The organism is Microcoleus sp. A2-C3 (genome assembly GCF_036706065.1).
Taxonomy (GTDB): Bacteria; Cyanobacteriota; Cyanobacteriia; order Cyanobacteriales; family Microcoleaceae; genus Microcoleus.
Map to the genome: position 1 here is coordinate 1 of NZ_JAUBVX010000006.1, position 57,671 is coordinate 57,671.

Below are 57,671 nucleotides of genomic sequence, written 5' to 3' on the forward strand. Positions count from 1 at the left end.
AGAGGTACTGGTACTCAGCGCCAGGAGCTTCATTTTTCTATTCTCAGTACCGCTTAGACCTTAACCGAGAAGTATTGCTGCGGAACCTACCCTGATTTGATGATCGTCAATGGCGAACCGGAGCTCAATGGCGATCGCACGGATGAAATTCTCAATCCTTTGCTGATTGTCGAGGTTCTTTCGCCGTCTACTGAAGCCTATGATCGAGGTGAAAAGTTCCGAAAATATCGCTCTCTGGCTAGTTTTTGTGAATATCTGCTGGTTAGTCAAACTGAACCATATATTGAGCAATATTATAATTGCGATCGCCCAAATAGCGATCGCTGGCAATGGCAAGTGTACGATCGGGTGGAAAGGGCGATCGTCCTACACAGCTTAAATATAGAACTGCCGATGGCTGAAGTCTACCGCCGGATTAGTCTTTAAGGGCGATTTATCTAGCTTTCTCATCTCTTAGAGGTTAACAGCAGAGGTTTTATGAAGAAGGATAAAGAGAACGAAATGGAAGACGAATTACTTGCTGAGTATGACTTTGCTCAGATGAAAGCAGGTGTTAGAGGCAAGTATGTTGAACGATATCGTGCAGGGACAAACTTAGTGCTTTTAGACCCCGATATTGCCCAAGCTTTTCCGAATGATGCAGCAGTAAATGAGGCATTGAGGATGTTAATCGAGATTGCACAGTGTCAGCAGTCCAATACTGCGGTGCAGCAGACGGAATAAAAAATATCGGTGAACTTTCGCCATTTTTCGACACTCTGTTTAACTAGAAATATAAGTTTAGGAGAAAGCTATGGCTACTCTAGTTCAAAAGCCCACGGAAAACCTAACTGAAAATCAAGTTGAAACCCCACCGGAACAAAAAATTTTGACTGATGCCGAATTCATGGCACTCAACCGAGATGGACACCGCTATGAACTTGTAAATGGAGAACTAATTGATATGGGAAACTCTGGTGCAAAACACGGTTATGTTGCCGTTATTTTGAGTGCTGCCTTGTTTAACTGCGTATCAACGCGAAAATTAGGCGCGATTTTCGATTCCAGCACTGCTTTCAAGATGAAATCAGGAAACAAGCGATCGCCCGATGTTTCTTTCATGGCAAAAGAACGCCTACAAGGGCTAGATGATCTCCCCGATGGCTTCCTAGAAGGTGCGCCGGATCTGGCTGTAGAAATCCTCTCTCCTAGCAATACAGTGGAAGAAATTCACAATAAACTTGTAGAATATTTTGAGAATGGAGCGCGTTTGGTTTGGGTGATTCATCCTAAAGAACAGTATGTTTTGGTGTATCGATCGGCTCAGTCACCCGATCGGCTGCTCAAGTCTACGGACTCCCTCGATGGCGAAGATATCGTCCCTGACTTTACTCTGGCGGTTGCCGAGTTATTTCAAAAGCTTGATTTTTCATGAAAGGGCGATCGAACTCTCCACACACAAAAACCGGGCAACTTTAAAGCTACCCGGCTATCCAAACTTGAGACTTCAGACAAATCTAAAATCTCAAACCTAAAATTCTTAAACAGCTACAGTCTTCTTAGTAGAAGAGCTCAATTCGCCCTTAGCATACTTAGCTGCAAAATCGTCCAAAGACACTTGCTTGATCTTTGTACCGTTACCGGCGCAACCGAAAGAGTTATAGCGATCGCTACAAACCTTCTGCATATACTTGATCGACGGCTTCAGGAAGTGGCGCGGATCGAATTCCTCGGGCTTAGCAAACAAAGCTTCGCGCACCGCAGCGGTAATCGCCAAACGGTTGTCAGTATCAATGTTGATCTTACGCACGCCGCACTTGATACCCTTTTGGATTTCTTCCACAGGTACGCCGTAGGTTTCGCGGATTTTGCCACCGTTGCTGTTGATGATTTCCAGCAATTCTTGGGGCACAGAAGATGAACCGTGCATTACCAAGTGAGTATTCGGCAAGCGGCGGTGAATTTCTTCGATGCGGCTGATTGCCAAAATTTCGCCAGTTGGCTTGCGGGTGAATTTGTAAGCGCCGTGGGAAGTGCCGATCGCCACTGCGAGAGCATCAACACCGGTTTGCTCAACGAAATTAACAGCTTCTTCAGGATCTGTCAGCAATTGATCGTGAGACAAAGCACCTTCAAAGCCGTGGCCGTCTTCTGCTTCGCCCATTCCTGTTTCCAGAGAACCCAAGCAACCCAGTTCGCCTTCAACGCTAACGCCGATCGAATGAGCAACCTTCACAACTTCGCGAGTAACTTCAACGTTGTACTCGTAGCTGGCGGGAGTCTTAGCATCTGCTTCCAAAGAACCGTCCATCATCACGCTGGTGAAACCTTGGCGCATGGCAGAATAGCAAGTGCCGGGGGCATTGCCGTGGTCTTGGTGCATACAAATGGGAATGTGAGGATAGGTTTCAACTGCTGCCAAAATCAAGTGGCGCAGGAAATTTTCTCCAGCGTAGGAGCGAGCGCCGCGAGAAGCTTGCAAAATCACGGGGCTGTTGGTTTCGTCAGCAGCGCGCATGATCGCTTGGATTTGCTCCATGTTGTTGACGTTGTAAGCCGGTAGGCCGTAACCATTTTCAGCCGCGTGGTCGAGCAGCAGTCGCATAGGTACAAGCGCCATAGATATTCCTCCTAATTATTTGTGGTTTCTGGGCAGTGGATTTTGGACAATTTCAATTCTTACGATAATCTTAAGACAATTTGTTGCCGATCGCGCATTATGTTTCCAGATTTACTTAAAAGTTCAAAAAACAAAATTTTGAGCTCTGAGCATTCAACTCAGAACTCAAAACTATTGTTTTTTTTATGGGTCGCCCGGGATTTGAACCCGAGACCAATCGGTTAAAAGCCGAATGCTCTACCGCTGAGCTAGCGACCCGCGAAAACACTGTTACCGCACACAAGTTCTAATAGTAGCACCCGTCTATTTAAATAGCAAGTCTTTTTCAAAAAAAAGTTGCCGTCATGCGAACCAGCATCTGGCAAGTCGCTCCCGGCTGCAAATAAATCAAGTGTTCGCCAGTATTGATGGCATTTCCAGGAGCCGTCCAAGGTTCCACACAGTAAAAATCCTTGCCCTTCACTGTCCAGAAAACCAACTTCCCATAGCTGGAGTTGTAACTGACGGTGAGCCGCAAGCCCCGCACCGCGTCAGTGACAGTAGCAGCAAGACCGGTCAGTTCGTCAAAGGAAACATCAATTTCATCCAGAGTCGGGTCAAAAACCCCTGTGAAATAGCCCTTTTCGTGGGTATTCTGATCTCTGTACTGCATCCCTGGAATCTCAAAGCGCAGATTTGTCTTGTCGGGAGCTAAAAAGTAAGGATGCAAGCCGCTAGCAAAGGGCATGGGCTCGTCACCAAGATTGGTGTATTCCTGCACAATTTCCAAAGAATTGCCTTTAATTTGATAAGTAAAAGCTAATTGGAAATCAAAGGGATAAACAGTCTGGGTCTTCTCGCTGCTGTTGAGCACCAGAGTAAGAGCCGCGCAACCCTGCGTAAATTGTTCCGTCACCTTCCAAGGCAAGTTGCGAGCAAAGCCGTGCTGTGTGAGATGAAACTCCACCCCCTTGTGGGTGTAAGTGTTATCGGGGAGATTGCCGCAGATGGGAAACAAGATGGGAATCCCGCCGCGTACAGTTAGATCGGGATTGGCGAACCGTTCCGCGTCCAAGTAGAACATTTCTTTGCCTTCAACCAGCCAGCTAGTGGCAATACCGCCCCGTTCCGGCACAACTTCTAGGGTAGAGTTAGCGGTTTCGTCGGAGAGGATATAGGTTTTGTACTGCTTTTGCTTTAGCGCGATCGCAAACACATTTGTCATTGGTAGTAGGTCGTCGATCATTGGTTGTTGGTAAATCGGTCGTTAATAATTGGTCGCTAGTAGTTGATTTTCGCCCATTACCACCCCTTTGCTCCGCGTGTATCCTCCCTCGGACTCCCACGGGCTAACCCACGTTCGCAGCTATAGGAGGCAGGGCGATCCGCGGCTTCGAGCGATCGCTGCTTTTTCCCGGAATGATCCTGTTTGTCGGCTGCTGTTTGAGTGCGACTTTGAAAGATAGATCCGGAGTCGGGGGAAGATAGCTTTGGGGACTGAGTACCCCTCCCGAAGTGGAAGATGGGGGCGAAATAAATGGTTCTTTGATGAATGGTTCTTTGCTAAACGGAGCTGGTTCCCGGCTGGGATTTTCCGGTTTATTGCGGTAGATGCGCGGCGGCAAATTTTGACTCGGAGGCGGGCTTGACTCAATTGCAGGCCCAGTCCCGTTTTGGAAAAATGAGGAGTTGTCCGGCTGTTTGGGGGCCGCAGGTACAGCGGGCAAAATCAGAGTAGGTTTCGGTTGTCCTGGGGCTGGCAGATTGGTTTCTCCAGTCAGGGGAAGTGGGGAATTAAGCGCGGGCTGTGTATCGCTTTTTGCTACTCCTGGTAAGGTCGAATTTGGAGTTTTTGGTGTCAATCCTGGGTTGATTGGGGCATCGAGAACTACAGAAGAGCGCATCGGTCGATCGAAAATACTAGAAATTTGCTCGACGTGTTTGAGAATGCGATCGCCCGCTGCTCCATTCACCACCTTCGGCTGAAACTTTTTCACCTCCACAGGCAAAAATTCTACTTTCATATTCCTGTCTTTGAGCGATACTTTGAGGACTGCGGTATCGTAATCGCTGCGAGCATTCCCCCCGAATATAAAATTACCTAATGAGTAAACAATCGGGCGGCCCTTGTAAACTTCGGCACCTTGCAGGACATGGGGGTGGTGTCCCACTACCAAATCTGCACCTTGGTCGATCGTGAACCGAGCCAAATCTATCTGCCAGTCCCCCGGATAATCTGCCAATTCGACTCCCCAGTGGTAATTAACCACAATCCAGTCTACCTGACCCCTGAGAGCTCGAATATCCTCCGCCACGCGATTGTTCCGACGGGCGTTAATACCCGCTTTTCCTTGGTCGGCGGAGTTAAAGTCGGAATCGTAATAACCTAGGTACGCAATCCGCTGACCCTTAACCTCAATAATATCTGGACGCCTCGCTTCTTTAAGATCTCTACCGGCTCCCAGATGCCCTATACCAGCATTATTTAGAGTATTTAGAGTCTCCACCAGCCCCGGTTCCTCGTAATCCATAGCGTGGCTATTTGCCAGATTGACAATATCCACTCCTCCTGCTGTTAATACTTTCACCGATTCTGGATCGGCTTTAAAATTTAATTGTTTTTTGCCAGAGCCCAAGGTAGAGCTAGTCAGGGGGTTTTCTAGATTAACCATCGATACATCTGCTTGCCGGTACTCGTCCATATTGGCGAAAGCCCAATCATAATCGTTACCAGCAGATGCTGCGATCGCATCCGATAGATTCACATTTCCTCCGAACATCAGCGTGACGGTGGGGTCGTAGGGATTAGCAACCTGCTTTTGTTGGACTACAGGTACTAATTCTAAGGCCGCTTGCACCGCATCGGGACGTTTGGGAGGTGGGCCCGACATTACCGCAGCTTGCTGGTAAGCAGAGACTGGGGATATTAGCCGCAGGGCTACAGCCTCGTGGTAGCTCACCCAACACCCTAAAATAAATGATGCCAGTGCCGATCCCACTAGCAGCAGAGAACGATATGTTTTAAATTTAACCCAATCGACGACCAATAGGGAACGGTCACGTCGCTGTCGGCGGTTTGCGGGAGTCACAATTCGGACTGACTGTTTCCAGAGAATCTCTGGTTCCCCAGCCAAGCGCGCGTGAATTCGCACCCCTTCTACTGCTGGCGAGTTTAGTCTCCAGAGTTGGTGACAAATAAATTTAACTAAGCCTTCGCGGAGAGTGCTCCCCAGTAATGTATGGTCGGACACAAATTCACGCTGGAATTCTACCAAAATTTGCACACATCCAGCCTGAGCCTGTTCGACGCGGGCATAAATCCCTTCGGGTCTCAGCAAGCTGTCAATCCAATAATTCAGGGCTTGAAAGTTGCCCGATCGCGCTAGCTCCAAGATAGACGGCTGCGACCAATTTTCTGCATATACCATCAATTAGCCTCCTTAACAGGTTCGAGCGATGACTTCAATTTGTTTTGAACGGAACTACAATTCTTTTAGCTTAACCGCCACTTCGCTGCCCGTTTTGAAGCTAGTTGTTGGTCGCCACCATTTTCTACACTTAGGTGATGCCTGCTGTCAATGATTTTTATCACATTTTGGTATCTAGATTTTTGATTTTTGATTTTTGATTTGAGTCAAGAGGCTGTGGGCTAGCGCTCAAACTAAGGTCAAAACTTGAGAGTTTCCTACCGGCTTGAGTCAGCAGACTACCAACGGAAGGTTTAAATGAAATTGAGATTTTCTGATTTTAGCGGTAATTGGCGACGATCGCGATCGGCAAAACAGATGCTGCTAGGACGAGATCCCTAGAAGGTGTGTCAACAACTCGCTAAGTAGCATTCGGTTTGCTGCTTGGCGAGTCGGTTCGATTTATCGTTGATGATTTGGGAAATTTGCTTTCTCTAACTTCTAGGGAATAATCTTGGACAGCTTGGGTAATTATTGCTCGCAAATTGACGTAAGCTTTGGCAAAAGGCGGTTGTTTTTCGGAAAGTCCCAACAAATCGGAAGTAACCAAAACTTGTCCGTCGCAGTCCGGCCCGGCGCCGATACCAATGGTGGGAATAGTTAATTTTTGGGTAATTTGAGCAGCTAAGTCTGGGGGAATGTGTTCTAGGACGATCGCAAAAGCGCCGGCTTCTTGAAGTGCGATCGACTCTGCTAGGATGCGATCGGCAGATTCCGCTGTTTTGCCCTGTTTTTTGTAGCCAAGTTGGTGTACCGACTGGGGAGTTAAACCAACGTGTCCCATCACCGGAATCCCAGCGGATGTTAACTGCGAAACCGTAGCCGCCATTGCTGGATATCCGCCCTCCAATTTTACAGCTTGAGCGCCAGTTTCTTTCAAAACTCTTCCCGCCGAGTGCATGGCTTGCTGGGGACTTTCTTGGTAAGTCAAAAACGGCAAATCGACAACAACTAATGCTTGCTTGACTGCGCGACGCACTGCTTTAGCGTGGTGCAGCATTTCATCGAGGGTTAGGGGGAGTGTTGTCTCGTAGCCCAAGACTGTCATGGCGAGGGAATCGCCGACGAGGATGATGTCAGTGCCTGCTTGGTCGATGAGTTGGGCGATCCCATAATCATAACCCGTCAGCGCCACAATTCGACGCCCTTGTTGTTTCCACTGAATCAGTTGATGAGTAGTTACTGCCATTTTATTACAAAAATATAGCCTTTTTAGATAGATGAGGTATAGCCTTTTTCAGAAAGATCAGGTACGCTTCCGGCATTGGGCATTGGGCATTGGGCATTGGGCATTCGGCATTCGGCATTCGGCATTGGGCTATCCTCACTTTTTTGAGAACCGCTATATGTCTGGCAATTGCTAATGACTAATAGAGAGGAAAGGTGTTTAACCACAAGTTTTAAGCTTGTTCCTGATGACCAGAAACAATTGGTTTAAAGCGTCTCCCTTTTAGGGAACAATTAAAATCAGACGATTCATTGCTCCAATCCTTTTCCTTCTTTTGTCAACTGTCAACTGTCAACTGTCAACTGTCAACTGTCAACTGAATGAACTGATTTTTCGCTCGAACTGCTATATGAATTGTCGATCGCCATTTTTTGCCTAGTCTCGCTCGATCGCCTCGCAGCATCCGCCACCTTCAAAGCGTACAAACTACTGGTATTTTCGACGTACAAAGGCGTACCGTTTAATAAACAGTCTAACACCATATCCATATCCTTAGCAAACAAACCGCGCCGCGTTCCTACTGGGATATTCTGCCGATTTTCTCCCTGAATTAATTGACCGGATTCGGGAGTGAAAATCATGGTTCCGGCTTCTCCGTAGATGGTAAAAATGTTTTCCGATTGCCAAAAAGTCTCTCCTTTGCCATAAACAGCTTCAGCGACAGCGCCATTGACAAAGCGCAACTGTGCATTGCACAAACAAGCTTTGTAGAAATCCGGCTTAGTGTCCCAAAATTGAGTTTGACAGTTAACGGTTGTGACTTCGCCGAACAAATCAGTGAATCGGTGCAGTCGAGAAATTGCCCCAATTAAGGGAAACCCAAATAGGGAATGCTGAAAAGTCCAGCGCTGCGGCGCGTTACGCTGAGGAGCGATAGTAACGTAGCGGGCATAAAAAACTTTACCGATTAATGGTAAGGATTCTTTGATTGAGGAGTGCAAACCGCCTAACAGTTCGATGTGTTCGATGTGGAGGAGTTTTTGTTTTTGGGCGGCAAGTTCGATCGCCCTTTCGGCCTCAGATACATCTAAAGATAGAGGATATTCGACTACAACGTGCTTGTCATTTTCCAGCGCCGCCAGGGTAATCGCCCCGTGATCGCGGTTTACCGTGCAGACAATTACCAAATCTAAGTCGTCTCTTTCCACCAGCTTGCGCCAAGAAACCTCAGCTTCCGCCCCGAATGCTTGACAAAATGCTGCGGTTTTCTGCGGGTTGTTGCCCGCGACTGCGACTAAGTTCGATCGCACGTCAGCTACCAGCATCTCGGCCCTCAACTTAGCTGCAAAACCAGTACCCACAATCCCCACGCGAATTGGAGAATTTACTGCAAAACCAATGCCAGTATTAATTTGAGTCATAGGATTTTAGGTTTTAGATAGTTACAGAGTGGCGGTAATGGGGTTTAGGATGCCATCGCCCAAATTTTATGCTGCGGGGACAAATTTAAGCAAGTTGGGCTGAAAGTCGATCAATACAACGCATACCAATAACCCTAGTTTTTGGGCTGTACGGCTCAAAACAGGATTTTCCGCGAAACCCGGTTATTTTGCGTAAGTCTTGCGCGAACAGTATTACACCGCTGAGTCCAAGATAGGTATAAGTAATCAAGATGAAATCAGAAAAAGTTATAACTAATCCCATTCATTTTTTTGTAAATAAGTGTTGCAAGCTGACTTCTTTCCCCTACTATCATAGAGGGAACAAACCTAAGAGCTAACCTCAAAGCTGATAGAGCATTGAAGTTTGCATTAGGAAAACTTATCAATATTGTTGAATTTTTGAGAGGATTTAGTGCATGGCAACTTACAAAGTTACCCTCATCAGCGAAGCCGAGGGAATCAACCAGACCATTGAGGTTGATGACGATACTTACATTCTTGATGCTGCCGAAGAAGCAGGACTCGACCTACCTTACTCTTGCCGCGCTGGAGCTTGCTCCACCTGCGCCGGCAAAATCACCAAGGGCGAAGTTGACCAATCTGACCAATCTTTCTTAGATGACGACCAAATCGAAGCCGGATTTGTTCTGACCTGCGTCGCTTATCCTAAGTCTGATTGTACGATCGAAACTCACCAAGAAGAAGCCCTCTACTAAGGAAGGATTCTCGTCAGTCGAGCTAATTAACCCGGTTTCTTAATGTAATTAAGCTGAAATAGCTCAATTACATTAAAAAACTGGGTTTTTGCGTTGAAAGACTGCGATAGAGAGAAAGACGGCGGTTAGAAACCGCGTCTATACAAAAAATCTCCGCAGCAGCAGACGGCGGTTAGAAACCGCATCTACACAAACGATGTCCGCCTCCGCGGACTCAAGAAAGAAGATAACGTAATTTTTATCGGCCACTCTTCAACCCTCGCACCATCCGGGTTTTGTTTGTATAGACGCGGTTTCAACCGCCGAATCTTATGGCGAATCTGATGCTATTCGCGCCAAAATGTAATGGAATCGTTGAGGGGCACAACTTGAGCGCCGGGAAAATAAAAGCCGAGAATTCGATCGCCATTCCAGCCCAAATTAGCTAAATTATAAGAACCGGTTTGACTCATTCCCACGCCGTGTCCGAAACCGCCTCCGACAAAAGCATAACCGTTCAGAGTTTTATCAGCATTGTAAATCGGTTCTAGGTAAAAAAGCGTGCTAATCGGCGGGTAAAAAGCATTGCGAATCTCATCTTTATCGATATCGATGGGGCCCAAATCAGTTTGTACCTTCATTTGCAAAACTCGACCAGCGGCTGACCTTTCCACCACTTCAACTTTTGTGAGAGTTTTAAAATTAGCTAGCGGGTGCTTTTTCTTCTGAAGATACTGGCGCAAAAATCCACCAATCGATGTCAGTGAAACTTGTTCACGCCAGCGGAAGGTTTCTTCTTTTTCCTCATTAAACCCTGCTTTCAGAGTCATAAAGCGGCGGAAGTTGGTTTCGTCAGACAAGCTCTGCTTTGTCAAATCCCAGACGTTCTTGGGGGAATCGATGATCGATCGCAAATATGGACGTTCCGGGCCGTGCCACACATCGCCAAAAGTCGCTGTCACGCCGCCGCTAGACGCTGAATAGAGCGCGTCTACTAGCTGATTTTCGTAAGTTAGGACTAAACCTGCTGTTTGGGCGATCGCCTTATCGCTCTGTGGAAAAACCTCCGTCAAACCTTGATAAACTTGACAGTTAACATCAGCGCACAACTCATAATTATCCACAGCAAACCGGCGCAAATTTCTCAGGGCGTAGGTTCTCGCTAAAATAGTTTGAGCGACAATCGAAGCGTAGGGCGAAAAAGCCCCAATTTCGTGAGGAACAACACCCCGCAAATAAGTTTCAGTCAGCACCTCATTAACTAAAGTATAAGTGCCGTAAGAATTTTTTTGCAGGTGCAAACTGCCACCATAACGGCGAGTTTGTTGAAGAGCTTTTTCTAGTTCAGTAGCTGTCGCCTCTTGGGTAGTTTGTTCCAATACCTCGATCGTATTTTTTCCAGCAGTCACATCCAACTCATTGCGGTTGAAACGAAAGCCATTTAAAATCCAAAATGCTTGAGGTATTTGTTTGATAACTTTGGAATCCAAAAAAGCTGTTTTGTTACCTTGAGCTTGCAAACTTTGCAACAACCAGCGCCGCACTATAGGAGAGTTGTAAGTATCTCTTTTTGCCCAAACTTGCCAGCGCAAAGGTTGAGCAATTTCTACATCAATGCCTTTAGCGCGCCACTGATTAGCGCTATCTTCTGCGCTTTCAAAACTGCGGTGAGAACTCAGAACAACCCGTTCTTCTACTAATGGCGATTGCAGGGGTTTATTGGCAATTTCTAGCTTGATGCTGGGAGCAGTTTTGGTTTCTGTGCCTTGAGGAGTTTTGTAACTTAATGTTAAGCTGTCGCCCGGTAATGCTTTCAGCGTGAGTTTGTCGGTGGCTTTAGTACCAAACCGCTGCACCACGCCAATTTTGATTAGTCTATTTTGGGGAGTTTGGGCGTTTCCCGCAGCGCTGAAAATGGGCAACAGGCACAATGCGGTGAATACAGTGCTATAAATGCAGCTAAACCATTTGTAATTGGGACTTGGAGGTGTTTGAGCGAGCACAGTTATCTGTCTCCAGATAGTTGAAATTTGGGGAGTTTTGATTGTACGTTAGCACATTTGGCGGCTGCTATAGGGGAATTGCCGAAGATCGGCCAATACACTTTGGCTAGTCGTAGGGTGTGTCGCCTGCGATAAATCCCTAAAAAAGAGCGACTTTTCGAGTAGCGACGCACCTTGCAAAATAGTTGTGTTCTGGTGAAACCGGGTTTCTTCGTAGATTTCTCGTGACTAAACACAAAATTTCATAGAAACCCGGTTTCTAGCCCCCCATGAGAAGCCCTGAAACTATCCAAACTTTAGGAATTGGTTTTTCACATACTCCATGAATACAGGCTGGAGTGTGAAAAGTGTTTTCTCACCTTGTTTGACTTTTTCAATTAATAAACGCCGTCCCAAAGATTGCACAGCTTGTAATAAGGATGATGGGGATAATTCGAGATTGGCTGAAATTTTTGATATTTCAACTGGTGCAGCTTCACTAGCTAACCAGGATATCACTTGTTTTTCTAGTTCGGTTAGCCGATCGCACTTTTGATGCAGCAAACATTCTAAATCACCTAAAAATAGGGTATCATAGGAGAGAAACTCGGAAACGCTGCCGCCGAATAAATCTTGAATCATAGTTGCAACTATATTTAACCATAGGGGATTGCCTCGGTAAAGGTCAATCAGTTGCGACCATTTTTCCTCTTCTGCTAATCTTTTTTCTCTGAATATTTCCCCTGCTTCCGCGCCTAAACCGTTGAGTTGTAGCGATTTACATGGGCGGTTTTCGCCTTCTATGGCGGCAATTTCTCTGGGTTTTTCCCAACTGAGGAGAATTAAGCAACTGTTGTGGGATGATTCTGCTAGTTGTTTGAAGAATGTGCCGTAATTTTCATAGCCTGGTTGGTAGTGGCCTGCGAGTTGTCCGCTGGTGAAGATTGTTTGTACGTCATCGAGGATTAGGAGACAGCGGGATGAACGCAAATATTCTACTAGGGGAAATCCCGCTACGGTTGCTTTTTCTTCTGGGGCGGGGGCTGCATCAGGCTGGAGGAATTGAATTAGGTTTGTTTGGAGGGTTTGCAGGGGTGGAGAATTGCGGAGGCTGCGGTAAATAATATAATCAAATTCGTGTTGAATTTGTGGGATTAGTTGGAGAGTTAGGGCGGTTTTGCCAATGCCGGATAAGCCGTATATGGTGATGAGGCGGGTGCGGTTTTCCAGAATCCACTGTTTGAGGGTGGTGAGTTCGGATGTGCGGTTATAGAATAGGTTGGACTCTGGTGCATCGCCTAAGTCTAAATGTACTTTAGGTTCGGAATTGCTTGTTTTTTTGTTAAATTTATCATTATCTTGCGGTTCAGATTGTGAGATTTTTAGGGAGTGCAAAGTCTCAGCGGAGACGTTACCAATTTGTATATAGTCTTTCCCGAAACATGAGATATTGGAAAATCGCCAATTTTCTAATTTATCTCTAAAATTGGCTTTACATATTTGTTCCTCACCTAATGCAACTGATAGAAGCTTCCACAATTTGAAGCCTACTTCTTTAACATATTTTTCTGAACGGTGGTGTTCCTGTGCAATTTCTTTATATTTTTGATTGTCCCAAGCGCCGCGTAGTATAGCTTTTTGCAGACTATCTAAATGTTTTCCTGTAGTAGTTAAAGCTAGATGGTCTGTAAATTTTAAGGCTTCTTCAACGTCCATGAGTCACGCATCTGCAAGGGGTTGACCTGATTGTACCCCAACTAAATATGACTTTTTTAGTATCAACCAACTAAATATGACTTTTTGTGACCTAGTTGGGATGGAAAAAAACTACTAAATATGACTTTATATGGCTTGACAAGTTTTAGCAATTAAGAAACAATTTATACTTAAGACAGCAGATGTTATATTGAGTGCTAGTTGTATCTACCTGTTATGACACAACCGAATATTTTGGAACTCGCGAAACAGGGAGATGCAAAGGCGATCGCGCTTCTGCTGAACCGTCAGATACAATCCAAGGGCATCACCGCCGCAGCTTCCCTTAAGGATGGTTGTTTGCAGGTGATGCTGGAAGCGACAGAAGCGCCTAGTCAGCAAGCCCTAGCCGGGTGGGTGAGTAAGTTGATCGCTGGTTTGGGCGCTCCATCCATCGAGAAAGTGAAGGTTTACGGGCGACAGACGGGCGCGAAGGTGCCGGCGTGGAGTCAAGAGTTTGAAGTGGCGGGGCAAAAGTTGCCTGTTACGGATGTTACAGAGGTGCGGGCAAGTTATAGTGAAAATACGGAGTCAAATCAGCTTAGTTTGAAGGAACGGGCTAAGCTTGGGGATGTGCAGGCGATCGCATCTCTGTTAAATCTGCCGTTGCAAAATAAGGGGATTAGTGCGACTGCGAGTTTACAAGATGGTTGTTTGCAGGTGATGCTGGAGGGCGATCGGGTTCCCGATGAGGAAGCGGCTGTTAGGATTGTCCGCAGGGAGTTGACGAATTTGAAGGCGGGGGCGATCGCTTCTGTGAAGGTTTACGGGCAGCAGGCGGGTGAGGATTTTCCGGCTTGGAATCGAGAGTTTGAGTTGGTGGCACGAGCAAGTCAATCCTCCCATAATCTAGGAGTGAATACTACAAATCAGCTTTCTGCTAATAATTCGTATGCAGAAACAACCCAGGAGCCATCCTTAATACAAATTCTTAATGAAAACTCAACAGAACTCTTATCGGACAATCAATGGAATGTTGCATTTATAATCCTGAGTGTAATAGCATTTTTCATGACTTTTGTGAATCGTAACTTGGCAGTTATTCTAGCTATTGCAGCAAGTATTGCTTATGTAAAGTATCAAAATACTCCGACTGGGAAAGCTGCTGCTGCTAAGCGACAGCTAGAAGCTTTACAAAGGGCTGAAGAAGCTGAACAGGAAAGGTTAAGGCAGGAAGAACAAAAAAGAATTTTGATTGAGGCGGCTCAATCCGAAGCTAAATTATTAACAACTAATCTGGCCCATACCGCCTTGGATGAATTTATAAAAGTGAATGCTAGATTAAGCATAGGCGTCAGCTATGTGGATTTAGCAGGTGTGATAACTCCAGCTAAATTCGCAACTCAGAAGTTTGAAAAGTCCAAGGATTATAATGTTTGCCCATACTTAAGTGAACTTATAAGTAAAAATATGTTATATTATGAAGTTTCTCAGGAATGCTTTCAACAAAAAGTAGCGTATAAACCTTTAAATTCACAATTCAAAGCAATTCTACAATCTGAATTTCCCGAATTAAAAGGCTCACTTATTTCTTTTGGTTCGGACTCAGTTATCAATAAACTTTGGCAAAAAGCTTACCGTTATTCAGATGAAATAGAAACAATACTTGAATCATCAGACAATCTTAGTGGCTAGAGGCTTTTTGTTGTTAAAATATAAATTTAGATTTAATTAAAGAAGAGGATTTGTTTAATGAGTAAGAAAAAAACCAAACAAGTGCAGTATCGCTTGTGGACACCAGTAGCCAATGCTTATGATATTTATCGCCGACGTTTAATCGCAAATCCAGAAGCATTCTACGAACACACTTGGCGCTTGATTCATATTCAGGAGTCACTGATCGTTACACTCGGTTCATCCTTATCAACTCGCCTCCTTCACCTTTGGCAAAGTGAGCCAGACGCTATCATAGAATTAAATAAATTGAGAGAGCGGATTACAGGAATTAAACTAAGTGGAATTAATGCTTCTGAGTCCAGTTCGCGCAATGGAGGGGGATGCCTGAGTGGTGGGAGTATGGTTAAATGGATTGAGCTACTTAATAGCTTTAAAAAACCTAATTTTCCAACACAATGTCCCTTTGTTGACTCCGTTGCAGATTATCTTGAGCAAACTCTTGATGTTCCTTTAGCATTCCTCACAACGTGGGAGAGGATTGCCCCAGTGCCGGCAACTTACAAAGAGCCTAATCTTCCGCTCATAGGTCGTTTTTTTGCGATAAATTCACTCCGTAATAAAATAGCTCACGTTCCTATATCATCAGACACCTTTGAGCGATTACACAAAGAGCTTCGCCAAGAGGTACTATCATTACTTACAAACTCATCTGATTGGAAAAATAGGAATGCAACTGCCGATCCAGGAATTACTCAATGGCACTCACCTCTGCGTGGGAAACTTCTTAACAACCGTGTTTATGTAACTGGTAGTAATGATTTGGGAGAAATACAGGATATTAAAGATGATAAAATCTACTGGGAATGGAGTCAAGCCGATAACGAGAATGTTGAAAGATGGGTAGCTTCTCCGTTTGTACATATAAGTAATGATGTAAAAGTATCTCTCCTGATTGAGTTAGACAATCTCAGCGCAGATTTAGAAGAAGAATGTAAGGGTGACTATTATCGCTTTGCCGCAGAGGTAGAGCCTGTTCGAGAAGTAATTGTCAACCAAGAGGTTATCCAATGCTGGATTCCAGTGGAGCAAGTTTCATCTCTTGCAGAACCGCCAACCGATGCTCAGACTGATGAGGCTGTCATTCCCTTGACAGAAACAAAAGAAGAGCCGGAAGTTGACCTGGCAAAATTAACTCCCTTAGACTTACGGACAAAAGCAGAGAATGCACGTCAAAACCGTAATTATCCAGAGGCGGTAAGGCTCTTTGATGAGTTAGAGAAGCGTAATGATAGACAGTACACCGATGTTGCAATCCTTCACCAAGGTTCTACATTATGGCGTTACGCTAATCGATTTTTATCCGGTGAGGAACAGGTCACACAAATGCGACGTGCAATCAAGTTACTAGAAAAAGCTTCCCAACATCAAGACATTATATATAGGGCTGAAGCTCGCTATGATAGGTCAAAAGCCTTATATCACTTGTCTGAGATTATTAAAGATGATAGTAGCCTCATTAATCAAGCAATAAAAGACGCTGAAAGTGCGGCAAATTCAGGTTATAAACCCTCTTATATTAGTTGGCTTGATCGGCTAAAAAATAAAAAGAATTAAGTAACAATACTCCCAGGCTAGTAAGTGCCTATCCACCTGATTAAAAAAGAAAATGATTGAAGAACTTGACAGCGTTGTTTTAACAACTGATATCCCAGAACAAAACTTAAGCCAAGGCGATATTGGCACTGTGGTTTTAGTGCATCAAGGTGGCGTAGGATATGAAGTAGAATTTGTTACATTGACGAGAAAAACACTAGCTATTATCTCACTTTTTCATTCACAAGTCAGACTCATAGGTGACAGAGAAATTGCTCATGCTCGAATGCTAGCTTAAAAATTATTTAACCGGAAAGCGGTTTTTCTGGAAATGCGATCGCCCTTCGTCTCCCATTTTCTAAAAAAGCGCGATCGCCCTTCCTTTTTTCACCTCATTTCCAAGCGCGATCGCTCCTAACTCCTTTATTAATTAACCTATTTTACTGTAACAGCTAACTGTAACCCCAGTTCATTTAGTAGAGTTATCAAAGCATAAATTTCCTCCCCCCCACTCTCAGACAACATCCGATCTAATTTCTCATATATAAATTTAGCTCCCGCCGATAACTCATTCATCTGTAAATAAGCATCCACCACATCTTTAAGTCCTGCTCGCAGCAATTCAGGTTCGGGGCCTTGTGACTCCAATTCCAACATGGCCTCGATATAGCCAGCAGCACTTTCGGGGGTTTTTAAAGAAGAAATCAAGTATTCATGGTAGCTTCTAGTTGTTGGCACTTTGAGTTCTTTCATAATCTATCCAGTATTTTTTAGCTTGGCTAATATCTCGTTCTTGAGTGCTTTTATCACCTCCACATAGCAGCAAAACAACTGTTAACCCGACTTGTCCAAAATAAACCCGATAGCCTGGGCCATAATCCATTTTAAGTTCATAAACTCCCGCTCCTACTGAGCGATAATCTCCCAGATTGCCAAGCTCAACTCGCCTCAGTCGCTTCTTGATTTTAGATACAGTTTTAGTATCTTGAAGGGAATCAAGCCATCCTTCAAAGGGACTTGTCCCGTCGGCTTTGAGGTAGTTTTGTAATTCTCGTGGTTGAGCTTCCATAATTTTAACATAGGCAATCAGGATTTTAATGGGAGCGATCGCGTGTCATGTCACTACTTTTCGCAAGAGTATCCTAGCATAACTTGAGCTACCTGATTCATAGTAGCCTCATCGTTTATTATTTAGAAAATGAGTGCTTAAGGGACAATTTTAGACTGAGATTTCTTCTTTGACACCAGCCGAATAATATTGTTTCATCGATTCTTGAGAAATAATGGCATGACAAGATTCCTCTCTGGGTAAATTTCCTCTCGCTTCTAGCCAAGGCATTTCACTGCAAATCATTCGTTCCAAAGTTTCATCATCATACTCAAAATATGCCTCTGCAACTTCTTCCAAAAATTTCCCTATTTCTTCAGAAAGTTTCGGTTGTTCGATTTTATCTGCAATTGGTTCCCAGCTAAATTGGCTTTGATACTTCTCTAGTAAATCAGGAATAACCGGGCCGTGAACCCACGCTTGAAAATCCGCATTAAAGAGTGGCGTGCCATAAATTGCTAAATGCCAAGCTTGAGCGTAATACACGAGTTTTTGTAGCTTGTAGGCGTTGATTTCTACATCGGATTGCGAGGCTAACCAAATGAAATAATTTGCAATATCGCGATATTTCAGTGTTTCTGAATTACTGGGAACTGCAACAACTTTTAGTTCACCCTTAGCGATATGTTCTAATAGTTCAGAAACAGACAAATTGAATTGTCCAGCAATTTTCTCAACTCTTTGCCAGACTGGATAATTTACAGTTACTTGATATTCAGTTTTTATTGAAGCAGTTTTGGTCATAGCTAGCATTTCTTAGCGGTGACTGACTTAAATAATTATAGCAAACAGTGGGAAATAATGACAGAATGAATGTTTAAGACTTCATCTAAATTATAGGCATGAGAGGGAAATCGTGATACCTGACGGCCCGCGATCGCCCTTTCAACATCAACTATTCAAACTAACTCCGACATTCTCAGCCGCCCTTCTACGGGTTCATACTCATCCTCTAAAAGCCAATACTGTGCCTCATCATAACTCTTACTAGAAAACACAACTTTATAACGCTCAGCCGGATCGTATATTCGACAATTCCCCTCAGCGTCACTTAGTAACAAAAGCAGATAAGGAGGTGAAAGATTTGGATCGAGCCATACTTCTGTAAACTCCCAGTTATTGTTCACTGGGTCGGGTGCGGGGAGTAACGTGGTATCGGTTTTCTGCATCAACTTTTATCTCTCCGTAATAAAGTAAAAGACGGCTACCGTCCGGGTCAACTCTATAACCAATTGATTCAAGGAAGAACATACCATAACGCTCGTAGCCCCGAATCCTATCTGTAAATTCTCCCTCTTCTATTATGGCTTGAGCTACCTGATTCATCGTAGCCTCATTGTTAAAAATATGAGCAGCACGTCCTTTATTAAGCAGTCTTCTCATTTGTGGCGTGTCTGGCAAGTGTTTAGCAATGTGCCTGCTGTCAAGGGTAATTTGCCGATTAATTCCACTCATCAATTAATTGTCAAACATACAAGTATCATTAAATCACGCGATCGCCCATTTCAACCCTATACTTGTAAAAATGATTCATCCGAGATAAACTAGGTAATAGAAAGCAAGCAACCTCTGATGATGGAAGAAGCAAAAAACCTATGAGCACTCAAAGCTTCACAGCCATCATTTATAAAGAAGAAGATATGTATATTGCCGAATGTCCAGAAGTCGGCACAGTCGATCAGGGCGAAACCATTGAAGAAGCGATCGCCAATCTCAAAGAAGCGACAAGACTTTATCTAGAAGAGTATAATACCCCGGCCAGGGTGGGTTTTTGAGATTGTCAATTATTGGCAGATGCTTGTTGGTGAACCCGCCCTGGCATGGCTTTATTTCAATTCAACGTTTACGGTAGCAGACATCCCCGGTGCAATCCGCGATTCATAACCTTTAATACTTTCGGCATCAAACACAACTTTCACCGGAATCCGCTGCACGACTTTAGTAAAGTTTCCCGTTGCATTGTCGGGAGGCAATAAGGAGAATTGAGCGCCAGAAGCTGGGGAGAAACTATCGAGACGGCCTTCAAATTTACGGCTACCAAAAGCATCTAATTTGATTTCTACTTTTTGGCCTGGTTTCATGTTTGCCAATTGCGTTTCTTTGAAGTTAGCAATTACCCACAAATCGTTACTTACGATCGCCATTAACGGAGTTCCCGGCTGCACCCGCTGCCCCACTTCAACGGATTTGCGCCCGATTTGTCCAGCGGCGGGTGCAGTGATATTCGTGTAGGAAAGTTGCAGTTGAGCGTCTTTAACCGAGGCTTCCGATTGCCCGATCGCAGCCTTAGCAGCATCATACTGCGATCGACTGACCTTAGTTTGCTCACCCGTAGCTTCAGCCTGTTGCAATCCGCCCTTCGACGTAGCAAGCTTAGCAGCCGCGGTGGTGATACCTTCCTGCGCTACAGCGACTTTAGCTTGCGCGGTGGCGATGCCAACTTGGGCGCGCGCTACTTGGGATTCAGCTTGTTTTACCCCTTCTTGAGCTTGGGCTACTCCTGCTTGGGCTGCGGTTACGCCTTCTTTAGCTTGGGCTAAGCGCGCTCTAGCTTGAGCAATTCCTTGTTGGGCTGCGGTGGTTTGGCCAACGGCTACTTGGTAGGCGGCTTTCGATGCGTCTAATTGCTGGCGGGCGATCGCACCTTCTTGCTGCAAACTTTCGTAGCGTCTATAATCAGCTTGCGTTTTCACTAGATTAGCTTGCGCTTGCACTAACTCAGCTTGCGCTGCGGCAATACCTGCTTTCGCTTCCGTCACTTTGGCTTCAGCTTGGGGAATTCCGGCTTCAGCTTGGGCGACTTTGGCTTGCGCTGCGGGCACGCCAGCTTCAGCTTCTGCGACTGCGGCTTGGGCCGCGGGTACGCCTTGTTGAGCTTCTCTAATTGCTGCTTGGGCTGTGGAAATGGCTGCGTTGGCGCTGCCGATATCTCCTTGGGCTTGGGCTGTTTTCCCTTGGCTGGTTTGAGAGGCTAGGGAAATATTCGCTTCGGCTGCTTCAGCTTGGCGGCGGGCGTTTTCTAAGGCTGCTTGGGCTTGTTGGACTTTAACTTGGTAGTCGCGGGGGTCAAGTTTGATCAGCAGTTGGCCGGGTTTTACTTGTTGGTTGTCTTGTACTAAGACTTCGCCGACAGTACCGTTGATGCGGCTGCTGACTTGGTGGATGTGTCCGGCAACTGTAGCGTTTTCGGTTTCTTGGTGGATGGAGGCGTATTGCCAGTAGTGGTATCCGAAGTTGCCTGCTGCGATCGCCCCAATGCCCAACGCTGCTAAAATCAACACTTTTGGGGCTTTTTTCTTCGGTTTTTCCGACGGTGCCAGGGGTGCTTGGATTTCTGTTTCGGGGCCGGTTTTGAGCTCGGCGGGATCGCTGACTTCTGTTTCTGGGGCGGGGATTACTGGTAGGCTTTTTGCTATGGTGTCGTCGATCGGCTTTTCTAATACAGCTACTGCTTTGCCGTTGCCGTTGCCGTTGAATTCTGCTTGGTTGATTTCGTTTGTGTCTTTCATGGTATTTGACTCCTGATTCTTTAGTAAGATGTCGTTTGTTTAGGGTACGTAGTTTTTATTTAGTAAGACTGCTTGTTTTAAGGGTGCGTAGTATTTTTCGGTTATTTGTAGTGTAGGGGTGGTAGATGCTGCTGCGCTTCACTCGAAAGAGCGATTTGTCGGTTTAGGACAGATTGAGAATCGCCCGATCGATCAATTTAGAAAAAAGTTCTCGATCGGCTTCTGGAATGCCTTCGACAGCTCGATCGCGGATTACAGCTACCAACGGGGGCAATACCTCTTGCATTTGGGTACCGGAGTCGGTCAGCCAAATGCGCCAAATCCGGCGATCGCGCGTGTCTCTCTCCCGGCGGACTAGGCCTCTTTCTTCCATGCGATCGAGTACGCCTGTCAGTGTACCGCCTACCTGTTGCAGTTTGTCGCCAATGCTAGAAGTTGGCAAACCGTCTTCTTGCCACAAGCAACACAGTACCAGCCAGTGAAAAGGTGTCAGCCCAAAAGGTTCGAGTCCTTCTTGTAGCCTGCGACTACCTAGCTGTGCCAGCAGTTTGATCCGGTAGCCCAGGCTGTGGGGGGCGAGAACGTCGTGCCACTGGGCTAGATTTGTGCGATCGACAGTGGATGTAGTAACCATAGGTTTATTACTTCGCGTTCGTATTATCAGTGTAAGATGTTTTTTGGGAGATGTCAAGGGGTATGACCAGGGTTTTGGCTCTGCGGGCTCTCCGGCCCGTTCCACAATACCTAAATTTGGCAGTGGCACAGGCATCTTGCCTGTGATCAAACATTCCACAATACCTGAATTTGGCAGTGGCACAGGCATCTTGCCTGTGATCAAACAGGTTATTGAGGGATGTGTAGCTGTCAATACTACGATCGATCGCACTCTCAACCACCCAAATGCCGGATGTCCGCCTTGGGAAGTGTGTTTACAATTCTTAATTGTTCTTAAACTAGAAAGGGTAAATCTAGTTTCAGATCTGAATTTATGTTGCTTCCAGCCTCTAAGCGCACCAAGTTAGACGACACCGACGACACACTGTTTTACTCCGATCCCCGGTTTGTGACGCACGTAGACGAGGGATTTATTCAGCAACTAACCGATTTGTATCGGGAACGGCTGAAACCGAATACTCGGATTTTTGATATGATGAGCAGTTGGGTTTCTCACTTCCCCGACGAGATGCAATTTGCCCATGTCGAAGGACACGGGATGAATCAAGAGGAGTTGGCAAAGAATCGCAGACTGAATCATTATTTTGTACAGAATTTGAACGCAAATCCTAAATTGCCGCTGCCGGATGCAGAGTTTGACGCTGTTGTCAACTGTGTTTCGGTACAGTATTTGCAACACCCGGATGCGATTTTTGCCGAGATTCACCGCATTTTGAAGCCCGGAGGCGTAGCAATTATGAGCTTTTCCAACCGGATGTTTTATCAAAAAGCCATTGCGGCTTGGCGGGAAGGTTCGGAGGGCGATCGGGTACAATTAGTCAAGGGTTACTTTGATTCTGTCAAAGGAACGAATATACCCGGATTTAGCAAGCCGGAAGTAATTGTTCGCAAGGCTAACTTGCCGAGTTTTATGCAAATGCTGCGAATAGGAAGCGGCGATCCGTTTTATGCGGTAGTTGCTTATCGCCAAAGTTAAGATTTTTTTTAAGGTTTGTAGTGAGGACTTTAGTCCGCTGATTTTTATAAAGACTAAAGTCCTTACTATAAACCGATCGAAAGCTCCGCTTTTTTAAGTTAGAATATATTTAGCAGTTGCTTCTAAAATATGGAAAACCAACTTTTGCAACGCATCACACTCGATCCAAATATCGGTCACGGAAAACCCTGTATTCGCTTTCTCCGATATCCAGTAGAGTTGATTATTGAATTACTTAGTTCAGGTATGAATGCTAAAGAAATTATAGATGACTATGACGATTTAGAACATGAAGATATTCTAGCTGCTATAGTGTTTGTAGTGATGACTTTAGTCTTCATCAAAGTTTGAGGACTAAAGTCCTGACTACGAACCTATTTTTTAGTAATAATCAAGTACGGTAACACCTTGATATGAAACCATATCAGCAAATCGCGATCGATGAATGCGGCGAGCCTTTAGTGCCAATTCCACCAGAACATTTTGCCTTTGAAACGCCGCACCCTTATCAAAAGTTGGGTGCTCCGTATCACAACAGCAAAGCAGATTCGCCTTACTATTTACGCCAAGGAGTTGTAGATAGTTTAGTAGTAGCTAAAAGCCAACTACAGCATAATTATAAAAATTGGAAAATTCTGATATTTGATGCTTACCGGCCGGTGGAAGTCCAACAATTTATGGTAGATTATACTTTTAATCAAATTGCCGTAGCTCAAGGCTGCGAATTTCCGGTTTCTGAAGACAAACGGCAAGTAATTATAGAACACGTATATCAATTTTGGGCCGTACCGAGCCTCGATCGCACTACGCCTCCTCCTCACAGTACCGGTGCAGCTTTAGATGTAACTTTAGTGGATGAAAATAATCGGCAAATTGATATGGGTTCTCCGATTGATGAAATATCGGAACGTTCTTATCCCGATTATTTTAGTAATAGCAAGGAACCGCAACAACAGGAATATCACCTGCGCAGGCAAATCTTAAAAGATGCGATGATAGCTGCTGGTTTTCAGCAGCATCCTAACGAGTGGTGGCACTTTTCTCTGGGCGATCAGATGTGGGCTTGGTTGACAAATCAAAACAATAGTGGTAATCAATTTGTGGCCCGATACGGTCGCTATTAAACCATTTTAGATGTTAGATTTTAGATGACTGAAGGTTCGATCGACATAAATCATTTGGATTGCAACCGCTAAGATACTGAGAACCTTCTTGATTCCTGAAAACCCTACTTTTATTACTTCTGTCAACTGTCAACTGTCAACTGTCAACTGTCAACTGTCAATTCTTCCTTCTTCGAGGCTATTGCCAGCGGGGTAACGGTGCTTTAAAATTAACTAGAGCGAACAAGTGCAGCAAATCAAGCCAGCACTGCAAACCCTAAAGGATAACTTAGATTTCACCCAATGAAAGCACTCATCCTCTCTGGCGGCAAAGGAACACGCTTGCGTCCCCTAACCTATACGGGTGCTAAGCAGTTGGTTCCTGTGGCAAATAAGCCGATACTGTGGTACGGAATTGAAGGAATTGTGGCGGCTGGGATTACGGATATTGGGATTATTATTAGTCCTGAAACTGGCGAAGAGGTGAAGGTAAAAACTGGAGATGGATCTCGCTTCGGTGCAAAAATTACTTATATTTTGCAAAATGAGCCGGCGGGACTTGCTCATGCGGTGAAAATTGCTAGACCATTTTTGCGCGATTGTCCGTTTATCATGTATTTAGGAGATAACTTAATTCAAAATCAGTTAGATCCGTTTTTAGAGATTTTTAACAAGCAAAAACTAGACGCTCTAATCTTGCTTCGCCCAGTGCCAAATCCCTCAGCTTTTGGTGTTGCCAAAGTTGATGAAAATGGGCGAGTATTACAGTTAGTAGAAAAACCAAAAGTTCCGCCATCGAATTTAGCACTGGTGGGGATTTACTTTTTTGCTCCTAGTATCCACGAGGCGATCGATCAAATTCAACCTTCGCCCCGCGGTGAACTGGAAATTACTGATGCCATTCAACAGTTGATCAATCAGAAAAAACACGTAGAAGCCTGCAATTTAGAGGGTTGGTGGTTGGATACGGGGAAAAAAGATGATTTGCTGAGTGCCAACCAAATCATTTTAGATAGTATCGTAGCTTCAACTGAATTAAAAGTAGACGCTACAAGCCAAATTATCGGGCGAGTGCAAGTAGGCGAAGGAACGGAAATTATTAATTCTAAAGTTCGCGGGCCAGTGGTAATTGGGGAAAATTGCCGCATTGAAAATTCCTTTATTGGGCCTTACAGCAGTATTGCCGATCGCGTGACGATGATTGATGCGGATATCGAACATAGTGTAATATTGCAAGGGGCGAAAATAGTTGGCATTCACCAGCGAATTGTTGACAGCGTGATCGGGCAGCGGGCTCAAATCACGAATGCGCCGCCGCGTCCGAAAGCTCTGCGGTTTATGATTGGTGATGACAGTCAAATTGAGTTAGTTTAAGTTGAGATTTGCACTATTCTCGTAGGGGTAATTTACCAGATGGTGCGCGTTGCTACGTCTACGAGATGGTGCGCCTCTGCGCACATTATATTTAAAGGAGGCGAAAGATTGCAGTACGAAGAAATACCAACTCAACAAATTATAGATAAATTGCGCCAAACTTTGGAGCCGCGAATTGGTATTGCTGATTCGCTGCTGTCGGAAAGAGTAAATAGTGCAGCCCAAAATGAAGATGACGAAGACATTGCCCTTCTCAAAGCGGGCTTTGACATTTATAACATTCCAATTACATCTTACCAAAGGCGGCTAGGTTCCGTAGTAATTGCCGTTAGAAAAATCGTCCGAAAATTGCTCAAGCCGATACTAGACAGACAAGTAATTTACAACTTTGCTAATACCCGTGTTGTGCAAACCTTGAGCATACAGTTGCAAAAATTGCAAGAAAATCAACAAACTCTAGAGAGAAAACTTACATCGGAATTAAGTGGCGGATCTCCCGAAGTGACAGCGCAGCTTGAGACTCAACAAAGGGCGATCGCAACTTTTCAGTCAGAAATAGAGCAAATCAAAGCAGTCCAGCAGCAACATACTGCTATTTTAGGGGAGATTACCGCTCAATTGGGCGATCGGACGCACTAAAACATCAAAAATGACCAGAAAGAATTGGTTTAAAGCCGGAACCCTTAAAGGCTAGAAATTAAAATCAGACTGTTCATTACTCCCATCCTCTTCCTTCCAGATAGAGGTCGCCCTCATCTATCAACTGTCAACTGTCAACTGTCAACTGTCAATTGAATGAACACACTGCCAATATGCTCGTTAATTATAGTCAACTATAACGGTCTGCGCCACACCAAAGATTGCTTAAAATCTCTACAAAAACTTGCGTATCCAGAATCACAACTTGATTTAATTGTAATTGATAATTGCTCTCAAGACGATTCGGTTAATGCTTTACACGAACTGTTCCCAAAAGTTCGTATATTTGTGAATACCGCCAACAATTTCGCTAAAGCCCTCAACCTCGGCATCAGCGAAGCAAAAGGGCAATATATCGGCTTTCTGAATAACGATGCTACCCTTGACAGTCAATGGCTGGAAATATTAGTTAAACGACTAGAAACTGACAATAAAGTCGGTGCAACTAGCGGCAAATTGCTGTTTAAAGACGGGCGAATTAACAGCGCGGGCATTCAGCAATTACCTAATTTTTATTGGCAAGATGTCGGTTTTGGGGAGAAAGATGCGGGACAGTATAATACAGAAAGGGAAGTAGAAGGACTTTGTTGGGCGGCGGTGCTTTTTCGCAGGGAATGTCTGGAAGATGTCGGGCCGATTGATGAAGATTTTGTGATGTATTTTGAAGATGTAGAGTTTGCCAAACGCTGCCACAAACGCGGTTGGAAAATGCTTTATACTCCCGCAGCTATCGCCCATCATGAGTATCGCGGTTCGAGTAAAGGTAGTAAACTTACCGAGTATTTCTGCAATCGTAATCGGTTTTTGTATTTGGCGAAACACGAACCTTTGCAATTAGTTAAAGCAATTCATACGTCGGATTTTTTTACTAACAAACAGTACGATTTGCTGTTCGAGAGTTTGTTTGTGGCGATTAAAAAACTGCTAGATTATCAGCCACCGGAAATCGTCGCTACTATACTGCCGCAGTTGTCGGAAAAGTTGGCGGTGATTTACAGTAGAATGAAAGTCGATCGCATTTTACCTCGATTGCAGGTTGTGCGGGGCGATCGCAAAATGTCGATCGCAATTTACGATCACGGACTGCATTTTATCGGCGGCGGGCAAAAATACGTCGCTACCATCGCCTCGCTGCTGCAAAATGAATTTGACATTACCTTCATCGCCAACAAACTGGTTGCTATTTCCGACTTAGAATCGTGGTATGGGCTTAACCTTTCAGGATGCAAAATCAAAATTATTCCCTTGGCTTTTTACGAGAAACGCGGAATGCAGTGTATTGATTCCAGCATCATCGCCGAGGATATGGAAAATCCCTTTGATGAAATTGCCAGAGAAAGCAAAAATTATGATATTTTTCTCAACGCCAACCAACTCGAAAAAGTGAAACCGCTGTCGCCAATATCAGTATTTTTCTGCCACTTTCCGAATACTTTTCGCAACCGTCACTTTGCTGTCGATGACTACACTTTCATTATTGCAAACAGCAAATTTACTGTCAAGTGGCTGGAGAAACGTTGGAACTTGCAGCCAACTTTTATGCTGTATCCGCCCGTGGAAATGGCAACAGCTAAAGTGCCGAAGGAAAAGATAATTTTAGCTGTGGGACAGTTTGAAGCTGGGGGAACAAAAAAGCAAATTGAGTTAATCGAAGCTTTCCGCAGTTTGTTAGCAGATTACCCCGATCAACTTCAAGGATGGCGGCTAATTTTAGCGGGTAGTAGTGTTCCGAAAAATCCTTATTTAAAGACGGTTGAGAATTTATTAAAGCAGGATTCAAGGGCGATCGAACTTAAAGTCAATGCTGAATTGGATGAGGTTAAATCGCTTTATGCTAAAGCGAGTATATTTTGGCATGGTTGCGGTTTGGGTGAAGTCAATCCCCAAAGGTTTGAACATTTTGGGATGGCGACGGTGGAAGCAATGCAAAACAGTTGTGCTCCGATCGCCTTTTGTGGTGGCGGACAACCGGAAATTGTCGAACACGGGCGATCGGGCTTTTTGTTCAATACGGTTGAGGAACTGTGTCGCTATTCACATCAACTAATTGTCAATCCAGATTTGCTTGCGGAACTTCAAGCTGGTGCACAGCAACGCAGTCAGAACTTTAGACTCGCACCTTTTGAACACAAAGTCAAGAGTTTTTTTGAGATTATTCACCAGGAATATGCTACAATTCGGCTGCCAAATCCAGGCGATATTGCTCAAATGCTCGATCGACCTTAAGCATACAGATATGGATGCGGTTGACAGTTGACAGTTGACAGTTGACAGTTGACAGTTGACAGTTGACCTCTACCTGAAAGTCGAGGATTCGAGCAACGAACAGAAACGTAGACGGCGGTTGAAACCGCGCCTAAACAAACGATGTCCGCCTCCGCGGACTGAAGAAAGAAGATAACATATTTTAACCCCATCCGATCTTCAACCCGCGCACCATCCGGGTTTTGTTTGTATAGACGCGGTTTCAACCGCCTTGTCTTCTTCCAATTAAAGTTTATTTTTACTCAAAGCGTGTCCAATCAACTTTTAATCAATTTATCCTTCCTAACTCCCGAACCCACGGGAATCGGGACTTATGCAGCTAATCTCTTCCCGCAACTTCAAAAACTAGAACCAACATTACTTACTTCCCAGCAAATTGACGATTATACTTGTTATCAAATCCCAGACAACATCAGACCGGATCGAGGGCCGAAGGGGCAAATTAACAGGCTGCTGTGGACTCAATTTGACTTACCTAAAATTTACGATAAATTGCAGTCAAGCCTAATCTTTTCGCCAATTCCCGAAGCACCTTTGTATTCCAAATGTCGCTACATCGTGACAGTTCATGATTTAATTCCTTTGCGATTTCCGCAAAAATTCTCCCGCTTGACTGCTTATTTTCGCTACTACATACCGCACGTTTTACGGCAAGCAGAACACATTATTTGCGATTCTGAAGCAACGGCGACAGATGTTGCTAATTTTTACCAAATTCCGCGTCAAAAAATGACCGCAATTCCCCTAGCTTGCGATAATATTAATTTTAGATATCTCGACTTACCAGCTAAAAATTATTTTCTTTATACCGGCAGACACGATCCTTACAAAAACTTGGAAAGATTAATTGCTGCATTTGCGAGTTTAGCCGATCGCAAAAACTACGAATTGTGGCTGGCTGGGCCTCCCAACGCTTACACAGCGCAGTCGATCGCACAAGTTGAACAATTGGGTTTACAATCTTTGGTAAAGTTTCTCGGTTACGTGCCCTATTCGCAATTGCCCGTACTGATGAATCAGGCGATCGCCCTAGTATTTCCCACACTCTGGGAAGGCTTTGGCTTGCCGATTTTAGAAGCAATGGCCTGCGGTACACCAGTCATCACTTCCAACCTCTCGTCGATGCCAGAAGTAGCCGGAGATGCCGGATTATTAGTCAATCCCTACAGCGTCGGAGAAATAGCCCACGCTATGCAAACGGTAGCCACAGATTCAAAAGTGCGATCGCACTTAAAAAAAGCTAGTCTAGCGCGATCGGCCGAATTTAGCTGGCACAAAACCGGAACAGCAACCGCCAACATCTTACAACAATATCTTTAAATCTTCCCTCTCTTACTTTCTCCTCTCTGCGCCCTCTGCGCCCTCTGCGGTTAATCAAAAAAAATCCCAGCCAAAAACCGCAATCCTCATATTATCCCATGCCAAATTCCCAATCTAATCTGCTAATTAATCTTTCCTTCCTAATTTCCGAACCAACCGGATTAGCCATCTACGCTAAAAACCTATTTCCCCACCTAAAAACCCTCAACCCAACTTTACTCACCGCCCAAAAATTTCCCAATAATAACTGCTACGAAATCCCAGCCAACCTCACACCAGAACAAGGAAGCAGAGGACACATCAATCGATTGCTGTGGACACAAACCCAAATCCCCAAAATTTACAAACAGCTAAAATCTAATCTTTTATTTTCCCCAATTCCCGAAGCTCCTTTATTTTCCAATTGTCGCTATATAATTACAGTACACGACTTAATAGCCCTACGATTTCCCCGACGCTTCGATCCGCTGACACCTTATCATAAGTATTACATTCCCCAAGTGTTGCGGCAGGCTGAACATATCATCTGCGATTCCGAATCAACCGCCAATGATCTCATTAATTTTTGCAATATTCCCAGTTCTTTGATTTCGCCAATTTTTCCCGGCTACGATGCCAGTTTTTTTAAGTTTCTAGACTTGCCAACTAGCAATTATTTTCTGTATATGGGCCGCCATAATCCCCATAAAAACGTGCAGCGAGTTGTCGCAGCGTTTGCGGCTTTACCTAATAATTCCGAGTACGAATTGTGGATTACAGGATCGGAAGATAAACGTTATACGCCGCTGCTGAAGGCGCAGGTTCAAGAATTGGGATTGTGCGATCGCGTAAAATTCCTAAATTACCTCCCCGCGGCTGATTTGCCCAAAGTCATCAACCGGGCGATCGCCCTGCTATTCCCCAGTCTTTGGGAAGGATTCGGTCTCCCGGTGCTCGAAGCAATGGCCTGTGGCACTCCTGTGATCACATCTAACCTGTCTTCGATGCCAGAAGTCGCGGGGGATGGCGCACTGTTAGTCAATCCGTACAGTGTCCAGGAAATAGCCTCTGCTATGCACGAGCTGGCAACAGATACCAAAGCTCGATCGCACTTGCGGGAACTCGGTTTGGCCAGATCACAAAAGTTTAGCTGGGAAAAAACGGGCCGGGAAACTGCTGCTATTCTCGATCGATACAGTTGACAGTTGACAGTTGACAGTTGACAGTTGTCAGTTGTCAGTTGTCAGTTGTCAGTTGTCAGTTGTCAGTTGACAGGAGGAAGAGGGAAGTTCGGCAGCGGATTTTGTAACGGAAGAAGGAAGACGGAAGAAGGAAGAAGGAAGAAGGAAGACGGAAGACGGAAGAAGAAAGACGGAAGACGGAAGATTTTTCCCATCTCCCCATCTCCCCATCTCCCCATCTCCCCATCTCCCCATCTCCCCATCTCCCCATCTCCCCATCTCCCCATCTCCCTCTCTCCCCATCTCCCCCTCGCCTCACCGAGGGACTGTCAGCCCTTCTACTTGTTGATACCCAACTGATCGCCGCGCTTGTACTGCTGGTAAGCAGCAAAAAACAGCCCCGACAGAGTAACAAAGATTAGACCCAGAACAATACCTGAAAGTAGCGGTTCTACCATGAGAGCTCCTTAACGTTAAGATTTAACAATCTATTTTTAATATTACCAGCACTTACACAGTTGAAGTTTCGCATTCTTGGGCCTTCCGGGGTCTCAGAACTTGATATCCCGGCTGGGAAGGATTAAGCTATGTTATGAGAAATAAATTTTCTTGTAGATAGTTTTTTAAATTGAACTCCTTTGAATCACCAACTTGCCACGAATGAAATTAAGAACCCGATCGAGCGAATTGCCATATTTGCGATCGCGGTGTTGCTTGCCATCATATTGGCGAGTCTGACAATTCGTCAGTTTCAAGTCGCCGATCCCTACGTCAGAAGCGTAATGTCCCTGACTGGCGACCAGTTTCAGGGTTCCGCCATCTTTCAAATGAACTGTGCGGGGTGTCACATATCCGCTGGAGATACTCAAGTCGGGCCCAACTTGCAGCGAGTTTCCGATCGCAAATCCGAATTCGAGCTGATCCGCCAAGTCACCAGCGGGCGAACCCCACCAATGCCCCAGTTTCAGCCGAGTCCGCAAGAAATGGCCGACTTGCTGAAATATCTCGAACAAATGTAAACAAAAAAAGGGAACGAAATTTCGTTCCCCTGCTCCCGATTTGTCCAGGTAAGAGTAAGGTGCGCAATGCGCACCCGGAGGAGGAGTGCGGACTAAACCAGCAAGCTAAAACTGCTCGCCGATAACTGGCCCGGCAGTATGCCCCCCAATATAGCCAAAGTCTGGTTAGTGCTGGCGATCGCGATCGCAGTTGAGCCGTTAGTTTCGGTTAACAACAGTTGACTGAAGTCCAAGCCTCCCACCAACTGGATCGAATCCAATTCTGGCGCAAAGTTGATAATCGTGTCAGTTCCCTGAATCGCTGCCAATACAAAGTCTTGTCGGTTGCTACCACCGATCAGGGTGTCATTGCCAATGCCGCCAAAGAGCAAGTCATCGCCGGTGCCACCAAAGAGTACATCATCGCCACTACCGCCCAGTAAGGTATTGTTACCGTCACCGCCGCAGAGAGTGTCATTACCCTCATCGCCAAACAGCACGTCGTCGCCAGCGCCTCCCAACATTACATCGTCGGCTTTGCCACCGTACAATACGTCATTGCCTTCGTCGCCACTGAGCGAGTCGTTGCCGCGATTGCCGTAAATCGTATCATTCGAGCGATCGCCAAAAATCAGGTCAAAGCCTTTACCGCCAAAGAGAGTGTCGTTATCGATGCCTCCGTAGACGGTATCGTTGCCCGTATTGCCATTGATGTAGTCGCCCCCCTGTAGGCCAAAAATCAAATCGTTGCCACCCAATCCGAAGATCGAGTCACTGCCGGCACTGCCCACGATCGTATCGTCGCCGTTAGGGCCATTGATCACATTACCCCGTGAAGGAGTTGCAGGCAGATTGGGAGCCACAATCCTGGGGAATGGATCAGGGCAAACCAAATCTGTCCCTACAGGTGTTGGCGTCGGCGTCGGTTCAGGAGTCGGCGTCGGCGTCGGTTCAGGAGTCGGCGTCGGTGCAGGAGTCGGCGGTGTTGGCGGCGTCGGTGCAGGAGTCGGTGGTGTTGGCGGCGTCGGTGCAGGTGTCGGCGTCGGTGTCGGCAGCGGCGTTATAGGTGTCGGTGTCGGTGTCGGTGTCGGTGTCGGCGTTATAGGTGTCGGCGTCGGGGAGTTCCCGAAGTTGATGCCGGTGACAATCTGACCCGAAGTCAGCGCGATGTCGGTGGGGTTGTCGGTGCTTTGGGTAAACCCAGATTTCTGGACTTCCCGGACGCGGTAGGTTCCCGGCGTTAGGTTCGTGAACAGATAGTTGCCACTGCCGTCTGTGGTGGTAGTAACAGGAACAATAGCAGGAGCTCCTGGGGTTGGAGCTGCGAGGTTGGTTAACACAATTTGGTAATCGGCTAAACCCGGTTCTCCAGCATCCTGAATCTTATTGTTGTTGGTGTCTCGGAACTTCAGACCTCGGATCGTGCCCGGTTGGGGCAGGAAGTTACCGAAGTCAATGCCCGTGATTTTATCTGCGGGCTTAACCGTAACGGGGGCGGGGTTAGGCGTCGTCTGCGTCCAGCCTGTTTGCTGGACTTCCCTTACCTGGAAAGTACCTGCGGGTATGTCCTTGATAGTGTAGTTGCCCGTGGCATCGGTGATGGTAGTCGGTTCGCCCTGCTCAAAGACGCCATCGGGATTGATACTGTCGAGGAATATTTGCCAGTTTTGCAGCCCCAGTTCTCCGGCATCCTTAACGCCGTTGTTGTTGAGGTCATTGAATTTTTGACCGCTGATGGTGCTCGACTGGAAGTTGCCGAAGTTAATGTTAACGATGTCTTGACCGCTGGTGACAGTGATATCGGCCGGGTTGGGCGTAGTTTGCGTCCAAGTATCCTGCAAGACTTCCCGCACCGTGTAGGTTGCTGCTGGCAACTCCAGGAATTTGTAATTCCCAGTGGCATCGGTGAGGGCGGTCGGTTCCCCGGTGTCGAGGGTGTCGTTTTTGTTGGTATCGAGGAAGAATTGCCAGTTGGCCAGTCCTGTTTCTTCGGGATCTTTAAAGCCACTGTTGTTGGCGTCGTTGAATTTCAGCCCGCTAATCGTGTTCGGCTTGAAGTTGCCGAAGTTGTTGTTTTGGGAGTCGGTACCGCTGGTGACGGGGATCGTAAACGCGCCCGGGGCAGCCGGAGCCGTTTGCGTCCAGCCGGTTTGTGGCACTTCCCGGACGTTGTAGGTGCCAGCTACCAGGTTGGTGAACTCGTACTTGCCGTCGGCATTGGTGACGGCGGCGTTGGTGCCAGTTTCGTTTGGTACTTGGTCTTGGACGGTGTTGTTGTTGGTATCCAGGTAGATTGTCCAGCCTGCTAGCGCTGGTTCGCCAGTATCTTGGACACCACTTTTGTTGAGATCGTTAAATTTGAGCCCGCTGATTTTGCCTAACTGGAAGTTGCCGAAGTTTGTGGGAGTTATGGTGTTAGTGATGTCTGTGCCACTGGTGGCAGTGATGCTGCCAGTGGGGGCAAGAGTTGGCAGCCAACCAGTCTTTGGCACTTCCTTTAGGGTGTATGTGCCGGGCCCAATGTCGGTAAATGTGTAGTTGCCGATGGTAGTTGTACTTTCGGTTTTTACCACTGCACCGGCGGCATTGAGTAACTGAATATCAAACAGAGTTGCCGGTGCTCCGTCTGTCCCATCTAGGACTCCGTTGCCGTCTTTATCCTCGAATTTGGTGCCTGCGATCGAGATGTTTTTGAAGTTGCCCAGGTTAACGTTCGGGACATCGACGCCGCTGAGGGGGGTGATGTTGGTAGGAGTGAAGGTTTGGGTATAACCTGGTTGGGCGACTTCTTTGACGACGTATTGAGCGCCTCCTGAGAGGGGGCCTACTGCCGCGAAAGTGTACTTGCCAGTGGCATCGGTGGGAACGGTTTGCAGAACTGCGTTAGTAGCGGAGTTAACTAACTGAATTTGCCAAGTGGTGCCTGCTGGCGGCGTTGTTTCGGTTGCCTCTTGGATGCTGTTACCGTTTTTGTCCTCGAATTTTTGACCGCTGATGATAATCTGCTTGAAGTTGCCGAAGTCTTGAGCGGGTGGATTTGCAATCCCCGTATTGTAGGGAGTAGCCGTCGCAATCGGTAGAGTCTGCTCCCAACCAGTTACCGGCACTTCTAAGATCGGGCTATTTGTCTTCGTATCGGGGATGGTGTAAGTACCGCCGAGCGCTACAATAACGCTATCTTCCCCTGGACTCAGGGCCTTGTCACCGTTCTCATCTACGAAAATCGTAAAGTTTTGGACTGGAGTTGTCGTGGTGGCATCAGCCCCATCTTTAATACCATTGCCATTGTTGTCATTGAATTTCTGACCGGTAATGGTGGGGCCGTACTCGTAAGCACCAACGTCAACAGTGGTGTTGACGGTGCGGGCAAACGGCTGACCGAACTGAGTACCCCGTTGGTCTGCGGTGAGGGCTACACCAGCCGTGTTGAGGGCGAGGGCAGGAGTACCAGCATTCAGGACGGTTGCAGGAATGGTTGCGGTAGGAGCGCCGATCAGCGCGTGAGTCAGGGCAAAACCGCCGTTATTTTTCAATACAGGGTCGAGCCAAGGTAGCGCAACACCGGTACCGATGAAGCTGGTGTTAATGGATGCTCCAATAACTTCACTCCCTGCTACTGAAGTATTGCCAACGACGAGGGTGTTGTTGAGAGTGAGAGTTCCGGCGTTGTTGAAAATTCCGCCGCCGCCATTGCTGGCATTCAGCAGAGGGGCGATGACTACTGCGGGGTCACTGGTGATCGTAGTGTTAGTCAGAGTTGCAGTTGCAGTAAGCTGGTTGAGAAAAATTGCACCGCCCAATCCCTGACCCGGGCCAGCGCCAGCACCGCCCGCAGCGCCACCTGTTGCTCGGCTGCTGCTGAAGGTGCTGTTGCTGACCTTCAAAGTACCGCTGTTGAGAAAAATCGCTCCTCCCAGACCAGCACCGCCACCACCAGCACCCGCAGCACCCACAGCACCAGCACCACCAAAGCCGCCAGTGCCTGGTGCGACACCACTGCCGCCACCACCCACAGTACCGGTGGTTGGTCCGAGAGTACCGCCAGCACCGCCATTACCGGCAGCGGTTGTGACACCGATCGCACCTGCCGCACCACCGGGGCCGCCGCCACCGCCCAGGGCACCAGCGCCGCCATTGCCGCCTGCGCCCCGCAGCGTCGCAGCATCGCCAGCACTACCGCCAACACCACCAGCACCGCCGCCGCCGCCGTTAACGCCAGCACCACCAGCACCGCCGGGCCCGCCAGGGCCTCCGGCACCAAAGCCTGGCCCCCCGGCACCGCCACTACCACCTGCTGCTCCACCGCCACCATCTCCGCCTTGGCCGCCTTGACCGCCCACAGTTGTGCTGGTAGCGCCTGTGCCGCCAGCACCGCCAGTGGCACCACTGCCCGCACTACCGGGAGTGGCACCAGTGCTAGTGGGAGTACCTGGGCCGCCTCCGATACCGGTGCCGCCTGAAGTAGTAAAGAATGCAGCTAAGCCACTGTTGCCACCAGCCCCGGTACTTCCGGCTGCACCCCCAGCACCGCCGATCGCTCGGTTGTTGCTGAAGGTAACATTATCAATGTTTACAGTGCCGCTGTTGATGAAAAGCGCACCTCCGACTCCCGCGCCGCCACCACCACCAAGAGTGCCGACAGTTCCCTGGGATAGACCATTGGCGATCGTCAGGTTAGAGAGATTAACTGCCGCACTGTTGTCAACAAAGAAAATTGGGTTGTTGTTCCCGTCGATCGTAATCCCAGTCGTAGTGCTGCCAACAAAATTTACAGGGGTTGCAAGTATAGGCAGAACTTGTCCCACTGGAAAGGTTATAGGAGCAGTGATGTTGATATCATCAACATCGGGCAGGACATTAGCAAAGAGGATGGCGTTCTTCAGGGTGGTGAAGTCGGTAGCAGTAAAGGTTCCTAACACGCCACTATATGCTTCCCTCGCCTCTTGGGAAAACGCCACAGCCGTCTCTATCTTCCCCGTAGTCACTTCCAACACCCAGTCTCCGCCCAGCGCTGCACTGCCGGTCAAGTTATCGGAAGCGGCAATATTTGCTCCTGTGAGCTGGCTCAGCCTTTCCACGAAGGCGACACCTGCTTCTGTGGCGGCGACGTTGCAACCGTAAAGTAAAATTTCAGGTTTAGCAGTATTTGAAGAGTTCGAGTTTGCTTCGGCTGCTGGCAAAGCAAACCATGTTTCTAAATAATTGCGGTAGCTTTCAATATTGCTGAGATTCAGTTCTGTGGTTCCCAGTTGCAAGCTGGCTGCTGCGCCGTGAGACAAAATGTGGACGGCTGCAATATTTGTCCGCTGCTTAAGTGTTTCGGCGATTTGCTCGATGCCGTCGCGATCGCCCTTCAGGATAACAACTTCTGTATCGGAATTCGCGGTTTCTGTTAAACTTTCGCAATCTTTAACTTGTGAATCTGCAAAAACTATCTGGTGTTTCCGTTCTTTATAGAGTTCCATGATTAAATTCCTCTGGTACACGCACACTAAATTCATAGCACAAACCAAACGCAGCAGCGATCGATCAAATTCCTCTGCGGATGCGAGTCGTTGGCAAAACCCGCCCCTATGGGGGCTACGCCAACGAAGTCGATCGCCCTAACTTTCACCTAAATGGAATATTGACAAAACCTTTTTTTTATGCTCCCCTAGGATATACTAAGTTAGTTTGATTCTGTAGAAGTTTTCCAGGCGGATATTGTTCCGGCTGTTAAAAAAATATTTGAGAAGACTGGCGCGCAGTTTTTGATGTCATTAGACTCGATAAAATACTACGTTTTGTCATAAATGTCAAGCAAAAAAAATAACTAATGGCGATCGAGCGTCATTAGTTAAAATTTGATGTTATTTGTTTACGGTATTGATGGCAACGCGAAGCTGAGCCTGTACCGCGAATAATCACCAATTACCAAGTTTCTTCATCGGGATGATTGGAATTGCTCCATATTTCCACATCTAAATCGTTGAGATAAATCAGAGCACTTTCAATCTGTTGACTTGTACCGTTAAGTTCCAAATCAAACCAACCATCATCGGAAGTTTTTACACCCAACAAAGCAGCATTAAAATTTACCGTCAAACCGTGTTCGGAAATCAGGTTAGAAATTACAGGTTCCTGATGGTATTCTTTAGGAACACGAATGCGAATGCGGGTTTGAGTTGGTCTGCTGTCTCCTGACTCAGTATGCGGGATATCTGATTCTTGGGTTTTGTGAAAATTGTCGATCGACTCAAATTCAGATTTGCTACTATTCTGATCTAACATTTCAGCCTCCTAATATTTACTTAAATGTAGGTTGCGTTGAGGAACAAAACCCAACTGTCAACTATCAACTGTCAACTGTCAACTGTCAACCTCCTTAATGCTAGTTTTCTTTTCCAAAATCTCCTGAAGCACGAGAGTAACAACTGCTAACAAACCGAGAACTACCGCAGCAGAAAAAGCCGATTGCGTCGCATATTGCTTGTAAGCATCCTCTACAAACAAAGGCAAAGTTTGGGTTTTTTTAGCAATATTTCCCGACACCACAGAGACGGCTCCAAATTCTCCCATTGCTCTAGCATTGGTCAAAATTACTCCGTAAAGCAAGCCCCAGCGAATATTCGGTAGCGTGACATTCCAGAAGATTTGCCAATCATTTGCTCCTAAAGTTTTCGCTGCTTCTTCTTGATCTGTTCCCACTTCTTCCAAAACAGGAATCACTTCGCGGGCGACAAAAGGTAGAGTGACAAAAGCAGTTGCTAGTACCATTCCGGGAAAGGCAAAAATAACCTTAATTCCGGCACTCTCCAGCCACGGACCGAACCATCCCAAGCGACCGTAAAGCAGTACAATCATTAAACCTGCTACTACGGGAGATACGGCAAATGGCACGTCTAAAATGCTGATTAAGAGTGTGCGTCCCCGAAATTTGTTGCGGCCGATAACCCAAGCTGCACACAAACCGAATACCGTATTTACAGGTACAACTATCAGTGTAATCAGCAGGGTAAGTTGTGCTGCTGACAGAAAATCTGGTGAGGTTAAGTTGCTAAAAAATGGTTCTACTCCCTTTTTAAAAGCTTGGTAAAAAACGTTGAGAGCTGGAATAAATAAGATGAGTCCAAGATAGACGATCGCAATTCCGATCAAAGTTGGTTTTACCCAAGCTTTTTCTTTTTTTCGAGCTGAACCACTAGGTGGAAAATTGTACTCTTTCGATAAATTTAGATCAGCCGTCATAGCGTCTTCTCCATGATTGTAATAAATTTATAGCGAATAACATTGTCAGGGAAATACCTAACATGAAAGTGCCGATCACCGTGGCTCCTGCATAGTCGTACTGCTCTAATCGCTGGAAAATTAATACAGGGGCGATTAAATCTTTAAACGGTATATTAGAAGCTACTATTACAGTAGAACCGTACTCGCCCACCGCTCGCGAAAATCCGAGGGCAACTCCGGTTAAAATTGACGGAAACAGTGGCGGTAAAACTACTCGCCAGAAGGTTTGAAATTGAGAAGCACCCAAGCACCAAGCTGCTTCTTCGATGTCTTTTTCCATTTCGTTTAAAACTGGCTGTACAGTCCGCACGATGAAGGGTAAGGAAATAAAGATCATTGCTACGCCTACGCCTAAACGAGTGAATGATATCTTGATTCCTAACGGTGCAAACAGCCCGCCGATCCAGCCGTTATCGCTGTAAACTGTGGCGAGGGTTAAACCTGCAACTGATGTCGGGAGTGCAAAAGGTAAATCGACTGCTGCATCGACAATCCGTTTTAAGGGAAAGTCGTAGCGGACTAATACCCAGGCAATTAATGTGCCGAATACTCCGTTAATTAATGCGGCAATTAATGCGGTAAAAAACGTGACGTTGTAGGCGGAAAGGGCGATCGGGCTTGTGGCAATTTTCCAAAATTCGACGGGGTTTGCTGTGCTGGCTTTTAGCAGCATGGCTGTGACTGGCAAAAATAGCATGAGGCTGAGGTAGCCTATGGTGATTCCCCAAGGTAGGGTGATTTTGCCGATCGCTCTTTTGATGTTGGCGATCGCAGATTGAGAGTTGGTTGCTGGAGATGATACTGTCATAGGGTGATTTTTAACCGCAGATGAACGCCGATAAACTCCGATTTATTCGTTCCCAAGCAGAGCCTGGAAACGAGTAACGAGTAAGTAATGACTGCGAAGGGGTAATTCAGGAATTAGCGTTTAATTGAACCTTGGATTTTGTCAAAAGCGGCTCCGTCATCAAAGAATTTCTTCTGAATTTCTCCCCAACCTCCTAAGTCTTGAGCTGTAAATAGGGTTTTGACGGGGGGATATTTTTGGACAAATTCTGCTTCTGCGGCGACTGTCGCATCTATTGGCCGAAAACCTGCTTTAGCAAATTCTCGCTGAGCTTCTGGGGTGTAGAGAAACTTGACGAATGCTTCGGCGACTTCGCGGGTGCCGTGTTTGTCCACGTTTTTATCGACGATGGCGATCGGATTGTCGATCGACACATTCACGTCTGGAATAATATAAGTCGGTTTTTCGCCTTTCTGAGATGCCAGAATAATCTCGTTTTCGTAGTTAATTAAGGCGTCACCTTGGCCTTGTTTGAAAAATACGTCGGTGGCTTCGCGGGCGTCTTTGGTCAGGATGGGAACGTTTTTGTAGACTTTGCTCGTAAAATCTAATGCTTTGGTGTCATCGCCTCCGGTTTTGACAACCGAGCCCCAAAGTGCTAGGAAATTCCAGCGAGCCACGCCTGATGTTTTGGGATCGGCGGTAATCAATTTCACTCCGTCTTTGGCTAAGTCTTCCCAATTTTTGATGTTTTTGGGATTGCCTTCGCGGGTGACGATGGCTGCTACGGATTTGCTGACGATGCCTTCGTTGGGCACTTCTTTTTCCCACCCGGGCCCAATGAGTCCGGCTTTCTCGATTTTGGCGGTATCGAGGGCGAGGGCTAGGTGCACGATGTCGGCTTCTAATCCGTCAATTACGGCTCGGGTTTGGGAACCGGAACCGCCGTAGCTCTGGTTAAAGCTGACGGTTTGCCCCTTTTCTTTTTGCCACTGTTCAACAAATTTGGGAATTATCGCTTCGTGGGCGGCTTTGGTGACGGCGAAGGAAACGAGGGTTAGTTCTATGTTGCCTTTGTTTGCTCCTGGGCTAGCACCAGCGCCGGGAGTGGCTGCGGGGTTGCTGGGGGTTCCCTGCTGGCAGGATACAATGGCCAGACTTAAAGTTATTCCTACTAAAAATAGGGACAGGAATCTTTTGAGTGAAGTCAACGATTGATTTTTGCCTCCTGGTGACTGTTGCGCTCGGTGAAATTGTTGAGTTAGGTGTTGCCGCTGGCTCATTATATTTGTTCCTCTACAGAAACTACGGTTATTAGGTCGGAATACCGTAATTATGGTGGTGAAGTACGATTATAAACAGGCGCAAGTAAAAATAGCAACAAAAAAAATGAATTGGGGGGGCTCGCGATCGATCGACTAATCCTCAAGTCTTACCATCCGTGGTTTTGAACCAGATTCGCGGTAAAATGTAAACCGTATAAATACGATGATTGAGTCAAGGTGCTAAGCCTGCACGATAACGCCTTACGGATGCGCTGGCTCCTCGCCCAAATAAGCGCGATCGCGGCAAGAGTCCCAGCGGGAGACGCCTGACTCGCGCGATCGCCCCCCAAGTAAGAAAAAGTTTTAACTGGTATGTCATTACCCCGCCCCGTCTCAGACACCCTAATTGAACTGTTGAAGCCTGTAGCCTGCGAATTGGGAGAAAGATTGGGAGCAAGCGCTATTAACGAGCGCTATGCAGAAATTGAGCCGTCTGGTTCTTCTGCTTTGAACCAGCAAATCAAAAAAGACCCCCGCTGGATTAAAGCACAAGTTAAATATTTGCAGCGACAGCAGGCCCGAGAACAAGAGTTAATTGCGATCGCCAGTATAGAAGAAGAAAGGCTAAAGGAAGAACGCGCTAATCGAATTAAGGCAGAAGAATTGAAAGATCAGCGGGCTATTAGCCGGCTTGGTCGCGAGTTAATGCGGGAGATTCAATCAGAAGCAATTCGAGTTAAGCTCAACGAAATTCAAATTATTTGGGACAGGGACAACTGGTTTTCTAATTTGAGCAGACAGGAAACTGAACAGATTTTGCAGCAGCAGCAGCACCGATTGCTGTTGTTAGTTGCTCCGGCAAAAATTAGCCAAGATTGCCCGGATTCGTTTCGCCACAATCTGAATATCGAACTCCCGGCTAAGTTGAGAACTTTTTTGAACCAGTATTACCCCCCGCACGGAGAATCTTGTCCGGTTCAGTTTTACGGAGATTATTTCAAAAACGCGATTTCTGATATTGATGTGGAGCGGTTGCAGACTGTTTTGTCTCCTGTACCAACTGCTATATTGTACAGCGATATCAGCGATTATGAAGTTAATTTTCATGTCGGTTTTTGGGGAATTATTAATCAGAGCGTTTCCCTAGTGGCGATGCAGCCTTGGAACTGGGAAGAGGTTTATCACCAGTTGGAGGCGGAGGGGAAAGATGAAAAGCTGAGCCTGCGGATTATTCGGCAAATAATTGTGACAATTCATAAGTTACTGGCGGCTTTTTTAGCTGATTTGTATTATTTAAAGATAGATTTTACTTACGAACCTCAGCTATTTAATTTAGAGGCGGAATTTGCTCAAGAATGGTTTTCTAAAGATTGGGCGTTACCGTATATGGAAACTCTTAAAGAAATTCAGGAGCAGCAGCGAATAACCTATAAGGGAGAGATGCGGCGCCTGGCGCTGCGAGAGGCGAAAGCTCGGGCGGAACGCAAGCGTTTGGAAGAGGCTGAACTCAAACGCAGAGAGGAAGCTGAGGCGGTAGCTAAGCGGGCGAAGGAGTTAGCTCACAAATTTAAAAATCTGAAATGGCGGTGCGCATACACTCTGCCGGGACATTCATCGTTTGTGAATTCTCTGGCGATTAGTCCTGACGGCAAAATTCTGGCTAGCGGCAGTTGGGATAAAACTATTAAGATTTGGAAGTTAGAAACAGGGGAATTAATTGGCACTCTGACGGGACATTCCGATCGCGTAAATTCTGTGGCTATTAGCTCGGACGGAAAAATGTTGGTCAGCGGCAGTTCGGACGAAACAATTAAGTTTTGGAATTTGTATAACGGTGATTTATTGTGTACTTTTCCGGGACATTCTATGGAGGTGAATTCGGTGGCGGTTAATCCGAAGGGCCAGCTAATTGCTAGCTGCGGTGGGGCTGATAATGCGATTAAGCTTTGGAATTTGCGGACTGGTGAGTTGCTACGGACTTTGAGGGGTCATGCTGACAATGTGAATGCGGTGGTTTTTAGCCCGGATGGTAAGATATTGGCGAGTGGCAGTTCGGATGCGACGAGCAAGGTTTGGGATGTGGAAAGTGGTAAGTTACTGCGGACTCTTTCGGGTTTGAGTGTTGGGGTGAATTCTGTGGCGATCGCGCCGGACGGTCAAACTCTTGCTAGCGTCAGCAATGATTATACGATTAAGCTGCGGAATTTGCATACGGGCAGTTTGTTGCGGATTTTAAATTCTAATTCTGCGAGGGGAAAGGGTGTAGCGAATTTAGGCATGAATGAGGCTGTGCATATTTTGCGGAATTATGTGAGTCGGGGCGATTCGGTGGCTATCAGTCGAGACGGTTTGACTTTGGCTAGCGGCTGCGATGATAATACGATTAATATTTGGAGTTTGCAGACGGGGGAGCTGTTGAGCACTCTTAAGGGACATTCGGGTACTGTATACTCGGTGGCGATCGCACCTTCGGGCAATTTACTCGCCAGCGGCAGTGGGGATGAGACGATTAAGATTTGGCGCTGCGATTAGACAGTTGGCAGTTGACAGTTGGCAATATTCAGAGCCTGTCCGCTAATTAACACAATACTTGTACGGGCGGGTTCACCAACAATCTATAATTCCCACTCACAATCTATATAAACCCGCCCCCACCACGCGACTAGATATGATTTGAGATTTTGGGGCTAGAAACCGGGTTTCTGGGAAAATTTGGGTTGAGTGACGAGAAATATCGGAAGAAACCCGGTTTCTGGAGTATAGGTGCGTCCAAAACTCTCAAACACGACTGCGGGATTTAGCTCAAGAGAGGACAATTCCGGTTTGTCCCTTACGGGGATGGGTTTTGGGCGAATTTGAAAAAAAGTTTGCTGGGGGGGTTGCGCTAATGGCGATAAGTTTGCTATATTAATTTTCACTGCTGGTGTAACTCAGTTGGTAGAGTAGCTGATTTGTAATCAGCCTGTCGCAAGTTCGAGTCTTGTCACCAGCTTATTTAATGAAATAAAGGCTAGATAAAATTTCTAGCCTTTATTTTTTTTGTCTCGTGTCTCAAGGCGTTTGTCACCCGCCTCAGCAATTTTGATTTTTAAGGTAATCTTTTTTCCAAAAATAGAAATATCGAGAGCTAGAGTGAATCGGGCGATCGCCAACTAGAGTTTCTGATTATCAAGTTTGATTAAATCTTAGCAACTAAAGTTAGCAAGTTATTCTACACTAACTTTGTCAGCAGTTTACCAGAGTAGTAAAATGTCCCCTTGGGTAAAAGATCCACATTCAGGAGGAGTGAAAATCCCTCCGGCAGTTCAAGAACGGGTGAAGCAGCGTATTCTCGATTATGCTGCTGCTAACTACGCTGGTAAATACACTCGCCTAGGCATTCGCTTTCGCAGTCAGTTTTGTTACATTGATGCCTATACAGAACCTGAGATAGCCCTAGATTTTCCGAGCAAAGAGCTTGGCATATCTCGTGAAGAATATTTAGAACAAAGGCGAAATACCCCCCTTCACCTGTGTCGGCTGCGTTACTTTAGTGATGAAGAAGCTTGGACTCTGGGGTTTTACGCCTATAGCAGTGAAAAATACGAGCCTTGTATGTTCCCAAATGGTAGTTTCTACGGTACGCCTGAAGAAGCCTTTGAGATATCTTCTATGTACTTGGTATAACCCAAAATGAGCGAATATCAATATTACGAATTTCAAAGCGTCGATCGACCTTTGACTCAATCAGAACAAGAAGCAATCAGCAAACTCTCTAGTCGCGCACAAATAAGCTCTAGTAGAGCTATTTTTCTTTATAACTATGGAGATTTTCCGGGTCAAGAAAAACAAGTATTAATCAAATATTTCGATGCTATGTTTTACATAGCTAATTGGGGATCGTTAAAGCTAATGTTTCGTTTTCCCAAAGGTTTGATTGATATCGAACTGATGCAAAAATATTGCGTTGAAGATATAGTTGAGGTTTCGGAAATTAATGATTTTGTCATTTTAGAAATTTCTATTAATGAGGAAGAAGGTTTTGATGGGTGGATAGAAGGAGAAGGAAATTTATCCTCTTTGATAGGTTTGCGCCAGGAAATTTTGCAGGGAGATTATCGTTTACTTTATTTGGCTTGGCTGAAAGGGATTACCTATCTTGATGAACTCGACGACGAAGATGAAGATGAGCGAGATGATGATGATGAAAATGATGATGAAAATGATGATAAAGAAGGACTAGAGCCACCTGTTCCTCCTAATTTCGGTAAGTTATCTTCATCGTTACAGGCTTTTATCGATATTTTTGAAGTGGATGAGCATCTACTGAAAGCTGCAATCAGTGCGAGTGTTACTAAACCTTCAATTCCCGAAAGTAGCATCACAGAAGCTATCAAAAAACTTGATCGTTCTGAAGTTGATACTTTATTACTGCGGTTACTCAAAGGAGAATCTAATCTCTCTATTGAATTGCGTAACAAATTATCAGCAATGATAGAAGTTAAGCAAGATCAGAATCCCGGTAAACGAACAATTCGTCAGCTTTTAGCAAGCGCAGAAAAGGAAGAAAAACAGGAAGAAGAAAGAAGAGGAAAGGAAGCTAAAGCTGCACGAATTAAAGAGTTAGAAGCTTTGGCTAAGCGAGAAACGGCTGTTTGGGAAGATATAGACGCTCTCATTCAAAAAGGAACTTCTAGCTCTTATGATGAAGTAGTGCCTTTACTTTTAAAACTCCAAGATTTAGCGGAGTATCAAAAGCAAACAGTTAAATTTTTCACACTGGTTCAACAACTGCATAATAAATATAGCAGTCGCTCTGCATTGAAAAGACGTTTGCTTAAGGCGAATTTATTATAATCGAATACGCTTGGGTTAACGGTTTGTATAGCCCGGAGATTCCCCTAAATCCCCCTTAAAAAGGGGGACTTTGATGCAGCTTTTGTCCCTTTTTTTAGCTGGGATCTGGCTTAACTGAACCGTATTGCATTTTACCTGACAATTTGACCTAACACAGCGCAGGCTTTTTTCAACCAGGCGATTGTTGCTGCATCAAGTACGGGTGAGAGTTTCTCGACTACCGAAGCGTGATAGTTGTTCAACCATTGTAATTGAGTCTTTGACAGCCGATCGCCATTTATCAATTTCCTTTCAAACGGAATATACGTCAGCGGTTCAAATCCGTACCAAACCGAACCGTTTTTTGAGGGCATTTCCCTGACAATATAGAGATTTTCGAGACGAATTCCGCCCCATCCCGGTTCGTAATATCCCGGTTCGATGCTTGTCACCATTCCCGATTCCAGCGGATATTGGACAGATTTGCTGATGCCGTTGGGCCCTTCGTGAACGGCTAAAAATACGCCGACTCCGTGCCCAGTGCCGTGTCCGTAGTCTAGCTGTTGTTGCCATAATACCGCACGGGCGATCGCATCTAACTGCGAGCCCGTTGTACCTTTAGGAAATTGCTGCGCTGCACAGTTGATGTGCGCGATTAAGACTGTGGTGTAATGTTCGATTTGCAGCGCCGTCGGTTCCCCGACAATCATGGTTCTGGTGTCGTCCGTTGTGCCTGCTAAATACTGTGATCCTGAGTCTAGCAGCAGCAATTCTCCGGGTTTTAGCGTGATTTCGGGGCTGGGAGTGCCGTAATGTACGATCGAGCTATTTGATCCAGCACCTGCGATCGTTCTAAAAGATAAACTCTGAAAATCAGTTTCTTGCTGATAAAAACCTTCGACAGTTTCTTTAACATCAAACTCTGTCAATACATTACCATTTTCAACCTGCTCTGTCAACCACATTAAAGTCAGAGTTTTCGCTCGACTTGCCTTAAAATTAGCCGATTTCATCTGCTCGATTTCCACCGGATTCTTCCGAGCTTTCATCCCTTCTATAGGATTCGGCTCAAAAACTATTTCGATGTTATTTTTAGCTTTTTGCTGGTCTAAAATTAACTGGTACGTGCCTGCTGTGCTGTGTTTCGAGTCCAATAGCACCCGAATTTTTTTCGGCAAACTGACACAAGATACTAAAGTTGACGGATAGTCTGTGTAGGGAAGCAAAGTTATATCTGCCGATATTTCTTGCTTGATTTCTAGTGAAACTCGTTCAGGATTGGTAAACAAAAACGCTGCATCTGTGGTGACAATCGCATAGGATATAAAAATTGGAATGTTGGGAATATCCGAGCCTCGGAGATTGAACAGCCACGCTATTTGATTCAGGTTACTAATCGGCAGCACGTCGATGTTAGCTTTTGCCATCGCTTCCCTGACTCTGGCTAATTTTTGGGCCGCCGTTTCTCCAGTCAGGGTTGCTGGCAAGCTAAAGATGGGAGATTCGTCAATCGCGGGTAAAGTCTCTACTGTTTGTCGAACTTTGTCTGCTAAATTCTCCCGGATTGATACTAGCTCAATTCCAGCAGTTGCAAATTTATTCACCCATTTTTGATATTGCTCTGTTGATACAGTAAACGGATCAAAACCAAATCTAATTTTAGTTGATTTTGGTGCAGATTCTGCCAATTTTTCTAAAGTTTCAATTAAACTTAAATTTTCTTCTAAGCCAAGTTTAGATATTTGAATAATTCCCGTATCGACTTGTAACTCCGCTTGTTCGTAATAGCGAGAATCCACAAACAACCAAGCAGAATCTTTGCCAACCAACAAATCTCCGGCGGAACCAGTAAAACCTGAAATCCAAGCTCGTCTTTGCTTAGCTGCTGGGACTGATAAATTAAAATGTTCGTCAACCGCTGGGATGAAATAGCAATCTAAGTCATTTTTTGCCATCATAACTCGCAAATTGGCAAGTTTAGCTGAGATTGAATCTTGATTATTTTGAATAGCTTTGAAGTTACTTGCAATCATATTTTATGCTCCTAAAATTGTCTTCAAACCTTTAACCAACCTACTAATTCCAGCCGCCGCTGTTTCAGTTTCCATAGCACCGTAAGCAACCCGCAAATAGCAGCCACTATCCATCCCGAAGGTTGTACCGGGAAGCACTGCTACGCGATATTCGCGAATTAATTTTTCTACTAATTCCATTGTATCGAGCTGTGTGTCAATTTTCAAGAAAAAGTAGAAAGCTCCACAGGCCGGGGAAATTGTACACAGATTTTGGATTGTATTGAGTTCGTTTAATACGAGTTGTCGCACAGATGCGATCGCCCTTACATAATTATCGCAGTAACCTCTACCAACTTGCAAGGCTCCCAGGGCTGCATATTGAGAAATTACCGGCGGACAAATTAAGATGGTATCTTGAATTTTCCTCACTGAAACCAGCAAATGTTCTGGGATTACCATATACCCGATGCGCCAACTCGCAAAACCGTAGGCTTTAGAAAGGCTAAACAGGGAAATTGTATGTTCGTTGCTATGGGGAAAAGCTGCGGGGGAACAGTGTTTAACGCCGTTATAGGTAAAATATTCGTAGGCTTCATCGCTGATGTGATAGATATTGTGTTGGCGGCAAATTTCGTTAACTTCCCGGAGTGCTTCGGCGGAATAAACTACACCAGTTGGGTTATTGGGTGAAATTGTGACGATGGCGCGAGTTTTATCGGTAATTGCTTGTTTGATTGCAGGGATATTAAGTTGATAATTAGCGTCAGTTTCTACTATAACTGGGCGGCAATTTGCCATGACTGCTGCCATTTCATGGTTGAAATAATAAGGTGATTGGATAATAACTTCGTCTCCCGCTGAGGTGATGGCAAGAATGGCGTTGGTAAATCCCATATTGCTGCCTGCGGTGACAACAATGCAGTTTTTATTGTTAATTTCTATGCCGTTATCTGTTTGGAGTTTGGCTGCGATTGCATCTTGTAATTGGGGAATTCCTTCGACGGCTTTGTATTTATGATTGTCGGGATTTGCGAAGAATTCGGGGATTTTGTTAAAGGATTCTTGGGGCGGATTGTAGTAAACTACGCCTTGTCCTAATGATATTGTTCCCGGATTTTGCCGGATTAGTTCGCCTACTACTGGGATGATTGGTGATTGTACCAATTGCATTCGAGTTGGGTGAATTTTCATAGAATTTAACTCTATTTTTAGGATAAAATTTGTTTGTAATCAGATAAGACGCGGTTTCAACCGCCCTGTCTTCTAAACTCTTTCAACTTCTATTCTAGAGCCTTGCGGTGACTTAAACACTTTAACTTGTGCGGGCAATCTTTCGCCCAATCCTTGAACGTGAGTAATCACTCCAATCAGCCTTTCTCGCTGCCGCAAAGATTCTAAAATCTGAGTAACGCTTTCGAGAGTTTCTGCATCTAATGTGCCAAATCCTTCATCGAGAAACAAGCTACCCAATTGAGCTCCTTGAGACAGTTTTTCTGATAAAGCTAAAGCCATTGATAGGGAAGTTGCAAAGGTTTCGCCGCCGGAAAGGGTGCGGACTCGTCTAGCTTCGCCACCATTCCAATTATCTGCTACCCAGTATTCGCCATCTTGGTTTCTCAACTTGTAGCGATTGTCGGTTAATTCTTGCAAAATTAAGGTGGCGCTGCCGACTAATTCTGCTTCTAAATGTTCTAAGATGTAGGATTGAAATTCGTTTGATTTCAGATTCTGCGCTAAGGTATGATAAGTTTGCTCTTGTTCTGCGAAGTTTGTGATTTGCTGTGACAGTCTTTCGGCTTGTTCGAGGGTTTGGGCGGCTACTTGAATCCACGCTAAAAGTTCGGCGCGGTTGTTGTTGGCTTGTTTGAAGTTTTCTTGGGCGGTGTGTTTTGCCGATCGCACTTGTGTTAAAGTATCTTCATCAGTAGTCCTGCCTGCGATCACCTCACTCAAATCCTTCGCCCGCGTCTCCAACTGAATTTTTGACTCGCGCATAGAGCGAATCGCATTTTCCCACTGCAATTGTTCACTAACGGGCGCCACCGCTGCTAAAAATGTCTCTTCTGTAAAATCAACCGCTGTTAATTTTGCTAACCAATCCTGGTTTAACTGCTGTTTACTGGCTTGCGCCTGTGCAAAAACTTCTCCAGCTTGTTGCTCTCTTTCTGCTGCTTGAATAGCAGTATTTTGAGCAGTTTGATAAGATTTTTCCGCAACTTTTAGCAGATTTGCCAACTCTTGCTTCTCTTCTGCCAAGGCTTGTGCTAAATTAGCATAAGATTGATATTCGGTAATTTGATAAAGCGCGTTGACACAACTTTGCAACTGCTGCTGTCTGCGGTCAAATTCGGCGATCGCATCTTGATATTCTTGCTGTTTAGCAGCTTTTGTAGTCCCTGCAAAATTTAATCTTTCTTCGTAATTATTATACTCCAAGGATGCAATTTGAAATTGCTGCTCGGTTTCTCGGTATTGGCGATCGCTCTCTTTAAGGATTGCCAACTCCTGCTGCAACTGCGACACTTCCCATTCTTGCTCCTCCAGAATCTTCGAGATTTGCTGCTGCAATTCGCCAACTCTGTTCGCCGTCAATTCCAATATTTTAGCAATTTCTGACTGTTTTTGCTCGCAGGATGAAACTGCGCTTTTCCCCTCAGCCACCGCCATTTGAGCAGATTGAAAAACCTGATTTGCTGCCGCCAGTTTCCGGCGCAAACCAGCGACATCTACAATCTTAGAAATCGGTAAAGGAGGGAGCAAATCGCTCTCAGGATGCACCCCCCCACACACCGGGCAAGTATCGCCAGAATTCAACGACATTCTGACAGCAGCAACAGTCTCTAAACGCGCCGCTTCCGCATTAGCAGTTTCCGCCGCTTCTAACTCACCACCGCACTCTTTGAGCCGGATTTCTGCCGCTGCTAAATTAGTGGCAACTGCGACATAATTCTGTTGAGCGCTTTCTTTTTCTGCCAGAGACTTATCCAACATTTCCTGCTGACTTTTTCCCTGCTTGGCAATAAGCTGAACTTCCACCAATAAAGGTGCAATTTCCTGCAACTGCTCTAAACGCTTTCCTCCCGGCGAATACTGTTCGAGCAGTACCGCTGCTCTAGTAACTCGAAAACCCGCACTCTGAATTTTAGTGTTAGTAGCTTGCAATTCTTTATCTGCTGCTTGGAAAAAGCGGAGTTTTTCCTGTTGTATTTTTTGGGCGATTGCAACTTCTTTTTCTAATTGAGTGCGCTGTTCTTCATATACTTTAGCAGCAGCCAGAGCATTTTCGCGAGCCTTAAATTGTGGTGCTAGTGCCTCTGCTTTGGCTTTAGCCTCGTCAAGTTGCTGTTGTTCTGCCGCCAACTCGCAGCGAGCTTTAATTAATTGTTCCCGCGCTGATTGAGCGGCTTTTTCGGCAGTTTCATGCTGACTGCGAGCCGATCGCACTAAAGCCCAATCTCCCTGTAAATGATTGGCAGCTTGCGCTCTTTCCAAACGCCGTGCTAAAATTTCAATGTCGGCGGAACTCGCATTTAACTCAGCCAATTTTTGTTGCAACTCTTGCCAACGAGCGATTTGTGAAAATAGCTGTTCCTCTTCGTCTAACGCCTTCTGAGCTTTCATCACGGCGCGCTCGAACTCAGGTAACTGCTGCTCTAAAATTCCAAGTTGCGATCGCTTTAGATCTACCTCATCCACCGTCGGCGCGGTCAAATCAGCCAACTGCCTTTCCACCATTTCCCGTTCCTGTTTCAGCAACTTTGCGAGCTCATTTGCTTCCTTCCGCATCTGCTCAAAAATCTCAAATCCGGCTAGCTGCCGCAAAATTTCCCGGCGCTTAGAAGTATCCCCTTTAATAAACTCATCAAACTTTCCTTGAGGCAGAATAATTGCTCGCGTAAAAGTATCAAAATCCATCCCCAAAATCTGTTCGATCGTATTTTGAACAGCAACAATACTCGTTCCCAAAGTTTCCCACTCGCCGTTTTGCCAGAAGTCCAAAATCACCTTATTTTCAGGAGTTTTTGGACGAAAACGCCATGTCCGCGTCACCCGATACTGGGCAGAACCCACAGCAAAACGCAACTGCACCTTTAAATTTTTACTACCTTGACTTGCCAAATCACCTACTTGCTTGCCGCTGCGAGTTGTCATCCCAAAAAGTGCGTAAGTCATCGCATCTAGCAGCGAAGATTTGCCCGCACCTGTAGCACCAGTAATTGCAAACAAATCGAGTTGAGAAAAATCTAAACACTGTTCCCGGCGGAAGCTGGTAAATCCTTCGAGTAAAAGTTCTAGTGGACGCATAAAAGATTTTAGATTTTAGATTTTGGATTTTAGATTGTGGAATTTGATGATTATGTTGTCATTGCGAGGAACGAAGCAATCGCAAGATTTGAAAATAACAGCGACAGGATAGCTTCGGACGCAGTATATATCCCAATACGGTTCACTTAACATATTTATGCCCCGGAGATCCCCTAAATCCCCCTTAATAAGGGGGACTTTGAGGGCATTCTTGTCCCCCCCTTATTAAGGGGGTTAGGGGGGATCGAGACTCGACTACTTAACTATTAACTGTTTCCTTAAACTTCTTATACAAATCCTGAAATCCCTCCAATACAGCGGGTTGCGGAGTCGTTCCCAAGCGGTTTTGATAATAGTTGCAGAACTCTGCCGCCGGATCGAAATTATTGGGATCGATATTAGTGTTCTCTGTGGCTTCTAGCAGTGCATCCCGATAGCGCGGCTCAATTAACAGCGCTTGAGAACAGATTTGGCGGACGCGATCGGCTAATCCGATTTGCGGGCTATCCAGTTCGACAATTACCTTCAAGTAACCCGGATGATATTGATGAGCTTCTAAAATTTGATCGAGATTGTCATTATCACATTGAAGCACTTTTAACGGCTTGTGGCAAGCCACAGGTCTAAATTCTACCTTAGCCTGACTTCCAGGCTCAACTTCGATCAAGCAAAATCCTTTTTCCTGTTCCGCTTCTCCGAAATCTAACTGAATCAAAGAACCGGAATAATAAGCTGGGGAATTCTTACCAATGCGCTGGTGAATGTGGATGTGTCCGAGGGCGACATACTGAGCTTCCGGCGGCAGAGTTTGCGATGACAGCAGGTATTTTTCTCGCGTGTAATAAGCGACTTCGGATTTAGCCAAGCGAGCGCCGTCTATGCTCATGTGTGCCATCAGCATATTCACCGTATTGTCGCGAAAATCTGTGGTTAAATTTTGCAGTAAATCTGCTACAATTTCGCGGTAATCTTGGCGGCGGTTAGCGTCGCCGGAGTGCCAGAGAGAATTAGCATCTAACAATCTTTGTTCGGAAGCAAAAGGCATTGCTCCCACGCACAGTTTACCACTTTTTGTATTGAGAGTAATCGTGCCACCGTCTGCCGATCGCCTGGGTTTACCTAAAGCGCGAACGCCGGCGAGGGAGAGCAATTGGGCGATGCTGTCGATGCGGGATGCTGAATCGTGATTACCGGCGATCGCAATTGCGGGAATTCCGGCAGCTTGGAGTTCGCAGAAAAAGTGATAGGCAATGCGTTCAGCGTAGGCTGGAGGGTTGGGAACGTCAAAAATGTCTCCGGCAACCAACACAGCATCGACATCTAGCTCTTTGGCTTGTTTCAAAATCTGTTCCAGGGCGATCGCAATTTCGGAAGTGCGATCGATCCCTCGAAAACGTCGTCCCAAATGCCAGTCAGCAGTATGAATTATTCGCATAGTAAGAAGAAGGAAGTTCGACAGTTGACAGTTGACAGTTGACAGTTGACAGTAAACTTGAGCGCGAGCCGTATTTTATGTTTAATTAGGTAAATTGATAGTGGATTTATCTATAAAGTGTACAAGTTCATTTCATACGGGATGTATTCTATGACTTATCTTCAACCGATTGGCGGTTAACTCGAATCAGCATACCTCTCAAAGTTTCCAGATTAGCAATAGCCTCATTAATCCGCGCCGCCTGTCGCTCTCTATTTGAATCATCTTTACAAACAATGATACCAGCATGGTCTGGCTGTAATGTATGCAGCTTGATAAAATGACGGCGATTGAGCGTTAAAATAGCGCGATTAATACTCAATGCAAAAGCTAATACTTCTTCATCAGGAATTTTTTGATTAGCATTTCCTGCTTCCTGTACTGTCAGGACATCGTGATCTAAAGTCCTTAGAAATTCCACAACTCGCTTTGGATATTGTTCATCTGCATAAAAAAATGCCACTTTTCAATCATCCTCATTTTCTTGAATTGCTGTTTCAATCTCGTCAGGATATGCCTCAGCATAAGCCCAAGCATTTGCCAAGTCAGCGGCACGCAGAGTCGAATAATCTTCTAACAGTTCAGATTCCGAAATACCTAAACGGCGAGCATTCACCAGCACCCAAACAGGAATGCGAGTTTGTCTGATGCAAGCATCGCCACCACATACGCCAGGAGTCTTTAGAATTCCAGACCAAAAGTTGGTTAAACTTTGGGCTAAAAATTGTATAGCTTGAGTCTTTTCCTCTGGACTTAACGCCAGGAGCTGTGGTTGCAATTCTTTCAGTGTCATATTCGTAATTAGTGAGGAAAATCTACGTTTTGTCACCATCAAACTATTCTAGCACTTGCTACCCCAAATTTAATTCAACATATTTAACGGTCAATCGTAGGGTGCGGCGCACCAAAGCGGAGAACAGAATTAATTATTCGCATAGTATAAGTGAATTTTAGACTCGATGTATTCTATGACTTATCTTCAACCGATGGGCGGTTAACTCGAATCAGCATACCTCTCAAAGTTTCCAGATTAGCAATAGCCTCATCAATCCGCGCCGCCAGCCGCTCCCAATTTTGATCGTTCGTGCATACAATAATCCCATTATGGTCAGAACTCAACTTGTGCAGTCGAATAAAATCGGGTCTGTTAAGTGTCACAACTGCACGATTCGTGCTAACAGCAAAAGCTAGAACTTCATCATCAGGTATCTTTTGATTTGCCTTCCCCGCTTCTTGAACAGTCAGGACATCATGCCCCAAATTGCGGAGAATTTTTACAACCGGAAATGGGTATTGTTCGTCTGCATAAATACGCACCACAGTTTATGCCTCTTCTTGTTCTAGAATAGCTCGATCGATCTCATCTACGTGTGCCTCTGCATAAGCAAAAGCATTTACCAAATCGGCCGCACTCAGATCGGGATGACCTTCTAAAATATGAGCATCGCTAGCACCTTGACGGCGATAACTTATCAACAGCCAAACAGGAATCCGCGTTTGTCTGATACAAGCTTCGCCGCCCATTACGCCAGGATTCTTTTGAATTCCTGACCAAAAATTGGTTAAACTTTGGGCTAAAAATTGTATCGCTTGAGTCTTTTCCTCTGGACTTAAAGCCAGGAGTTGCGGTTGTAATTCTTTTAGTGTCATATTCGTAATTCGTACTAAATGGTAAAAAAATATGTTTTGTCACGATCAAACTATTCTAGCACTTTCTATATAGATTTTTTCAACATATTAGACCTCTTGCAAAAATAGGAACGGGCAAGATGCCCGTTCCACAAAAATATTTCTTTTCTGTGGAACGGGCATCTTGCCCGTTCCAAAATTTGATTAAAAAACCTTTTAAAAGATATATTTGGAAATGCAAGTTGTCTGGCTTGCATTTTCAAATATAGAGCTATGTAATTCATAATTTTTATTCAAACAATATAAAAACGTGCCACTTTTCAAATAACAATCTAAATCAACACATTCATTCAACAGGCTTTACATCGTGAAACCGAGTATAATCTACCACCCGCCCACCATCCGGCATTCTCAGAATAATATCTACAAACCGCATATTCCAGACAATTTCAGCAGCTACAAAAGAATGCCGCGCGTGAATAGTTTGCGAAACAGTGTCGTCAATTCCCGTTAGCGTAATCACAATTTCTGCTTGCTGCTCAATCAAATCTATCGCAGTAAGTTGGTACAAAGGACTATTCTCATCAATTGCGTGCATAACCGTCCAAGTTAATGCAAAAATAGGAGATTGACTCCGCATTAATTGCAAATCGTAAAAACGCCGCATATATTCTCCTTCCGGTGTTACCTCGTCGCGGATCAAAGTAGCTCTTTGCTGCGCTTCTAAAATTTGATTGAAGCGCTGATTTCCCGTGCGATACATGAGAGTAGGAACGCCATTAAAAGGAGCGATTACAGCTACGCGGCTGAAGATAACTCTAGCTGTTGGTCGGGAAAATCGCGAAAAAGCTAGTCCCGTCACCATTGCCACTCCCCACAAAGCATAAAACGCTTCGATCGCGACTATAGTATTAGCGTAATCCGTGCGCGGATACATGGCACCGTAGCCGATTGTTGCCATTGTTTGCACGCTGAAATAAAAGGCATCTTTGAAAGAACCGGGCCGTGCGTTAGCAATGCAATCTCCTCCCGCCAAGTAAGCTAAGGCAAATAAAGAATTCGTGAGTACATACGAGAGACAAATCAGAATGAAAAATTGCGGCCAAGAAAGAGTTAGCAGCCTGTGGTAGAGGTCGGCAAAATGCAGGCGAGGTACTCCCAACTTGACAATATTTAAGGTGAATTGTCCTTGTCGGCTGACTAAACGAGGCAGTGGCGGGCGGTTGCGGTGAATTTTCATTGCGATTTGTAACTGCGGCTGTGTCAAATTGTAACTATTACTTGGAGCCGGAAAACTTATCCTTTAGACTGATGTCTAATTCCAAAAATTAAGATAAAAGCGGAGTTTAGAAATGGTTGAGCTTAACTGGCATGACTATCTCGTTATAGTTTCTTTTGTGGCTTCTATTGCGGGTCTAGTCCTGCTGGGTGATAATCGCAACTCGCAGCCAACTGACGATTCCCTACGGGATAGCTTCGCCGCGCGCACTTTGAGCGAAGAAATCCTGATCAAGATGAGCTTTACTTACTGGATAGTGTACTGTATTTCTGTTTTTGGGCTGAAACTTCACTTACCAGAGGATAGCTGGTTGTTGCTCAGTTTGAAGCTAACTACTGTTCTTTCTTACTTGTTGACTGCTTCTAGCATCCTCAGCCTGCCGCTGCAACGCATGGCTGTTCGACAAATTGAAGATTAACAAAAGGTTTTTGTAGTGAGGACTTCAGTTCTTTCGAGCGCGGTGAAGAAGCACTAAGGTGATTTCTAAGAAAGAATTTACCGATTAGGAGGACGAACAGCAGTTCTCCCCTACGATGGAATGATGTTCTGTGGTAATTTTCATTCTGGAAATCACCTTAGTAACTTGTTCTTGTCCAATACTTATAAATTTTCCCGCCCACTTAACTTATTTCTCAAAAAAACTACGGAGTTAAAGACCCATGTTATCAAGCCGATGGACCCGCAACACTCTAGACTTGTATCGTGAAATCGGCGATCCGCCAGCCGATTCCGTCATTGAAAAAATCTTTGGGCTCAATCAGGTGGACGCTGTAAATAAACTTCTAAAAGACATTCAAAAGAACGATGATCTGGTGGCAGTCGAAATGCCTGACGAGCTTGAAGATTTCCTCAATACCACAGATGACTGGCCTTCATGGGCGGATCGGGAGCAGATCCGACTCGGACAGCAACTGTTTTCGCGTTATGGTATGCAAATGACGATGGCGTTGTTTTGCTGGTCGTTGCCTTCATGCTACTCCGGCGCCAAGGGAGCGCAGGTACTGAGTTTCACGCACCGGATCACCAAAAGGATACATCAACGCCTCATGGAAACCGCGCAGTTTCTCCTCGATGTTATGGCCGAGGGTGGGTTGGAGCCAAATGGTCGTGGGGTACGCACGGCTCAAAAGATCCGTCTGCTGCACACCACAATTCGCTACCACATGAGGCAATATCCCCGCTGGCGTGCTGAGTACGGTGTTCCCATCAACCAGGAAGACTTGGTTTGTACGATGCTATCCTTTGCACTGTTGCCCCAAGTCTTGACCAAGCTGGGATTGGACTTTACCACGGAGGAAGAAGCCGCGTTCTTTCACTGTTGGCGTGTCATTGGCAGCATAATGGGAATT

Annotated in this window: 53 protein-coding genes and 2 tRNA genes (1 of these 55 running past the window's edge); 25 read left to right on the top strand and 30 right to left on the bottom strand. The window is 45.6% G+C overall.

The window, feature by feature from the left end; translation table 11 throughout:
- Window positions 1-96 precede the first annotated feature (96 nt).
- The 3 genes from QUB66_RS05320 to QUB66_RS05330 all read left to right on the top strand — a co-directional run bounded on the left by QUB66_RS05320 (window position 97) and on the right by QUB66_RS05330 (window position 1,414).
- Complete coding sequence (locus QUB66_RS05320) at window positions 97-426, top strand: Uma2 family endonuclease (protein WP_332966707.1); 330 nt, start codon at window positions 97-99, stop codon at window positions 424-426.
- Window positions 427-477: 51 nt separating this feature from the next.
- Window positions 478-723, top strand: coding sequence for a hypothetical protein (locus QUB66_RS05325; RefSeq protein ID WP_265239254.1), 246 nt, complete (start codon window positions 478-480; stop codon window positions 721-723).
- 70 nt (window positions 724-793) lie between these two features.
- Window positions 794-1,414, top strand: coding sequence for a Uma2 family endonuclease (locus QUB66_RS05330; protein ID WP_332966708.1), 621 nt, complete (start codon window positions 794-796; stop codon window positions 1,412-1,414).
- Between the two features lie 105 nt (window positions 1,415-1,519).
- On the opposite strand, the gene fba is transcribed toward QUB66_RS05330, so the two are convergent.
- The 6 genes from fba to QUB66_RS05360 form a co-directional block, all read right to left on the bottom strand.
- Window positions 1,520-2,599 carry a class II fructose-bisphosphate aldolase gene (fba, locus tag QUB66_RS05335; RefSeq protein WP_265239256.1) on the bottom strand — a complete coding sequence of 360 codons (1,080 nt, stop codon included), beginning with the start codon at window positions 2,597-2,599 and terminating at the stop codon, window positions 1,520-1,522.
- A 186-nt stretch (window positions 2,600-2,785) separates the two neighbouring features.
- A tRNA-Lys gene (locus QUB66_RS05340) sits at window positions 2,786-2,857 on the bottom strand.
- Window positions 2,858-2,924: 67 nt separating this feature from the next.
- Entirely contained in the window at window positions 2,925-3,794 is an 870-nt protein-coding gene (locus QUB66_RS05345) for an aldose epimerase family protein (RefSeq protein WP_442923285.1), read from the bottom strand.
- 133 nt (window positions 3,795-3,927) lie between these two features.
- Window positions 3,928-6,006: a CapA family protein gene (locus tag QUB66_RS05350; protein ID WP_265239258.1), complete on the bottom strand. Its 2,079-nt coding sequence runs from the start codon at window positions 6,004-6,006 to the stop codon at window positions 3,928-3,930.
- A gap of 400 nt (window positions 6,007-6,406) precedes the next feature.
- The gene (gene panB / locus QUB66_RS05355) at window positions 6,407-7,234 is read right to left on the bottom strand and encodes a 3-methyl-2-oxobutanoate hydroxymethyltransferase (protein WP_332966710.1); all 828 of its coding nucleotides are present in this window, start codon (window positions 7,232-7,234) and stop codon (window positions 6,407-6,409) included.
- Window positions 7,235-7,578: 344 nt separating this feature from the next.
- Window positions 7,579-8,634 carry a Gfo/Idh/MocA family protein gene (locus QUB66_RS05360; protein WP_332966711.1) on the bottom strand — a complete coding sequence of 352 codons (1,056 nt, stop codon included), beginning with the start codon at window positions 8,632-8,634 and terminating at the stop codon, window positions 7,579-7,581.
- Between the two features lie 437 nt (window positions 8,635-9,071).
- On the opposite strand from QUB66_RS05360, the gene QUB66_RS05365 reads away from it, so the two are divergent.
- Complete coding sequence (locus QUB66_RS05365; protein WP_265239261.1) at window positions 9,072-9,371, top strand: ferredoxin; 300 nt, start codon at window positions 9,072-9,074, stop codon at window positions 9,369-9,371.
- 326 nt (window positions 9,372-9,697) lie between these two features.
- On the opposite strand, the gene QUB66_RS05370 is transcribed toward QUB66_RS05365, so the two are convergent.
- The gene (locus QUB66_RS05370) at window positions 9,698-11,353 is read right to left on the bottom strand and encodes a SpoIID/LytB domain-containing protein (RefSeq protein ID WP_332966712.1); all 1,656 of its coding nucleotides are present in this window, start codon (window positions 11,351-11,353) and stop codon (window positions 9,698-9,700) included.
- A 285-nt stretch (window positions 11,354-11,638) separates the two neighbouring features.
- The gene (locus QUB66_RS05375) at window positions 11,639-13,048 is read right to left on the bottom strand and encodes an NB-ARC domain-containing protein (protein WP_332966713.1); all 1,410 of its coding nucleotides are present in this window, start codon (window positions 13,046-13,048) and stop codon (window positions 11,639-11,641) included.
- A gap of 216 nt (window positions 13,049-13,264) precedes the next feature.
- Here QUB66_RS05375 and QUB66_RS05380 point away from each other — a divergent pair, with 216 nt between their 5' ends.
- Genes QUB66_RS05380 through QUB66_RS05390 form a run of 3 tightly spaced genes read left to right on the top strand, consistent with a single transcriptional unit; the run spans window position 13,265 to window position 16,595 of the window.
- Window positions 13,265-14,722 carry a hypothetical protein gene (locus tag QUB66_RS05380; RefSeq protein ID WP_332966714.1) on the top strand — a complete coding sequence of 486 codons (1,458 nt, stop codon included), beginning with the start codon at window positions 13,265-13,267 and terminating at the stop codon, window positions 14,720-14,722.
- 57 nt (window positions 14,723-14,779) lie between these two features.
- A complete protein-coding gene (locus QUB66_RS05385) occupies window positions 14,780-16,318 on the top strand; it encodes a hypothetical protein (RefSeq protein WP_332966715.1) in 1,539 nt (512 codons plus the stop codon).
- Window positions 16,319-16,370: 52 nt separating this feature from the next.
- Entirely contained in the window at window positions 16,371-16,595 is a 225-nt protein-coding gene (locus QUB66_RS05390; protein ID WP_265239281.1) for a DUF4926 domain-containing protein, read from the top strand.
- Window positions 16,596-16,732: 137 nt separating this feature from the next.
- On the opposite strand, the gene QUB66_RS05395 is transcribed toward QUB66_RS05390, so the two are convergent.
- The 5 genes from QUB66_RS05395 to QUB66_RS05415 form a co-directional block, all read right to left on the bottom strand.
- Window positions 16,733-17,050: a helix-turn-helix domain-containing transcriptional regulator gene (locus tag QUB66_RS05395; RefSeq protein ID WP_265239280.1), complete on the bottom strand. Its 318-nt coding sequence runs from the start codon at window positions 17,048-17,050 to the stop codon at window positions 16,733-16,735.
- Window positions 17,022-17,366: a type II toxin-antitoxin system RelE/ParE family toxin gene (locus tag QUB66_RS05400; RefSeq protein ID WP_265239279.1), complete on the bottom strand. Its 345-nt coding sequence runs from the start codon at window positions 17,364-17,366 to the stop codon at window positions 17,022-17,024. The genes QUB66_RS05395 and QUB66_RS05400 overlap by 29 nt, the downstream gene beginning before the upstream one ends.
- Before the next feature lie 150 nt (window positions 17,367-17,516).
- Window positions 17,517-18,149 carry a Panacea domain-containing protein gene (locus tag QUB66_RS05405; RefSeq protein ID WP_332966716.1) on the bottom strand — a complete coding sequence of 211 codons (633 nt, stop codon included), beginning with the start codon at window positions 18,147-18,149 and terminating at the stop codon, window positions 17,517-17,519.
- Between the two features lie 155 nt (window positions 18,150-18,304).
- Entirely contained in the window at window positions 18,305-18,532 is a 228-nt protein-coding gene (locus tag QUB66_RS05410) for a hypothetical protein (RefSeq protein ID WP_442923468.1), read from the bottom strand.
- Complete coding sequence (locus tag QUB66_RS05415; RefSeq protein WP_332971211.1) at window positions 18,522-18,860, bottom strand: DUF6972 family protein; 339 nt, start codon at window positions 18,858-18,860, stop codon at window positions 18,522-18,524. The genes QUB66_RS05410 and QUB66_RS05415 overlap by 11 nt, the downstream gene beginning before the upstream one ends.
- Before the next feature lie 140 nt (window positions 18,861-19,000).
- On the opposite strand from QUB66_RS05415, the gene QUB66_RS05420 reads away from it, so the two are divergent.
- Window positions 19,001-19,180, top strand: coding sequence for a type II toxin-antitoxin system HicB family antitoxin (locus QUB66_RS05420; protein ID WP_332966718.1), 180 nt, complete (start codon window positions 19,001-19,003; stop codon window positions 19,178-19,180).
- A gap of 51 nt (window positions 19,181-19,231) precedes the next feature.
- Here the strand turns inward: QUB66_RS05420 and QUB66_RS05425 are convergent, their stop codons facing one another.
- Complete coding sequence (locus QUB66_RS05425) at window positions 19,232-20,914, bottom strand: HlyD family secretion protein (protein WP_265239275.1); 1,683 nt, start codon at window positions 20,912-20,914, stop codon at window positions 19,232-19,234.
- Between the two features lie 163 nt (window positions 20,915-21,077).
- Entirely contained in the window at window positions 21,078-21,548 is a 471-nt protein-coding gene (locus tag QUB66_RS05430) for a MarR family winged helix-turn-helix transcriptional regulator (protein ID WP_332966719.1), read from the bottom strand.
- 43 nt (window positions 21,549-21,591) lie between these two features.
- Between QUB66_RS05430 and QUB66_RS05435 the strand changes: the two genes are divergently transcribed.
- The 10 genes from QUB66_RS05435 to QUB66_RS05480 all read left to right on the top strand — a co-directional run bounded on the left by QUB66_RS05435 (window position 21,592) and on the right by QUB66_RS05480 (window position 30,846).
- A complete protein-coding gene (locus tag QUB66_RS05435) occupies window positions 21,592-21,936 on the top strand; it encodes a hypothetical protein (protein ID WP_265239273.1) in 345 nt (114 codons plus the stop codon).
- On the top strand, window positions 21,903-22,565 hold the full coding sequence (locus QUB66_RS05440; RefSeq protein WP_265239272.1) for a class I SAM-dependent methyltransferase: 663 nt from the start codon (window positions 21,903-21,905) through the stop codon (window positions 22,563-22,565). The genes QUB66_RS05435 and QUB66_RS05440 overlap by 34 nt, the downstream gene beginning before the upstream one ends.
- A gap of 129 nt (window positions 22,566-22,694) precedes the next feature.
- Window positions 22,695-22,916 (top strand): DUF433 domain-containing protein, encoded by a 222-nt coding sequence (locus tag QUB66_RS05445; RefSeq protein ID WP_332966720.1) that lies wholly within the window; start codon window positions 22,695-22,697, stop codon window positions 22,914-22,916.
- 62 nt (window positions 22,917-22,978) lie between these two features.
- Window positions 22,979-23,689, top strand: coding sequence for a M15 family metallopeptidase (locus QUB66_RS05450; protein WP_332966721.1), 711 nt, complete (start codon window positions 22,979-22,981; stop codon window positions 23,687-23,689).
- Window positions 23,690-23,971: 282 nt separating this feature from the next.
- Entirely contained in the window at window positions 23,972-25,042 is a 1,071-nt protein-coding gene (locus QUB66_RS05455; protein WP_332966722.1) for a glucose-1-phosphate thymidylyltransferase, read from the top strand.
- 108 nt (window positions 25,043-25,150) lie between these two features.
- Entirely contained in the window at window positions 25,151-25,681 is a 531-nt protein-coding gene (locus QUB66_RS05460) for a hypothetical protein (RefSeq protein ID WP_332966723.1), read from the top strand.
- Between the two features lie 156 nt (window positions 25,682-25,837).
- On the top strand, window positions 25,838-27,967 hold the full coding sequence (locus QUB66_RS05465) for a glycosyltransferase (RefSeq protein ID WP_332966724.1): 2,130 nt from the start codon (window positions 25,838-25,840) through the stop codon (window positions 27,965-27,967).
- Between the two features lie 288 nt (window positions 27,968-28,255).
- Complete coding sequence (locus tag QUB66_RS05470) at window positions 28,256-29,326, top strand: glycosyltransferase family 4 protein (RefSeq protein WP_332966725.1); 1,071 nt, start codon at window positions 28,256-28,258, stop codon at window positions 29,324-29,326.
- Window positions 29,327-29,424: 98 nt separating this feature from the next.
- Window positions 29,425-30,507 carry a glycosyltransferase family 4 protein gene (locus QUB66_RS05475; protein ID WP_332966726.1) on the top strand — a complete coding sequence of 361 codons (1,083 nt, stop codon included), beginning with the start codon at window positions 29,425-29,427 and terminating at the stop codon, window positions 30,505-30,507.
- A gap of 45 nt (window positions 30,508-30,552) precedes the next feature.
- A complete protein-coding gene (locus QUB66_RS05480; protein ID WP_332971212.1) occupies window positions 30,553-30,846 on the top strand; it encodes a hypothetical protein in 294 nt (97 codons plus the stop codon).
- Here the strand turns inward: QUB66_RS05480 and petG are convergent.
- Entirely contained in the window at window positions 30,825-30,944 is a 120-nt protein-coding gene (gene petG / locus QUB66_RS05485; protein ID WP_015174208.1) for a cytochrome b6-f complex subunit V, read from the bottom strand. The genes QUB66_RS05480 and petG overlap by 22 nt on opposite strands.
- A gap of 180 nt (window positions 30,945-31,124) precedes the next feature.
- Between petG and QUB66_RS05490 the strand changes: the two genes are divergently transcribed.
- Window positions 31,125-31,505: a cytochrome c gene (locus tag QUB66_RS05490; RefSeq protein ID WP_332966728.1), complete on the top strand. Its 381-nt coding sequence runs from the start codon at window positions 31,125-31,127 to the stop codon at window positions 31,503-31,505.
- Between the two features lie 92 nt (window positions 31,506-31,597).
- On the opposite strand, the gene QUB66_RS05495 is transcribed toward QUB66_RS05490, so the two are convergent.
- The 5 genes from QUB66_RS05495 to QUB66_RS05515 form a co-directional block, all read right to left on the bottom strand.
- Complete coding sequence (locus QUB66_RS05495; protein ID WP_332966729.1) at window positions 31,598-36,949, bottom strand: SdrD B-like domain-containing protein; 5,352 nt, start codon at window positions 36,947-36,949, stop codon at window positions 31,598-31,600.
- Window positions 36,950-37,394: 445 nt separating this feature from the next.
- Complete coding sequence (locus QUB66_RS05500; RefSeq protein ID WP_265235491.1) at window positions 37,395-37,754, bottom strand: NIL domain-containing protein; 360 nt, start codon at window positions 37,752-37,754, stop codon at window positions 37,395-37,397.
- 78 nt (window positions 37,755-37,832) lie between these two features.
- A complete protein-coding gene (cysW, locus tag QUB66_RS05505) occupies window positions 37,833-38,711 on the bottom strand; it encodes a sulfate ABC transporter permease subunit CysW (protein ID WP_332966730.1) in 879 nt (292 codons plus the stop codon).
- The gene (gene cysT, locus QUB66_RS05510; protein WP_332966731.1) at window positions 38,701-39,561 is read right to left on the bottom strand and encodes a sulfate ABC transporter permease subunit CysT; all 861 of its coding nucleotides are present in this window, start codon (window positions 39,559-39,561) and stop codon (window positions 38,701-38,703) included. Before cysT ends, cysW begins: the two co-directional genes overlap by 11 nt.
- A 113-nt stretch (window positions 39,562-39,674) precedes the next feature.
- Window positions 39,675-40,823 carry a sulfate ABC transporter substrate-binding protein gene (locus tag QUB66_RS05515; protein WP_332966732.1) on the bottom strand — a complete coding sequence of 383 codons (1,149 nt, stop codon included), beginning with the start codon at window positions 40,821-40,823 and terminating at the stop codon, window positions 39,675-39,677.
- 354 nt (window positions 40,824-41,177) lie between these two features.
- Between QUB66_RS05515 and QUB66_RS05520 the strand changes: the two genes are divergently transcribed.
- From QUB66_RS05520 to QUB66_RS05535, 4 genes are all read left to right on the top strand, one after another.
- Window positions 41,178-43,337 (top strand): serine/threonine protein kinase, encoded by a 2,160-nt coding sequence (locus QUB66_RS05520; protein WP_332966733.1) that lies wholly within the window; start codon window positions 41,178-41,180, stop codon window positions 43,335-43,337.
- A gap of 387 nt (window positions 43,338-43,724) precedes the next feature.
- Window positions 43,725-43,797, top strand: a tRNA-Thr gene (locus QUB66_RS05525).
- Between the two features lie 257 nt (window positions 43,798-44,054).
- Window positions 44,055-44,471: a hypothetical protein gene (locus QUB66_RS05530; protein WP_265235486.1), complete on the top strand. Its 417-nt coding sequence runs from the start codon at window positions 44,055-44,057 to the stop codon at window positions 44,469-44,471.
- 6 nt (window positions 44,472-44,477) lie between these two features.
- Window positions 44,478-45,641, top strand: coding sequence for a hypothetical protein (locus QUB66_RS05535; RefSeq protein ID WP_332966734.1), 1,164 nt, complete (start codon window positions 44,478-44,480; stop codon window positions 45,639-45,641).
- 131 nt (window positions 45,642-45,772) lie between these two features.
- Here the strand turns inward: QUB66_RS05535 and QUB66_RS05540 are convergent, their stop codons facing one another.
- The 9 genes from QUB66_RS05540 to QUB66_RS05580 form a co-directional block, all read right to left on the bottom strand.
- Window positions 45,773-47,653: a M24 family metallopeptidase gene (locus QUB66_RS05540; protein WP_332966735.1), complete on the bottom strand. Its 1,881-nt coding sequence runs from the start codon at window positions 47,651-47,653 to the stop codon at window positions 45,773-45,775.
- A gap of 3 nt (window positions 47,654-47,656) precedes the next feature.
- Entirely contained in the window at window positions 47,657-48,826 is a 1,170-nt protein-coding gene (locus QUB66_RS05545; RefSeq protein WP_265235483.1) for a pyridoxal phosphate-dependent aminotransferase, read from the bottom strand.
- A gap of 72 nt (window positions 48,827-48,898) precedes the next feature.
- On the bottom strand, window positions 48,899-51,940 hold the full coding sequence (locus QUB66_RS05550; RefSeq protein WP_332966736.1) for an SMC family ATPase: 3,042 nt from the start codon (window positions 51,938-51,940) through the stop codon (window positions 48,899-48,901).
- 259 nt (window positions 51,941-52,199) lie between these two features.
- Complete coding sequence (locus tag QUB66_RS05555) at window positions 52,200-53,375, bottom strand: metallophosphoesterase family protein (RefSeq protein WP_265235481.1); 1,176 nt, start codon at window positions 53,373-53,375, stop codon at window positions 52,200-52,202.
- Window positions 53,376-53,523: 148 nt separating this feature from the next.
- On the bottom strand, window positions 53,524-53,877 hold the full coding sequence (locus QUB66_RS05560; RefSeq protein WP_332966737.1) for a DUF5615 family PIN-like protein: 354 nt from the start codon (window positions 53,875-53,877) through the stop codon (window positions 53,524-53,526).
- A 3-nt stretch (window positions 53,878-53,880) separates the two neighbouring features.
- Window positions 53,881-54,207, bottom strand: coding sequence for a DUF433 domain-containing protein (locus QUB66_RS05565; protein WP_332966738.1), 327 nt, complete (start codon window positions 54,205-54,207; stop codon window positions 53,881-53,883).
- A 173-nt stretch (window positions 54,208-54,380) separates the two neighbouring features.
- Window positions 54,381-54,731 (bottom strand): DUF5615 family PIN-like protein, encoded by a 351-nt coding sequence (locus QUB66_RS05570; protein ID WP_442923470.1) that lies wholly within the window; start codon window positions 54,729-54,731, stop codon window positions 54,381-54,383.
- A gap of 6 nt (window positions 54,732-54,737) precedes the next feature.
- Window positions 54,738-55,064 (bottom strand): DUF433 domain-containing protein, encoded by a 327-nt coding sequence (locus tag QUB66_RS05575; RefSeq protein WP_265235477.1) that lies wholly within the window; start codon window positions 55,062-55,064, stop codon window positions 54,738-54,740.
- A gap of 325 nt (window positions 55,065-55,389) precedes the next feature.
- A complete protein-coding gene (locus QUB66_RS05580; RefSeq protein ID WP_265235476.1) occupies window positions 55,390-56,283 on the bottom strand; it encodes an ion channel in 894 nt (297 codons plus the stop codon).
- A 112-nt stretch (window positions 56,284-56,395) separates the two neighbouring features.
- On the opposite strand from QUB66_RS05580, the gene QUB66_RS05585 reads away from it, so the two are divergent.
- Window positions 56,396-56,740 (top strand): hypothetical protein, encoded by a 345-nt coding sequence (locus QUB66_RS05585; protein WP_332966739.1) that lies wholly within the window; start codon window positions 56,396-56,398, stop codon window positions 56,738-56,740.
- A gap of 277 nt (window positions 56,741-57,017) precedes the next feature.
- Window positions 57,018-57,671, top strand: partial view of an oxygenase MpaB family protein gene (locus QUB66_RS05590; RefSeq protein WP_265235474.1) — the 5' portion only. Its footprint extends 441 nt past the window's final position; the window shows 654 of its 1,095 coding nt (coding positions 1-654); its start codon is at window positions 57,018-57,020; the stop codon falls past the right edge of the window.

Excerpts from the sequence above, each read along its gene's own strand:
- QUB66_RS05325 (WP_265239254.1), top strand. The coding sequence starts at position 478 with ATGAAGAAGGATAAAGAGAACGAAATGGAAGACGAATTACTTGCTGAG.
- QUB66_RS05330 (WP_332966708.1), top strand. The coding sequence starts at position 794 with ATGGCTACTCTAGTTCAAAAGCCCACGGAAAACCTAACTGAAAATCAA.
- fba (WP_265239256.1), bottom strand. The coding sequence starts at position 2,599 with ATGGCGCTTGTACCTATGCGACTGCTGCTCGACCACGCGGCTGAAAAT.
- QUB66_RS05350 (WP_265239258.1), bottom strand. The coding sequence starts at position 6,006 with ATGGTATATGCAGAAAATTGGTCGCAGCCGTCTATCTTGGAGCTAGCG.
- panB (WP_332966710.1), bottom strand. The coding sequence starts at position 7,234 with ATGGCAGTAACTACTCATCAACTGATTCAGTGGAAACAACAAGGGCGT.
- QUB66_RS05360 (WP_332966711.1), bottom strand. The coding sequence starts at position 8,634 with ATGACTCAAATTAATACTGGCATTGGTTTTGCAGTAAATTCTCCAATT.
- QUB66_RS05365 (WP_265239261.1), top strand. The coding sequence starts at position 9,072 with ATGGCAACTTACAAAGTTACCCTCATCAGCGAAGCCGAGGGAATCAAC.
- QUB66_RS05375 (WP_332966713.1), bottom strand. The coding sequence starts at position 13,048 with ATGGACGTTGAAGAAGCCTTAAAATTTACAGACCATCTAGCTTTAACT.
- QUB66_RS05380 (WP_332966714.1), top strand. The coding sequence starts at position 13,265 with ATGACACAACCGAATATTTTGGAACTCGCGAAACAGGGAGATGCAAAG.
- QUB66_RS05385 (WP_332966715.1), top strand. The coding sequence starts at position 14,780 with ATGAGTAAGAAAAAAACCAAACAAGTGCAGTATCGCTTGTGGACACCA.
- QUB66_RS05390 (WP_265239281.1), top strand. The coding sequence starts at position 16,371 with ATGATTGAAGAACTTGACAGCGTTGTTTTAACAACTGATATCCCAGAA.
- QUB66_RS05395 (WP_265239280.1), bottom strand. The coding sequence starts at position 17,050 with ATGAAAGAACTCAAAGTGCCAACAACTAGAAGCTACCATGAATACTTG.
- QUB66_RS05400 (WP_265239279.1), bottom strand. The coding sequence starts at position 17,366 with ATGGAAGCTCAACCACGAGAATTACAAAACTACCTCAAAGCCGACGGG.
- QUB66_RS05405 (WP_332966716.1), bottom strand. The coding sequence starts at position 18,149 with ATGACCAAAACTGCTTCAATAAAAACTGAATATCAAGTAACTGTAAAT.
- QUB66_RS05415 (WP_332971211.1), bottom strand. The coding sequence starts at position 18,860 with ATGAGTGGAATTAATCGGCAAATTACCCTTGACAGCAGGCACATTGCT.
- QUB66_RS05420 (WP_332966718.1), top strand. The coding sequence starts at position 19,001 with ATGAGCACTCAAAGCTTCACAGCCATCATTTATAAAGAAGAAGATATG.
- QUB66_RS05425 (WP_265239275.1), bottom strand. The coding sequence starts at position 20,914 with ATGAAAGACACAAACGAAATCAACCAAGCAGAATTCAACGGCAACGGC.
- QUB66_RS05430 (WP_332966719.1), bottom strand. The coding sequence starts at position 21,548 with ATGGTTACTACATCCACTGTCGATCGCACAAATCTAGCCCAGTGGCAC.
- QUB66_RS05440 (WP_265239272.1), top strand. The coding sequence starts at position 21,903 with ATGTTGCTTCCAGCCTCTAAGCGCACCAAGTTAGACGACACCGACGAC.
- QUB66_RS05445 (WP_332966720.1), top strand. The coding sequence starts at position 22,695 with ATGGAAAACCAACTTTTGCAACGCATCACACTCGATCCAAATATCGGT.
- QUB66_RS05450 (WP_332966721.1), top strand. The coding sequence starts at position 22,979 with ATGAAACCATATCAGCAAATCGCGATCGATGAATGCGGCGAGCCTTTA.
- QUB66_RS05455 (WP_332966722.1), top strand. The coding sequence starts at position 23,972 with ATGAAAGCACTCATCCTCTCTGGCGGCAAAGGAACACGCTTGCGTCCC.
- QUB66_RS05465 (WP_332966724.1), top strand. The coding sequence starts at position 25,838 with ATGAACACACTGCCAATATGCTCGTTAATTATAGTCAACTATAACGGT.
- QUB66_RS05475 (WP_332966726.1), top strand. The coding sequence starts at position 29,425 with ATGCCAAATTCCCAATCTAATCTGCTAATTAATCTTTCCTTCCTAATT.
- petG (WP_015174208.1), bottom strand. The coding sequence starts at position 30,944 with ATGGTAGAACCGCTACTTTCAGGTATTGTTCTGGGTCTAATCTTTGTT.
- QUB66_RS05495 (WP_332966729.1), bottom strand. The coding sequence starts at position 36,949 with ATGGAACTCTATAAAGAACGGAAACACCAGATAGTTTTTGCAGATTCA.
- QUB66_RS05500 (WP_265235491.1), bottom strand. The coding sequence starts at position 37,754 with ATGTTAGATCAGAATAGTAGCAAATCTGAATTTGAGTCGATCGACAAT.
- cysW (WP_332966730.1), bottom strand. The coding sequence starts at position 38,711 with ATGACGGCTGATCTAAATTTATCGAAAGAGTACAATTTTCCACCTAGT.
- cysT (WP_332966731.1), bottom strand. The coding sequence starts at position 39,561 with ATGACAGTATCATCTCCAGCAACCAACTCTCAATCTGCGATCGCCAAC.
- QUB66_RS05515 (WP_332966732.1), bottom strand. The coding sequence starts at position 40,823 with ATGAGCCAGCGGCAACACCTAACTCAACAATTTCACCGAGCGCAACAG.
- QUB66_RS05520 (WP_332966733.1), top strand. The coding sequence starts at position 41,178 with ATGTCATTACCCCGCCCCGTCTCAGACACCCTAATTGAACTGTTGAAG.
- QUB66_RS05530 (WP_265235486.1), top strand. The coding sequence starts at position 44,055 with ATGTCCCCTTGGGTAAAAGATCCACATTCAGGAGGAGTGAAAATCCCT.
- QUB66_RS05535 (WP_332966734.1), top strand. The coding sequence starts at position 44,478 with ATGAGCGAATATCAATATTACGAATTTCAAAGCGTCGATCGACCTTTG.
- QUB66_RS05540 (WP_332966735.1), bottom strand. The coding sequence starts at position 47,653 with ATGATTGCAAGTAACTTCAAAGCTATTCAAAATAATCAAGATTCAATC.
- QUB66_RS05545 (WP_265235483.1), bottom strand. The coding sequence starts at position 48,826 with ATGAAAATTCACCCAACTCGAATGCAATTGGTACAATCACCAATCATC.
- QUB66_RS05550 (WP_332966736.1), bottom strand. The coding sequence starts at position 51,940 with ATGCGTCCACTAGAACTTTTACTCGAAGGATTTACCAGCTTCCGCCGG.
- QUB66_RS05555 (WP_265235481.1), bottom strand. The coding sequence starts at position 53,375 with ATGCGAATAATTCATACTGCTGACTGGCATTTGGGACGACGTTTTCGA.
- QUB66_RS05565 (WP_332966738.1), bottom strand. The coding sequence starts at position 54,207 with ATGACACTGAAAGAATTGCAACCACAGCTCCTGGCGTTAAGTCCAGAG.
- QUB66_RS05575 (WP_265235477.1), bottom strand. The coding sequence starts at position 55,064 with ATGACACTAAAAGAATTACAACCGCAACTCCTGGCTTTAAGTCCAGAG.
- QUB66_RS05580 (WP_265235476.1), bottom strand. The coding sequence starts at position 56,283 with ATGAAAATTCACCGCAACCGCCCGCCACTGCCTCGTTTAGTCAGCCGA.
- QUB66_RS05585 (WP_332966739.1), top strand. The coding sequence starts at position 56,396 with ATGGTTGAGCTTAACTGGCATGACTATCTCGTTATAGTTTCTTTTGTG.